General features: G+C 66.3%; 55 protein-coding genes and 1 riboswitch (1 of these 56 cut by a window edge). Of the genes, 18 read left to right on the forward strand and 37 right to left on the reverse strand.

The genetic code is table 11. The features are described from left to right. On the forward strand, positions 1-1,268 hold the end of the coding sequence (locus tag KUH32_RS00255) for a valine--tRNA ligase (protein ID WP_217776075.1). Its footprint begins 1,798 nt before the window's first position; the window shows 1,268 of its 3,066 coding nt (coding positions 1,799-3,066); its start codon lies beyond the left edge, outside the window; the stop codon is at positions 1,266-1,268. 90 nt (positions 1,269-1,358) lie between these two features. Here the strand turns inward: KUH32_RS00255 and KUH32_RS00260 are convergent, their stop codons facing one another. The 5 genes from KUH32_RS00260 to metZ form a co-directional block, all read right to left on the reverse strand. Beyond that, positions 1,359-2,942 carry a 5-guanidino-2-oxopentanoate decarboxylase gene (locus KUH32_RS00260; RefSeq protein ID WP_217776076.1) on the reverse strand — a complete coding sequence of 528 codons (1,584 nt, stop codon included), beginning with the start codon at positions 2,940-2,942 and terminating at the stop codon, positions 1,359-1,361. Then, positions 2,942-4,393: a TrkH family potassium uptake protein gene (locus KUH32_RS00265; protein WP_217776077.1), complete on the reverse strand. Its 1,452-nt coding sequence runs from the start codon at positions 4,391-4,393 to the stop codon at positions 2,942-2,944. The genes KUH32_RS00260 and KUH32_RS00265 overlap by 1 nt, the downstream gene beginning before the upstream one ends. A 46-nt stretch (positions 4,394-4,439) precedes the next feature. After that, positions 4,440-4,673 (reverse strand): hypothetical protein, encoded by a 234-nt coding sequence (locus KUH32_RS00270; protein ID WP_254898947.1) that lies wholly within the window; start codon positions 4,671-4,673, stop codon positions 4,440-4,442. Between the two features lie 164 nt (positions 4,674-4,837). Then, positions 4,838-5,938 carry a GTP cyclohydrolase FolE2 gene (folE2, locus tag KUH32_RS00275; RefSeq protein ID WP_217776078.1) on the reverse strand — a complete coding sequence of 367 codons (1,101 nt, stop codon included), beginning with the start codon at positions 5,936-5,938 and terminating at the stop codon, positions 4,838-4,840. A gap of 123 nt (positions 5,939-6,061) precedes the next feature. Next, positions 6,062-7,240 (reverse strand): O-succinylhomoserine sulfhydrylase, encoded by a 1,179-nt coding sequence (metZ, locus tag KUH32_RS00280; protein ID WP_217778194.1) that lies wholly within the window; start codon positions 7,238-7,240, stop codon positions 6,062-6,064. A gap of 57 nt (positions 7,241-7,297) precedes the next feature. Beyond that, positions 7,298-7,375, reverse strand: a riboswitch (SAM riboswitch). Between the two features lie 229 nt (positions 7,376-7,604). Between metZ and KUH32_RS00285 the strand changes: the two genes are divergently transcribed. Then, positions 7,605-8,414, forward strand: a complete 810-nt coding sequence (locus KUH32_RS00285; protein ID WP_254898948.1) for a DUF726 domain-containing protein — start codon at positions 7,605-7,607, stop codon at positions 8,412-8,414. Positions 8,415-8,506: 92 nt separating this feature from the next. Beyond that, positions 8,507-10,387, forward strand: coding sequence for a monovalent cation:proton antiporter-2 (CPA2) family protein (locus KUH32_RS00290; RefSeq protein WP_217776080.1), 1,881 nt, complete (start codon positions 8,507-8,509; stop codon positions 10,385-10,387). A 64-nt stretch (positions 10,388-10,451) separates the two neighbouring features. Here KUH32_RS00290 and KUH32_RS00295 read toward each other — a convergent pair whose 3' ends face one another. The 5 genes from KUH32_RS00295 to KUH32_RS00315 all read right to left on the reverse strand — a co-directional run bounded on the left by KUH32_RS00295 (position 10,452) and on the right by KUH32_RS00315 (position 15,451). Beyond that, on the reverse strand, positions 10,452-10,961 hold the full coding sequence (locus KUH32_RS00295) for a CarD family transcriptional regulator (RefSeq protein ID WP_217776081.1): 510 nt from the start codon (positions 10,959-10,961) through the stop codon (positions 10,452-10,454). A 274-nt stretch (positions 10,962-11,235) separates the two neighbouring features. Next, positions 11,236-11,574 carry a ferredoxin FdxA gene (fdxA, locus tag KUH32_RS00300; RefSeq protein WP_217776082.1) on the reverse strand — a complete coding sequence of 113 codons (339 nt, stop codon included), beginning with the start codon at positions 11,572-11,574 and terminating at the stop codon, positions 11,236-11,238. A 55-nt stretch (positions 11,575-11,629) separates the two neighbouring features. Beyond that, positions 11,630-12,010: an RNA-binding S4 domain-containing protein gene (locus KUH32_RS00305; protein ID WP_217776083.1), complete on the reverse strand. Its 381-nt coding sequence runs from the start codon at positions 12,008-12,010 to the stop codon at positions 11,630-11,632. Continuing rightward, a complete protein-coding gene (locus KUH32_RS00310; protein WP_217776084.1) occupies positions 12,011-14,938 on the reverse strand; it encodes a helicase-related protein in 2,928 nt (975 codons plus the stop codon). It lies immediately after the preceding gene. Between the two features lie 12 nt (positions 14,939-14,950). Continuing rightward, on the reverse strand, positions 14,951-15,451 hold the full coding sequence (locus tag KUH32_RS00315; protein ID WP_217778196.1) for a tetratricopeptide repeat protein: 501 nt from the start codon (positions 15,449-15,451) through the stop codon (positions 14,951-14,953). A gap of 125 nt (positions 15,452-15,576) precedes the next feature. On the opposite strand from KUH32_RS00315, the gene KUH32_RS00320 reads away from it, so the two are divergent. Next, entirely contained in the window at positions 15,577-15,867 is a 291-nt protein-coding gene (locus tag KUH32_RS00320) for an SCP2 sterol-binding domain-containing protein (RefSeq protein ID WP_217776085.1), read from the forward strand. Beyond that, complete coding sequence (locus tag KUH32_RS00325) at positions 15,867-16,835, forward strand: alpha/beta fold hydrolase (protein WP_217776086.1); 969 nt, start codon at positions 15,867-15,869, stop codon at positions 16,833-16,835. The genes KUH32_RS00320 and KUH32_RS00325 overlap by 1 nt, the downstream gene beginning before the upstream one ends. Here KUH32_RS00325 and KUH32_RS00330 read toward each other — a convergent pair. Next, positions 16,824-17,603, reverse strand: coding sequence for an HpcH/HpaI aldolase family protein (locus KUH32_RS00330; RefSeq protein WP_217776087.1), 780 nt, complete (start codon positions 17,601-17,603; stop codon positions 16,824-16,826). The genes KUH32_RS00325 and KUH32_RS00330 overlap by 12 nt on opposite strands. A gap of 126 nt (positions 17,604-17,729) precedes the next feature. On the opposite strand from KUH32_RS00330, the gene KUH32_RS00335 reads away from it, so the two are divergent. Genes KUH32_RS00335 through KUH32_RS00350 form a run of 4 tightly spaced genes read left to right on the forward strand, consistent with a single transcriptional unit; the run spans position 17,730 to position 23,032 of the window. Then, a complete protein-coding gene (locus KUH32_RS00335; protein WP_217776088.1) occupies positions 17,730-18,734 on the forward strand; it encodes a ligase-associated DNA damage response exonuclease in 1,005 nt (334 codons plus the stop codon). Beyond that, positions 18,731-20,323 carry an ATP-dependent DNA ligase gene (locus KUH32_RS00340; RefSeq protein WP_217776089.1) on the forward strand — a complete coding sequence of 531 codons (1,593 nt, stop codon included), beginning with the start codon at positions 18,731-18,733 and terminating at the stop codon, positions 20,321-20,323. Before KUH32_RS00335 ends, KUH32_RS00340 begins: the two co-directional genes overlap by 4 nt. Then, the gene (locus KUH32_RS00345) at positions 20,316-21,170 is read left to right on the forward strand and encodes an amidohydrolase family protein (protein ID WP_217776090.1); all 855 of its coding nucleotides are present in this window, start codon (positions 20,316-20,318) and stop codon (positions 21,168-21,170) included. Before KUH32_RS00340 ends, KUH32_RS00345 begins: the two co-directional genes overlap by 8 nt. Positions 21,171-21,202: 32 nt before the next feature. Continuing rightward, a complete protein-coding gene (locus KUH32_RS00350; protein ID WP_431358170.1) occupies positions 21,203-23,032 on the forward strand; it encodes a M3 family oligoendopeptidase in 1,830 nt (609 codons plus the stop codon). 83 nt (positions 23,033-23,115) lie between these two features. Here the strand turns inward: KUH32_RS00350 and KUH32_RS00355 are convergent, their stop codons facing one another. The 3 genes from KUH32_RS00355 to KUH32_RS00365 form a co-directional block, all read right to left on the reverse strand. After that, positions 23,116-23,358: a CDGSH iron-sulfur domain-containing protein gene (locus KUH32_RS00355; protein WP_217776091.1), complete on the reverse strand. Its 243-nt coding sequence runs from the start codon at positions 23,356-23,358 to the stop codon at positions 23,116-23,118. 77 nt (positions 23,359-23,435) lie between these two features. Continuing rightward, positions 23,436-23,705 (reverse strand): DksA/TraR family C4-type zinc finger protein, encoded by a 270-nt coding sequence (locus KUH32_RS00360; protein WP_217776092.1) that lies wholly within the window; start codon positions 23,703-23,705, stop codon positions 23,436-23,438. Between the two features lie 4 nt (positions 23,706-23,709). Further along, the gene (locus tag KUH32_RS00365; RefSeq protein ID WP_217776093.1) at positions 23,710-24,012 is read right to left on the reverse strand and encodes a DUF4389 domain-containing protein; all 303 of its coding nucleotides are present in this window, start codon (positions 24,010-24,012) and stop codon (positions 23,710-23,712) included. 115 nt (positions 24,013-24,127) lie between these two features. On the opposite strand from KUH32_RS00365, the gene KUH32_RS00370 reads away from it, so the two are divergent. Continuing rightward, positions 24,128-24,640, forward strand: a complete 513-nt coding sequence (locus KUH32_RS00370) for a glutathione peroxidase (RefSeq protein ID WP_217776094.1) — start codon at positions 24,128-24,130, stop codon at positions 24,638-24,640. On the opposite strand, the gene KUH32_RS00375 is transcribed toward KUH32_RS00370, so the two are convergent. The 9 genes from KUH32_RS00375 to KUH32_RS00415 form a co-directional block, all read right to left on the reverse strand. Beyond that, positions 24,637-24,879, reverse strand: a complete 243-nt coding sequence (locus tag KUH32_RS00375) for an HP1242/YdcH family protein (RefSeq protein ID WP_217776095.1) — start codon at positions 24,877-24,879, stop codon at positions 24,637-24,639. The two genes, KUH32_RS00370 and KUH32_RS00375, sit on opposite strands and share 4 nt — an antisense overlap. Before the next feature lie 92 nt (positions 24,880-24,971). After that, a complete protein-coding gene (locus tag KUH32_RS00380) occupies positions 24,972-25,622 on the reverse strand; it encodes a thermonuclease family protein (protein ID WP_217776096.1) in 651 nt (216 codons plus the stop codon). A gap of 54 nt (positions 25,623-25,676) precedes the next feature. Continuing rightward, entirely contained in the window at positions 25,677-27,329 is a 1,653-nt protein-coding gene (gene betA / locus KUH32_RS00385; RefSeq protein ID WP_217776097.1) for a choline dehydrogenase, read from the reverse strand. After that, on the reverse strand, positions 27,326-28,783 hold the full coding sequence (gene betB, locus KUH32_RS00390) for a betaine-aldehyde dehydrogenase (protein ID WP_217776098.1): 1,458 nt from the start codon (positions 28,781-28,783) through the stop codon (positions 27,326-27,328). The genes betA and betB overlap by 4 nt, the downstream gene beginning before the upstream one ends. Further along, a complete protein-coding gene (locus KUH32_RS00395) occupies positions 28,780-29,421 on the reverse strand; it encodes a glutathione S-transferase family protein (RefSeq protein WP_217776099.1) in 642 nt (213 codons plus the stop codon). The genes betB and KUH32_RS00395 overlap by 4 nt, the downstream gene beginning before the upstream one ends. Positions 29,422-29,425: 4 nt before the next feature. Beyond that, the gene (gene betC / locus KUH32_RS00400) at positions 29,426-30,931 is read right to left on the reverse strand and encodes a choline-sulfatase (RefSeq protein ID WP_217776100.1); all 1,506 of its coding nucleotides are present in this window, start codon (positions 30,929-30,931) and stop codon (positions 29,426-29,428) included. Between the two features lie 108 nt (positions 30,932-31,039). After that, positions 31,040-31,237 carry a hypothetical protein gene (locus KUH32_RS00405; RefSeq protein WP_217776101.1) on the reverse strand — a complete coding sequence of 66 codons (198 nt, stop codon included), beginning with the start codon at positions 31,235-31,237 and terminating at the stop codon, positions 31,040-31,042. Between the two features lie 111 nt (positions 31,238-31,348). Continuing rightward, positions 31,349-32,248, reverse strand: a complete 900-nt coding sequence (locus KUH32_RS00410; protein ID WP_254898949.1) for a DMT family transporter — start codon at positions 32,246-32,248, stop codon at positions 31,349-31,351. Positions 32,249-32,360: 112 nt separating this feature from the next. Then, positions 32,361-32,954, reverse strand: coding sequence for a LysE/ArgO family amino acid transporter (locus tag KUH32_RS00415; RefSeq protein WP_217776102.1), 594 nt, complete (start codon positions 32,952-32,954; stop codon positions 32,361-32,363). A 1,079-nt stretch (positions 32,955-34,033) separates the two neighbouring features. On the opposite strand from KUH32_RS00415, the gene KUH32_RS00420 reads away from it, so the two are divergent. Beyond that, positions 34,034-35,245: an MFS transporter gene (locus tag KUH32_RS00420; RefSeq protein WP_217776103.1), complete on the forward strand. Its 1,212-nt coding sequence runs from the start codon at positions 34,034-34,036 to the stop codon at positions 35,243-35,245. A 55-nt stretch (positions 35,246-35,300) separates the two neighbouring features. On the opposite strand, the gene KUH32_RS00425 is transcribed toward KUH32_RS00420, so the two are convergent. Further along, the gene (locus KUH32_RS00425) at positions 35,301-35,717 is read right to left on the reverse strand and encodes a hypothetical protein (protein ID WP_217776104.1); all 417 of its coding nucleotides are present in this window, start codon (positions 35,715-35,717) and stop codon (positions 35,301-35,303) included. A gap of 938 nt (positions 35,718-36,655) precedes the next feature. Further along, a complete protein-coding gene (locus KUH32_RS00430) occupies positions 36,656-37,408 on the reverse strand; it encodes a YebC/PmpR family DNA-binding transcriptional regulator (protein ID WP_217776105.1) in 753 nt (250 codons plus the stop codon). Positions 37,409-37,537: 129 nt separating this feature from the next. Here KUH32_RS00430 and KUH32_RS00435 point away from each other — a divergent pair, with 129 nt between their 5' ends. Then, on the forward strand, positions 37,538-38,263 hold the full coding sequence (locus tag KUH32_RS00435) for a glutamine amidotransferase (RefSeq protein ID WP_217776106.1): 726 nt from the start codon (positions 37,538-37,540) through the stop codon (positions 38,261-38,263). Between the two features lie 343 nt (positions 38,264-38,606). Here KUH32_RS00435 and KUH32_RS00440 read toward each other — a convergent pair whose 3' ends face one another. The 5 genes from KUH32_RS00440 to KUH32_RS00460 form a co-directional block, all read right to left on the reverse strand. Continuing rightward, entirely contained in the window at positions 38,607-40,385 is a 1,779-nt protein-coding gene (locus KUH32_RS00440; RefSeq protein ID WP_217776107.1) for an SLC13 family permease, read from the reverse strand. A 17-nt stretch (positions 40,386-40,402) separates the two neighbouring features. Next, positions 40,403-41,326, reverse strand: a complete 924-nt coding sequence (locus KUH32_RS00445; protein WP_217776108.1) for a DMT family transporter — start codon at positions 41,324-41,326, stop codon at positions 40,403-40,405. After that, positions 41,323-42,135: a TIGR00282 family metallophosphoesterase gene (locus tag KUH32_RS00450; RefSeq protein ID WP_217776109.1), complete on the reverse strand. Its 813-nt coding sequence runs from the start codon at positions 42,133-42,135 to the stop codon at positions 41,323-41,325. The genes KUH32_RS00445 and KUH32_RS00450 overlap by 4 nt, the downstream gene beginning before the upstream one ends. 115 nt (positions 42,136-42,250) lie before the next feature. Next, entirely contained in the window at positions 42,251-42,985 is a 735-nt protein-coding gene (locus KUH32_RS00455) for an FG-GAP repeat domain-containing protein (RefSeq protein ID WP_217776110.1), read from the reverse strand. A 2-nt stretch (positions 42,986-42,987) separates the two neighbouring features. Continuing rightward, on the reverse strand, positions 42,988-43,311 hold the full coding sequence (locus tag KUH32_RS00460; protein ID WP_217776111.1) for a 2Fe-2S iron-sulfur cluster-binding protein: 324 nt from the start codon (positions 43,309-43,311) through the stop codon (positions 42,988-42,990). Positions 43,312-43,434: 123 nt separating this feature from the next. Here KUH32_RS00460 and KUH32_RS00465 point away from each other — a divergent pair, with 123 nt between their 5' ends. Both KUH32_RS00465 and KUH32_RS00470 read left to right on the forward strand, forming a co-directional pair. Beyond that, positions 43,435-43,806, forward strand: coding sequence for an OB-fold nucleic acid binding domain-containing protein (locus tag KUH32_RS00465; protein WP_217776112.1), 372 nt, complete (start codon positions 43,435-43,437; stop codon positions 43,804-43,806). Positions 43,807-43,852: 46 nt separating this feature from the next. Beyond that, positions 43,853-44,404 carry a peptidoglycan-binding domain-containing protein gene (locus KUH32_RS00470; RefSeq protein WP_217776113.1) on the forward strand — a complete coding sequence of 184 codons (552 nt, stop codon included), beginning with the start codon at positions 43,853-43,855 and terminating at the stop codon, positions 44,402-44,404. Here the strand turns inward: KUH32_RS00470 and KUH32_RS00475 are convergent. The 7 genes from KUH32_RS00475 to rpiA all read right to left on the reverse strand — a co-directional run bounded on the left by KUH32_RS00475 (position 44,401) and on the right by rpiA (position 51,502). Continuing rightward, positions 44,401-44,907, reverse strand: a complete 507-nt coding sequence (locus tag KUH32_RS00475; protein WP_217776114.1) for a GNAT family N-acetyltransferase — start codon at positions 44,905-44,907, stop codon at positions 44,401-44,403. The two genes, KUH32_RS00470 and KUH32_RS00475, sit on opposite strands and share 4 nt — an antisense overlap. 124 nt (positions 44,908-45,031) lie before the next feature. Beyond that, the gene (locus KUH32_RS00480) at positions 45,032-46,426 is read right to left on the reverse strand and encodes a Do family serine endopeptidase (RefSeq protein WP_254899030.1); all 1,395 of its coding nucleotides are present in this window, start codon (positions 46,424-46,426) and stop codon (positions 45,032-45,034) included. Positions 46,427-46,712: 286 nt separating this feature from the next. Further along, positions 46,713-46,904, reverse strand: coding sequence for a DUF2065 domain-containing protein (locus KUH32_RS00485; protein ID WP_217776116.1), 192 nt, complete (start codon positions 46,902-46,904; stop codon positions 46,713-46,715). Continuing rightward, positions 46,901-47,791, reverse strand: coding sequence for a protease modulator HflC (gene hflC / locus KUH32_RS00490; RefSeq protein WP_217776117.1), 891 nt, complete (start codon positions 47,789-47,791; stop codon positions 46,901-46,903). The genes KUH32_RS00485 and hflC overlap by 4 nt, the downstream gene beginning before the upstream one ends. A 1-nt stretch (position 47,792) precedes the next feature. Continuing rightward, complete coding sequence (gene hflK, locus KUH32_RS00495; RefSeq protein WP_217776118.1) at positions 47,793-48,944, reverse strand: FtsH protease activity modulator HflK; 1,152 nt, start codon at positions 48,942-48,944, stop codon at positions 47,793-47,795. Positions 48,945-49,036: 92 nt separating this feature from the next. Continuing rightward, positions 49,037-50,482, reverse strand: coding sequence for an FAD-dependent oxidoreductase (locus KUH32_RS00500; protein ID WP_217776119.1), 1,446 nt, complete (start codon positions 50,480-50,482; stop codon positions 49,037-49,039). A gap of 231 nt (positions 50,483-50,713) precedes the next feature. Further along, positions 50,714-51,502, reverse strand: coding sequence for a ribose-5-phosphate isomerase RpiA (gene rpiA / locus KUH32_RS00505; protein WP_217776120.1), 789 nt, complete (start codon positions 51,500-51,502; stop codon positions 50,714-50,716). A 236-nt stretch (positions 51,503-51,738) separates the two neighbouring features. Between rpiA and KUH32_RS00510 the strand changes: the two genes are divergently transcribed. From KUH32_RS00510 to KUH32_RS00525, 4 genes are all read left to right on the forward strand, one after another. Further along, the gene (locus KUH32_RS00510) at positions 51,739-52,140 is read left to right on the forward strand and encodes an acetate and sugar kinases/Hsc70/actin family protein (RefSeq protein ID WP_217776121.1); all 402 of its coding nucleotides are present in this window, start codon (positions 51,739-51,741) and stop codon (positions 52,138-52,140) included. Between the two features lie 139 nt (positions 52,141-52,279). After that, entirely contained in the window at positions 52,280-52,963 is a 684-nt protein-coding gene (locus tag KUH32_RS00515) for a glutathione S-transferase family protein (RefSeq protein WP_217776122.1), read from the forward strand. Between the two features lie 145 nt (positions 52,964-53,108). Beyond that, entirely contained in the window at positions 53,109-53,894 is a 786-nt protein-coding gene (locus KUH32_RS00520) for a DUF2189 domain-containing protein (protein WP_217776123.1), read from the forward strand. A 106-nt stretch (positions 53,895-54,000) separates the two neighbouring features. Beyond that, positions 54,001-55,374: an L-serine ammonia-lyase gene (locus KUH32_RS00525; protein ID WP_217776124.1), complete on the forward strand. Its 1,374-nt coding sequence runs from the start codon at positions 54,001-54,003 to the stop codon at positions 55,372-55,374. Positions 55,375-55,439: the final 65 nt, after the last annotated feature.

Consider the following 55,439-nt stretch of genomic DNA (forward strand, 5'->3'; position numbering starts at 1 on the left):
TCGGCACGCTGGGATGGCCAGAGGACACGGACGAATTGCGGCGCTTCTTTCCGACCAGCGTCCTGATCACCGGTTTCGACATCCTGTTCTTCTGGGTGGCCCGGATGATCATGATGCAGTTGGCCGTGGTCGATCAGATCCCCTTCCACACCGTCTACCTGCACCAACTCGTCCGCGACGAGAAGGGCAAGAAGATGTCCAAGACCACCGGCAACGTCATCGATCCTCTTGATATTGTTGACGAGTACGGCGCGGACGCGCTGCGCTTCACCAATGCCTCCATGGCGTCCATCGGCGGGGTTCTCAAGCTGTCCAGGGACCGCATCGCCGGCTATCGCAATTTCGGCACCAAGCTGTGGAACGCGGTGCGGTTTGCCGAACTGAACGGAGCCGTGGGGATCGACATGGCGCCACGCGGGATGCCCGCGCCGAATGCGACGCTGAACCGATGGATCGTCGGCGAAACGGCCAAGGTTCGCGAAACGGTCGACGATGCGCTGACCGAGTACCGTTTCAACGATGCGGCGAACGCGCTTTACGCCTTTGTCTGGGGCAAGGTGTGCGACTGGTATGTCGAGTTCTCCAAGCCGCTGTTCGAGTCCGACGACGCCGCCGTTGCGGCCGAGACGCGCGACACCATGGCCTGGGTCATCGACCAGTGCCTGACCCTGCTGCATCCGTTCATGCCCTTCATCACCGAGGAACTGTGGGGACTGACGGCCAAGCGGGACAAGATGTGCGTGCATGCCGACTGGCCCGAGGGGCTGGATACCTCGGTGGTCGATCCGGCGGCCGAGGCCGAGATGTCCTGGGTGATCGCGCTGATCGAAGGCGTGCGGTCCGCCCGTGCGCAAATGCGCGTGCCGGCGGGGCTTTACGTGCCGATGCTGGTCACGGAGCTGGACGAGGCCGGACGTGGCGCATGGGCGCGCAACGAGACGCTGATCAAGCGGCTGGCGCGGATCGAGTCGCTGGACGAGGTCGCCAGCTTTCCCAAGGGCTGCATCACAGTGCCGGTAGGCGGGGCGAGCTTTGGCCTGCCACTGGCCGACATCATCGACGTGGCCGAGGAAAAGGCGCGGCTGGAGAAGGCGTTGGGCAAGCTGAGCAAGGAGCTGGGCGGATTGCGCGGCCGGCTGGGCAACCCCAACTTCGTCGCCAGCGCACCCGAAGAGGTGGTCGAGGAAGTCCGCGAGAACCTCGCTGCGCGCGAAGCCGACGAGGCGCGGCTGAAGGAAGCCCTGGCGCGGTTGGCCGAGATCGCCTGAGCGGCTCGCAAGGCCGCGCAAGCGACTGGCAGGGCCATCGAACCGACGGTCATGCTTCGGGATTTCTCGCGCAATGCTGTTGGCTGCGCCCTACCTGATCCCGGGCGTGACGCGGATCACCGTCGGCACCGACGCCTCGAACGCCTCGCGCAGCGCCGCCTGCATCTCGACCAGCGTCCCGGGTTGGGCCGCCCGTGCTCCATAAGCCCTTGCCAAGGCGCAGAAATCCGGGTTGCGCGCAACCACCGCGTTGGGGGCGATCTGGCTGCGGATCATCGATTCCTCGATTTCCGCCAATTTGCCATTGTCCCAGATCAGGATCGGCAGGGGCAGGCCCAGTTCCACCGCCGTGCCCAGTTCCTGCACCGTGTATTGGAACCCGTAATCCCCCAGGATGGCCAGCGTGGGCGTGCCGGGCCGCGCCACCGCGCCACCGATGGCAGCCGGCAAGGCGTAACCCAATGTGCCAAAACCGTAGGGGTGGTGCCAGTGACCCGGCCGGGACATGTCCCAGATTTCCTTGGCGGCATAGGCGAATTGGGTCATGTCGGAATAGACCATCGCGTCTTGCGGCAAGGCCGTGCGCAAGGCGTCGATGACCGGCGGAAGGCCTGGGCGCTCGGCCTCGATTTCGGCCCGCCAGCGGTTCCGGGCGGCAGCGACCTGCCCGGCATCCCATTTCGGCGGCAGGTCCCATGATCGGGCGGGAATAGCGATGGCCATGGCGCGCAACAGCGTGCCCGCGTCGCCCAGCACGGCCAAGTCTCCGGCGCGGGCCTGCGCAAGCATCTGAGGGTCGATATCGATGCGGATCATCGGGCAGGTATGGCCGGGCGCGTCGCGCCACAGATCGACTTCGGCCAGTTCGGTGCCGATCGCGACCACAAGATCGGCTTCGGCCAGCACCCGCGCGCTGTCGGGACGGGCAAGGTAGGACCCGAAGAACAACGGCGTTCCCGGCGGCACCAGTCCGCGGCCGGCATAGGTGACGAAAGACGCAGCGCCGGTCTGGCGCAGCAGATCGGGGATCGCCGCCGCGCCGCCCCGCGCGCCCCCGCCGAACAGGAAGAGCGGTTTGCGCGCGAACAAAACCGCGTCAACGACCCGGCGCAGATCATCGGCCGATGCCTGCGGCAAGGCGGGCCGGGGCGGCGTTGGCGGGGCGGGATCGGCTTGCCCGCCAAGAACGGGAATCGGAACCTGGATGTGGCAGGGTCGCGCCCGGCCCGCCTCGAACCCCGACAATGCCCGATCGATCAAGGCATAGGCCTGCCCGGGGCTGCGCGCCTCTTCGGACCACGCGCAGACGGTTTCCGCCGCCGCGCGCTGGTCGCGCATCTGGTGCAGTTGACCGCGCATCGCGCGCGTGTCGTCCAGGCAGGACGTGACCGCCAGAACCGGCACACTGTCGGAATAGGCCTGGCCGAGCGCGGTCAGGGCGTTGGTGAGACCGGGGCCAGTGATAAGAAAACATACCCCCGGCTTTCCCGTGGCACGGGCATACCCATCGGCCATGAAGGCGGCGCCCTGTTCATGGCGCGCCAGAACGTGGGTGATGCCAGCCTCTTCGATGCCGCGATACAGCTCGACATTGTGCACGCCGGGAATGCCAAAGATCACCTCGACCCCGCGCATCCTGAGCATGTGAGAGATTTCCGAGCCCAGTGTCGCCATCACGCCCTCCAGAACCGGACGGTGAAGATCGCATAGACCGCCAACAGCTCCAGCCGGCCGACCAACATGGCAAAGCTCAGCATCCATTTCGCGGTATCCCCCAGTCCGGCGAAATTCCCGGCCGGACCGATCTGGTCACCCAAGCCGGGACCGATATTGGCCAGGGCGGCAGCCGCCCCCGACACCGAGGTCACGAAATCAAGGCCGGTCATGCCGAGCGCAACCGACAGAACCCCGAGACTGACGACGAAGAAAACGAAAAAGGACATGACCGAAGACAGCACGTCGTCGCTGACCGGGCGTCCGTCATAGCGCGGGGTAAAGACGCCATGCGGGGCTTGGATCTTGCGCAGCTGCACCTTGATCGAGGCGAACAGCAGTTGATAGCGGAATATCTTTATTGAACAGGCCGTCGACCCGGCGCACCCTCCGATCAGGCCGATGAAGAAGAACAGCGCAACGGCAAACGGACCCCACGTGTTGTAGTCGGACGAGGCATAGCCGGTGCCGGTCAGGATCGAAACGACGTTGAACAGCGCCTTGCGAAAGGCCGGTTCGCCGCTGTCGCCGCCGGAAACCAGCCGCCAGGCGGTGACCACCGCGACAATGACCAGGGCGGTCGCGAAAAAACCGCGGACCTGGCTGTCGAGCAGCAACGGGCGCGCGGTGCGTTGGGTGGTCAATTGCACGTAGCGCACGAATGGCAACGCCGCGAGCAGCATGAAGATCGAGGCAACGTATTCCGCACCCGCGCCATACGCGGCAAAGGACGCGTCGGAATTGGCGAACCCCCCCGTGGCCACGGTGGTCATGGCATGCACCGTCGCATCGAAAGCGTTCATCCCGGCCAGGATGTAGGCCCCGGCACAGACAAGCGTCAGCGAAACGTAGATCGTCGAGATCGACGAGGATATCTGCGTGGCGCGCGGCAGGATTTTCCCCATCGTGTCAAAGCCTTCGGATCGGAAGATCTGCATCCCGCCCACGCGCAGTTCCGGCAGGAACACCATCGCCACCACAATGATCCCGATCCCGCCCAGCCATTGCAGGATGCCGCGCCAGAACAGCAACCCTTTCGGCAGTTCCTCCAGCCCGCTGAAAACCGTCGATCCGGTCGTGGTCAGGCCGGACATCGCCTCGAAGAACGCATCGACGAACCGGGCCTCGGTGGCGCCCAGGACAAAGGGGATGGCACCGAAAACCGGAAGAGCGACCCAGACCCCGGTTGTCAGAAGAAAAGTCTGCTGGATCGACAGCCGGTCGGGCACGGAATTGGCGCATGCCAACGCCATCAATCCGCCGCTGAGGATGGTGACGATCGCGCTTTCCGCGAAAACCGACCATTGCCCGCGCCCCTCGGCGATGTCCACCAGCATCGGCAACAGCATGGTGGCACCCAGACAGGCGACAAGCAGGCCAATGACATAGGCAACGGGGCGGACGTCGAACATGGGCGAAGCGTTGGCGTTGCCCCGCCCCGGTGTCAAGCCACGGGCGTCAGGCAGGTGGGCTCAGCAGATCGCCGAAGACATGCGGAATGATGTCTTCTCGGCGCAGGCCCATGCGGGCGAGCTCGCCGTCGCTTTGCGCTTCAAGCGCCACGACCTCGCTCAGACGGGCACGCCGCAGTGCGTAACTGTTGAAGCCTTGTCCGGCTGCCGCGAAGAACAAGTCGAGCTTTTGCCCCAGACCGTCGGGCATGATGCGGATCTGAACATTCGTTTGCGTCATCTTGGAAACCTTTTGCCTGCGAGGTTTCCTCCCTTCGCGCAGCATGCCCCGCCCAAGGTTAAGAAATGAACGGCACCCATGGGCAAGGAACAGCGAATTTCAGCCACACGCACGAAAAAGCGCCCGGTATGACGCGGGCGCCGGTTTCCTGAACGTTTCGGGTATCAACCGATATGGAACAACGTCGTGAAAAGCTTGGGGTCCAGGCTGTCCTGCGCAAAGGTCGGGCCTTCGGTCAAAACCGAAACCGCATCATGGCTGTGCAGGCTTTCCTGGTGGCTTGCTATGACCCGATAGTCGCCGACCCGCGGATCCGCCTGCAGCTGCTCGGCGAAAAGCCGGGCGGCATCCTCGACAAAAATCGGGTTGGCGGCATTCAACTCGGCAAACGCCTGTTCATCCTCGCGCTTGACCATCACCTGGGTCTCGGTCGGCACCGCGCGGCGGCACATGTCGACCAGATCCTCGAACCACAGGCATTCGCTGCCCGTCAACTCGACCGACAGGCGCGCGACGGAACGCTGCGAATGCGGCGTCGCCAGCTGGCCGCGCGCGCGCCGCGCGTGTTCGCTCAACTCCAGTGAACAGGGGCAGGTCGAGCTGTAGACGTAATCGACATGCATGATCTTGCGCCGCACGCCGGCTGCTTCGACCAGTTCCAGCGCGATATCGTAATACTGGTAACCCGTGAGACCCGAGCGCAGGCTTTCCACCTTCATCGGAAAACTGAGCCGCATCATGATCCGCGCATCAAAACTTTCCAGATCGCTCTTGTAATCGTCCAGGGCCGCCTCGATCACCTCGAAGCTGAAGGTCTTGTCGGCGTGGGCATAGAACGATCGCATGATGCGAGACATATTGATGCCCTTCTTGTCGGCATCGAGGCTCACCGTACCGGTGACGCTGGTTTCAAGCGTCAGATCGCCGTTGTCGCGGGTGTGGTACTGGATCGGCAGGCGGAAGTTCGAGATACCGACATGCTGGATCGCGCGGTTTTCGCCGCGGATCAGCGAACTGGGGCCATTCTGCAGATCGGGCAAAGACGCCTTGTAGGCGGGCGTGACACGGAAATCGGTCGGGTATTGTCTTGCCAGATCGGGATAGGCTTCGGGCGCGGCACCAGGAACGAGACGGGCGACGACCGGATCAAGCGCGTCGATCTCGGCATCATGCGCCTTGCCGGCCCAACGCCGCAGCACAGCGAGGGCCTGTTCGGCTTCTTCGCGGCTCGGCTTGCGGTCTAGATCGGGCGTGAAAATGTTCATCTGGGCCTCCCTGGCCGTCTGTACACTGAACGTAGGCGCACCCGCCTACAAATTCCATGTCAGTGTTACGGAGAAAGATGCCGATCGGTTCACTCTTTTCTGTCGATTTGACGCCGGTTTGCGTCAAACCGCGTCGAGCGCCGCCAGGATATCCGCAACCAGATCGTCGGGATCCTCGATACCGACCGACAGTCGAACAAGTCCATCGCCGAACCCCATGGCTGCGCGCTGCTCTGGCGTAAGCCGCTGATGGGTTGTGGTCGCAGGATGCGTCGCAATGGACTTGGCATCGCCCAGATTGTTCGAGATCACAAACACTTGCAGTGCGTTTAAAAAACGGAACGCCGCGGCTTTTCCACCGCCGAGGACGATCGACAGCATCGTGCCGCCCGCGCCCATCTGGCGTTGCGCCAGCGCATAGTCCGGATGGCTGGCAAGTCCGGGATAGATCACCCGCTGGATCTTGGCATGACCATCGACCGCTTCGGCGATGGCCTTTGCGCCCGCGGTCTGCGCACGCACCCGCAGGTCGATGGTTTCCAGACCCTTCAGCATGACCCAGGCGGTGAACGGGCTCATCGAGCCGCCGGTATGCTTCATGTAGGGCTCGATCTTTCCCCGGATGATGTCGCGCGGCCCCAGGATGACCCCGCCCAGTGTCCGACCCTGTCCGTCGATATGTTTTGTCGCCGAATATACAACAATATCAGCTCCTTGCTCGATGGCCTTCGAGTAAATCGGAGTGGAAAAGACGTTGTCGACCACCACCCATGCACCGACGGCATGTGCAATCGCGGATATTGCTTCGATATCAACAAGTTCCAGCGTCGGATTTGACATGGACTCGAAGAATACGAGCGTGGTTTCCGGCCGGACCGCAGCGCGCCACGCATCCAGATCACCGCCATCGACGAAGGTCACCTCGACCCCGAATCGCGGCAGGATCTCTTGCAACACATAGAGGCACGACCCGAACAACGCACGCGCCGAAACCACGTGGTCGCCGGCCTTCAACAAGGCCGACAGCGCGCCGGAAACCGCAGCCATGCCCGACGCCGTTGCAAAGGCATCCTCGGCCCCTTCGAGCAGCGCCATGCGTTCTTCGAACATGGCCACGGTCGGGTTGCCATAGCGTCCGTAGATGTACTCGTCCGGTCCGGTCTTGATGAAGCGCGCCTCGGCAGCTTCGGCGGTGTCGTAGACGAACCCTTGCGTAAGAAAGATCGCTTCGCTGACCTCGCCCCACTGGCTGCGCTTGGTGCCGCCATGCACGAGGTTGGTGCGTTTGCCCCGTTTGGTCATGTTCCGTCCTCCGGGCCCCAGGCCCAACAAAAAAGCCCCGATCGCGGTCAAGCGAAAGGAGCCCTTCGTCCGACCTCTTTAGCGGCATGTTTTACGTGGCCCGCAATCCGGTAACAAATCGCCACAGGCATTTCGATAGAGCCCCCCGCGCAACAGGTCAAGACCGTTACGCAACCGTAATACCCCCTTCACCTTTGCGTCGTAGTCTTCGCTTACCCGCACTGCACAACATGTTGTGGAGCGTTCCATGCCCCTGTTGCCAGTTTCCGTTATGCCGACCGGCTTGACCCTGCAAGGTCAGACAGTCGATCCGATGCCGGAAATGCGCCGGCTCCTCGATCGGACGCCGGGCGCGGTATGTGTCATGGTGCATGGCTTTAAGTATCTTCCGGGGCACCCGAGACACTGCCCGCATGCAGGCATCCTTTCCGCCTCTCCTGCGCGCAACACTGCCCGCGTTGTCAGCTGGCCCCGGCACCTGCACGCCGGTGTCCGTCGCGATACGTCCATCGGAGTTGCCTTCGGTTGGCCGGCCCGCGCTTCGATCTGGAACGCCTATGACCGGGCCTTGCAGGCCGGCGACGCGTTGGCGGCGTTTCTTGCCGCAATCCGCCGGCATGCACCCGCGCGTCCCATTCGGCTTGTCGCCCATTCGCTTGGCGCACGGGTGGCGCTGCGGGCCATCGCGCAGTCGCGCCCGAATACTGTCGAAACCGCCATCCTTCTTGCCGCCGCCGAATATGCCGGCCTGGCCGAAGCGGCGCTGGACGACAGCGGCACCCGCGTTCTCAATGTGTGCAGCCGGGAAAACGATGTTTTCGATTTCCTGATGGAACTGCTGATCCGCGCACCAAGATCGGGCGACCGGATGATCGGCCACCGTCCACTTGGCGCTGCCGGTTGCACGACCTTGCAGATTGACGATCCGGCGAGCCTGGCTGCGATTGCCCGTATCGGCTTTCCGGTTGCACCGCCTTCACGACGCGTCTGCCACTGGTCGGCCTATCTGCGGCCCGGGCTTTTCCCGCTCTATCGCGCCGTGCTCGACGGGACGTTGTCGCTGAGCCGGCTGAAGGCAGTGCTTCCCTCGGACGCAGGCCCGCGTTGGTCGTTGTTGCGCCCGAACCGACCGGTCTCGCCCCGGGGTCTGCCCGCATTCCCGGCATCGCGGTGAAACCCGGCGGTCAGTGCCTCTTGCATCGCGCCGACCTGTTGCCAATCCTGCCCTGCTGACCCACAGTTGCGGTGTTTCAAAAAGGAATCCGCATGGAATCGTTTCTGCTTCAGGCGTCCGTGTTTCTGGCTGCCGCGGTGATCGCGGTTCCGGTCGCGGCACGTCTTGGACTAGGGTCGGTTCTGGGGTACCTCGCCGCCGGTTTGATCATCGGGCCGGGACTGGGCCTTGTGGCCGACACGACCGACCTTCAGCATTTCGCCGAATTCGGCGTGGTCATGATGCTGTTTCTGATCGGGCTGGAACTGGAACCGCGGGCGCTCTGGGACATGCGCCACCGGCTGATCGGTTTGGGCGGCTTGCAGATCGTGCTGACGGCCGCTGCCGTCATGGCCGGCGCCATTGTGCTGGGCCTGGCGTGGCAAACCGCGCTTGCAGTGGGTATGATCCTCGCCCTGTCTTCGACAGCGATCGTGTTGCAGACACTGAACGAAAAGAACCTGATGCAAACCCAGGGCGGACGATCCGCCTTTTCGGTTCTGCTGACCCAGGACATCGCGGTGATCCCGATGCTGATCGCGCTGCCGCTTCTGGCGGTGGCCGCGCCGGTCACGCTGGGCCCCGACGGATCGATCCAGCGCGCGGCTGCCGATCATGCCGCCGACGCGCACCACACGATGAGCCTGGTCGCGGGCCTGCCGGGTTGGGGCGTGGCCCTGGTGACCCTGGCTGTCATTGCCGGAATCATCCTGGCGGGGATTTATGGCGCGCGTCCGCTGTTCCGCTTCATCCATTCCGCCCATCTGCCCGAGATGTTCACCGCCGTGGCGCTGCTGATCGTGGTCGGCATCAGTTTCCTGATGCTTCTGGTCGGGCTGTCGCCCGCGCTCGGATCCTTCCTGGCCGGCGTGGTATTGGCGAACTCGGAGTTTCGACACGAGCTGGAATCCGACATCGAGCCGTTCAAGGGGCTGCTTCTGGGGCTGTTTTTCATCACCGTGGGCGCCGGGATCGACGTGCCGGGCCTGCTGGCCGAACCGGTCACCATCCTGGGCCTCGCGCTAGGCGTGATCGTTCTCAAGGGCGCGATCCTCTACGGTCTCGGGCTCCTTTTCGGCTTGCGAAGGCGTAATCTGTGGCTGTTCACGCTGAGCCTGGCGCAAGCCGGCGAATTCGGCTTCGTGCTGATTTCCTTCGCCGCACAGCAAAACGTGGTCACGACATCGCTGGGCAGCCGGCTGTTGCTGGTCGTGGCTTTGTCGATGCTGATCACGCCGCTGCTTTTTCTTCTGTACGACTGGCTGTCGGGGCGGATGGAAGAGACAAGCGAAACGCACGATCCGGACGAAATCGACGAGGAAGGCCCTGTCATCATCGCGGGCATCGGGCGGTTCGGCCAGATCGTCAACCGGCTGGTGCAAAGCACGGGCCACAAGACCGTGGTGATCGACCACGACATGAAGACGATCCAGCTGATGCGGAAATTCGGCTACAAGGGCTTTTTCGGAGATCCGACACGGCCCGAATTGCTGCACGCCGCCGGTATCGAAAAGGCCAAGGTTCTGGTCGCCGCGCTGGACGATCCGAAATCGGTGGTCAAACTGGTCGCCTATGCGCGACGCGTGCGTCCCGATATCCACATCGTCGCCCGCGCGCGCGACCGTACCCATGTCTATGCGCTGTACCAGGCAGGAGCCAACGACATCGTGCGCGAGATGTTCGACAGCAGTTTGCGGGCCGGGCGCTACGTGCTCGAGAATATCGGCATGTCGGAATACGAGGCCGCCGTGGCCGAAGAAACCTTTTTCCACCACGACCGGCAAACGGTGCGGGAACTGGCGCAGCTATGGGATCCATCCATATCCGCAACAGAAAACGCCGCTTATATCAAACGTGCGCGGGAACTGGAGAAGGACCTCGAAACAGCGCTCTACTCGGCTTTGGAACAGCGCGGAAAGCAGGACGCAGCCTGACACCCCAACAAAAAGGCCGCGCGGGGTATCCGCACGGCCTTGTGTTCGTCTGTCGTGGTATCGATCAGGCCGCGCGGCGGCCCAGAACTTCGTCGACCTGACGCGCTGCGGCCACTTCGTCGCCACCAGAAACGGCCGCCACTTCGCGGGTCAACCGCTCCAGCGCCGCTTCGTACAGCTGACGTTCGGAGTAGCTCTGCTCGCGCTGGTCGTCCGAGCGGTGCAGGTCGCGCACCACTTCGGCAATGGCGATCAGGTCGCCGGAATTGATCTTCTGCTCGTATTCCTGGGCACGGCGCGACCACATGGCGCGCTTGACCTTGGCCTTGCCCTTGAGCGTCTTCATCGCCTGGCTCACGACGTCGGGCGAACTGAGCGAGCGCATGCCGATCTCGGTCGCCTTGTGGGTCGGAACGCGCAGGGTCATCTTGTCTTTTTCGAAGGAGATCACGAACAGTTCCAGGCTGATGCCGGCGATTTCCTGCTCCTCGATCGATACGATCTGCCCAACGCCATGGGCGGGGTAGACCACGTAGTCGTTGGGGCGGAATTCGGATTTCTTCGACTTGCTCATACGCTATCGTCCTCGCGTTTCACCAGGTTGCAGGCCGCACAAAACGCGAGCGGGGATCAAAGATTCCCGTTCACGTGTCATCGTCAGCTTGATTGTCGACCGGAGCAGTGGTTCACCCCGGAGCCCGAAACGTGGTCTGTTCATACGTTGAGACAGTTTAACATATTCAAAGGTCCGAAAACAGCGATGACGTAAAAACGTCATATTTCGTATTTTTTCAATATGTTAGAGGCGTCAGCTCACGTGATATCGATGAATATCGGCGCGAATCGGCTCAGCCCCCTTCGCCGGGGTTTTCCGAAAAGTACTTGTCCAGCTTGCCGGCTTCACCGTCGCGCTCCTCGGCCTCGGGCAGCGGGTCTTTCTTGGTGATGATGACCGGCCATGCCTCGGAGTATTTCCGGTTGAACTCCACCCACTTCTCCATGTCCGGCTCGGTATCGGGCCGGATCGCGTCGGCCGGGCATTCGGGTTCGCAAACGCCACAATCGATGCATTCATCCGGGTGGATGACCAACATGTTCTCGCCTTCATAGAAACAATCGACCGGGCACACCTCGACGCAATCGGTGTATTTGCAGGCGATGCAATTGTCGGTGACAACGTAGGTCATGAGCATGGGTCCGCTGGTTCGCGTCTTGATGGGCTAGCTAGACCACCCGGCGCGATCATTCAAGCGCCTGACCACGCATTTGATCCAGCCTGCGACGATCACGCTTGCTGGGCCGCCCACCGGCTTCGGCCTCGGGCGCCCCCGGATCCGATTGTCGCGGCTTCGGCGGATCGAGATCGTCGTACAAAGCCCGGGCCTCTGGCGCAGGGCCGCGCCGTTCGCCCAGAACCAGCACGCGGATGATCCGGACCTGGCGGTCCTTCGGAAAGGTCAGCACATCGCCCGGCGCCACCGCATAGGCCGGCTTGGCGATCACCTGGCCATTGACCCGGCAATGGCCGGACGACACCAGCTTGGCCGCGAGACTGCGCGTCTTGAAGAACCGCGCGTGCCACAGCCACTTGTCGATGCGCAGCTTGCTTGCCGCCTCGGCCACTCAGGTCTTGTCCTTGAGCCCCATGAGCGCGGCGGCAAAGGGGTTGTCGGGGTCGATGGGCTTTTCCCTGCGCGGCGGGCGCGCTTCGAAATTGCGCGGTCCACGGTCGCCTTTGGCTCCGCGGTCGCCCTTCGGCCCACCCTTGCCCTTCGGCTTGCCCTTGCCGCGAGGCTTGTCCGAGCGGTGGTCGTCCCGGCGCGGGCGTTGGTCCTTGCGCCCCTGCCCGCCGCGATTACCACCCCAGGTGAAGGTGAAATAGAGTTCGCGTTCGGGCGCTTGCGCGGGATCGAGCGGACCGGTCACCGGATCGGTATCCGCCGCAGCAATCGGTTCGGCCACATCGGCTCCAGCCGGTGCGTCCGGTTCTGCCACCTGTTCGACATCGCCGGTTTCCGCCGCGTCCTGCGCCTGCGTTGCCTCCGGTTCGGCAGGCTGTGCGGAGTCGGCGGTCTGGTCGGCCGGCGTATCCGGTGTATCCGGGGCGATGCCTTCGCCGTTGGTGCCGGTTTGCGATTGCTCCGGCTGGGTGTCCGGCTGCTCGGCGACCGGTTTGACCTTGTCGCGCTCGCCCCGCTCGGCCTTGTAACCCAACCCCTGCATGAGATCGGCGAATTGTTCCAGCGTCATGCCGGTGATCGACAGCATGTCGGCCTTGGCCTCGAACCCGCCGCGGCTGTCTTCGGCGCGCAGCATGTCCGCCAGCCGTTCAAGCATGTCGATGCGGATCGCCCGCGCTCCGGCCTTGCGATAGCCGGCAAGTGTGTAGTGTTCGGCCGGGACGCCATCGACATTGGGCACGGTCACCAGCCCCGGCGGCGGCGCCTCGGGGAAGATGTCGAGCCCCTGCGCGAGACTCCACAACACCAGCCGCAGCCGCGTCGGCGCAGGCTTGAGCAGCGCCGGCATGAATATCGTGTATTGCCCGAAGCGGATACCGTGCTTGCGCAACGCGCCGCGGGTGTCCTGATCCAGCGCCTTGACCTCGTCGGCCACCTTGGAACGCGGGATCACGCCCATATCCTCGACCATGCGATAGGCAAAGCCACGTGCCTGGCCGGTCAGTGTCTCGTCGTCGCGCATCTTGACCAGCGGCTCGAACAGCGCGGCGATCTTGCGGTCGATGAAATGCTGCAGGCGGCGTTCGACTTTCTGGGCCACGTCCGGCCCGGCCTCCTCGTCGACAAAGGCGACGACGCGGGGTTTCAGCGGATCATCGCCCTTGGCCAGTTTTCCGACCGCCTGTTCGCCCCACATCAACCCGCCCTGTTCGGTAAAGTCGATCTCGGTGTCGGGCGAGTTGTAGAACTTGTCAGCCCGCAGATGGAAATGCGGCGTCAGCGCCTGCAGGGACGCCGCGCGCAGTGTCTTGGCCTCCTGGCCTTGCGCGTCCTTGTCCTGCCGGAACCGGAACCCCTCCAGACGACCGACGAATTCGCCTTCGACGGTCACTTCACCCTTGTCGTTCACTTCGGCCAAGAGGGCCTCCTTCTGCTTCAACCGGCGCATCAGCACGGATGTGCGCCGGTCGACGAATCTTTGCGTCAGACGGTCGTGCAACGCATCCGACAGGCGGTCTTCTACAGCGCGGGTCGCGCCGCGCCAATGGTCTTCGTCGCCAACCCAGCCTTTCCGCTGCGCGACATAGGTCCATGTGCGGATATATGCCAAGCGTTTCGACAGCGTGTCGATATCGCCATCGGTGCGGTCGATGCGGTTCACCTGCCGGGCCAGGAAATCGTCGGGTACCGATCCGCGCTGGTGCAGATGGCCAAAGATCACCTGCAACAAACCGGCATGTTCGGCATGGCTGATACCGCGAAAGTCGGGAATGCGGCAGACATCCCAAAGCAGCCTGACCGAAGCGGCATCGGACGCACGCGCCTGAACCTCGGCCACATCGGACAAGGCCTTGAGCGCCTGAAGGTCGTCGGCTTCGCGCGCCTTGACCAGGGTCGGGTCGTCCGGCGCGATCTCCAGGCTGTCGACCAGCGCGGGCACCGACCCAAAGCGCAGATCGCTGTTGCGCCAGTTGATCTTGCGCAGCGGGGCAAAGCTGTGGTTGCAGATCGCCTCGACCCATTCATCGGGGATCGGGCCGGCATCGCCGGTGACGCCGAAGGTGCCGTCGCGCATCCCCCGCCCCGCGCGCCCGGCAATCTGCGCCAGTTCGTTGGGTTGCAGAGGCCGCATCCGCCGGCCGTCGAATTTGGTCAGACCGGAAAACGCGACATGGTGAATGTCGAGATTGAGCCCCATCCCAATGGCATCGGTGGCAACCAGATAGTCGACCTCGCCGTTCTGGTAGAGCGCCACCTGGGCGTTGCGGGTCCGCGGGCTGAGAGCCCCCATCACGACAGCGGCACCACCCTTTTGCCGGCGGATAAGCTCAGCGATCGCATAGACATTCTCAACAGAAAACCCGACAACAGCGCTACGTGTAGGCAGTCTGCTTATCTTTTTCGAACCAATATAGCTCAACTGGCTCATCCGCTCGCGGCGCAGGAACTCGACACCCGGGACCAGCGTGGCGATGGGCCCGCGCATTGTGTCGGACCCCAGGAACAGGGTCTCGTTCAGGCCGCGCATCCGCAAAAGACGGTCGGTAAAGACATGGCCGCGCTCGGGATCGGCGCAAAGCTGGATCTCGTCGATGGCGGCAAAGTCGCATCCCATGCCCTCGGGCATCGCTTCGACCGTGCAGACCCAGTATTGCGTCCGCGGCGGCACGATCCGCTCTTCGCCGGTGACGAGAGCCACCACCGACGGCCCGCGCAGTCCGACAATCGTGTCGTAGACCTCGCGTGCCAACAGGCGCAACGGCAGGCCTATGATGCCCGTGCGGTGGGCCAGCATCCGTTCGATGGCGTAAGAAGTCTTGCCGGTGTTGGTCGGGCCTAGAACGGCCGCGACCCGAGCCTTGAGGGCCATGCGCCTGTCCTGTTAGAGCGAGGTGCCCTTCACCCTGCCTTCGAGCCGCGTCAACGCGTTCAGCACGTCTTCGTCATGCGGCCGCAGTTCCAATACACGGGCATAAGCGTCATAGGCAAGCGCATCGGCGCCCACCTGTTCGTGCACCGCCCCCACTCCGCGCAAGGCACCGAAGTGGTCCGGGTTCAGCGCCAGGGTACGCTCCAGCGCATCCATCGTCGGTCCCAGCATCTCGGCCTGGTAGTAAGCCAAGGCGAGGGCGTGCCAACCTTCGGCGAAATCCGGCGCATGGTCGGTCAGGGCAGTCAGATGTTCGATCGCCTCGCCGGTCTGGTTGACCTCGAGCGCATCGCGGCCGCGCTTGAGAAGCAGGTCCATCGCAGCCGAACCGGATTTCGACCATTCCCGCATGACCGACCGTTCCAGCCGCGCCGCGGCGGAGTCGTCTTCGGCCTGGGACAGCTGTTCGAGCAGGGTTGCCGCGTCCTGCGCCCCTGCTGGTAAGGAAATCATGACTGCCGCGACAAATGCCGTAACGGTAGATTTGATATTCATGTGTCCCGTGCTCATACGTTGTAATCAGTTTAGCGCCAGTGCGCCGGAAAACCAGCGCACGATTTGGAGAGGAAGGACAAGGCATGAGCGACACCCTGACAGCGGCCGTGGCGGCCCTGAATGAAAAGATGGGCGGTGAAGGCTTCGACGGCACCGCGAAATTCGTCATGGGAGACGAAGGCAGCATGATCGTCGACAGCAACGGCGCCCGCGAAGGCGACGGCGATGCCGACGTGACCCTGACCGCCGATGTCGAGACGTTCCAGGAAATCTTCGAAGGCGGCTTGAACCCGACTGCCGCGTTCATGTCCGGCAAGCTCAAGATCGACGGCGACATGGGCGCGGCGATGCGCCTGGCCTCGGTGCTGGCCTGATGGAACTCGCACCCGCCCCCTTCCATGCCGATCTGGCCGAAGGTCCCGCGGGTGCGCGCGCCTGGTGGGCGCGGGCTTCGGACGGTCTGCGCCTGCGGCTGGCGCACTATCCGGGGCCAGGGGATGCCCGGGGAACGGTTCTGCTGTTTCCCGGCCGCACGGAATACGTCGAAAAATACGGCCGTGTCGCGGTCGACCTTGCCAAGGCGGGCTACCACACGTTGACGATCGACTGGCGCGGCCAGGGGCTGGCCGACCGGATGCTGGACGATCCGCGCACCGGTCATGTTCATGTCTTCGAGGATTACCAAAAGGACGTCGCGGCCATGGTAGCCGCCGCTGTCGCGCTCGACCTGCCCGGCCCGCATTTCCTGCTGGGCCATTCGATGGGCGGCTGTATCGGCCTACGGTCCGTCATGGACGGGCTGGCCGTTCAGGCCTGCGCATTCACCGGACCGATGTGGGGGATCCGGATGACCCCGCCCGTGCGGCCAGCCGCCTGGGCGCTCAGCTGGGGCGGCAAGCGGATGGGCGTGGGACACCTGCTCGCTCCGGGCACGGGCATCGAAAGCTACGTGACCACCGCACCGTTCGAGGACAACACCCTCACGACCGATCCGGACACATGGGATTACATGCGCCGCCAGACCCTCGCGATCCCGGAGCTGCAACTGGGCGGCCCGTCGCTGACCTGGCTGCACGAGGCGCTGGCCGAATGCCGGGCGCTGCATCGGCGCCCCTCACCCGGCCTGCCTTGCTTTGCCGCCGTGGGCAGCAACGAACGCATCGTCGACGTGCCCCGCATCCTGTCTCGGATGGAGCGCTGGCCGAACGGCCGGCTCCAGGTCGTGGAAGGCGGCGAACACGAACTGCTGATGGAACGCCCGGAATTGCGCCAGCCGGTGATCGACGGCATCGCCGCGCTGTTCGAAAGCGTGCCGACCCAGCCGCAGTCGTTATCCGCCTGATCCCTTGATCGCCTTGACGGCCGCAACGTCGGCGGCCGCGGCCTTGCGCATCCAGCCATGTTCCGAGGCGATGAAGAACATCGTCATACCGTAATCCCGCGCCCAGGCCTGGGCGTCCTCACCGGTCGGCACAAAGCTCATGTAGGCACAGCCCGCATCGCGCGCCGCCCGCCCGACCCGGGTCAAGGCCGCCTTGAGTTCATCGCTGTTCTGGTGGTCGTATCCATAGCCGACCGACAGGTCGGCAGGCCCAAGGAAAAGCCCGTCGATTCCATCGGTCGCGGCGATGGCTTCGACAGCCTCCACGCCCGCCGGTTCCTCGATCTGGGCGATCACCACGATTTCGTCGCGTGACCTTTGAAGCAATTCCGGCATCGGGCGCGTGGCGTAGCCGGCCCAACGGGTCGACCCCGCATAACCCCGCCCGCCCAGGCCGAACCGCGCCGCGCGCGCCACCTCGGCGGCCTTTTCGACACTGTCGACATGCGGAACCACGACCCCCGCCGCGCCGTAATCCAGCGCCTGCAGGATTTCCCGCGGCGATCCGTCCGCTACCCGCACCAGCATCGGCAGGTCAAGCGCGCGGCCCATCGCGATGCAGACATCCAGCCCGGCACGGCCAAAAGGCGCGTGTTCGGCATCAAGGCACAGGAAATCGAGCCCGGCCTGCTCCAGCACCTCGACCAATTGGTGCGCCGGGGTCTTGAGAAACGTTCCGGCCAGCGGCGCGCCGCTCAGCATCGTTTGTCGGAAATTCTTCGTGCGCATCGTGCGGACCTCCCGCCCCGCACCCTGACCGCGCGCGGAACCGACGGCAAGCCCCCGTTCTTCTCTTTGTCAAATACGCAGATGCCGTCACTGGCCGCCCGCGTCCCGTCCACTATAGTGGGCACCATGGCCGTTCTGACCTTCACCGATCGCGGGATCTATTGCCCGGCCGGGGATTTCCACATCGACCCCTGGCGCCCGGTCGACCGCGCGCTGATCACCCATGGCCATGCCGACCACGCCCGCCCCGGGCACCGCGCCTATCTGGCGACCCAAGCCGCCGCTCCGGTGATCCGGCACCGGCTGGGCGACATCAATCTCGATACGATCCGCTTTGGAGAGATGCGGCGGATCGGTGCGGCGAACGTGTCGTTCCACCCTGCCGGCCACATCCCCGGCTCGGCGCAGATCCGGGTCGAAGCCGGCGGCGAGGTCTGGGTGGTGTCGGGTGACTACAAGACCGATGCCGACGGGCTGAGCGAGCCGTTCGAGCCGGTTCGCTGCCACAGTTTCATCACCGAATGCACCTTTGGCCTGCCGGTGTTTTCCTGGCGCCCGGCCGGCGAGATCGCCGCCGAGATGAATGCCTGGTGGTCCGCAAACGCTGCGGCGGGCAAGGCCAGCATTCTGGGGGCCTATTCACTGGGCAAGGCGCAACGACTCCTGTCCTTGGTCGATGCCTCGATCGGGCCGATCCTGACCCACGGCGCCGTCGAGGCGACGAATGCCATCCTGCGGCGCCAGGGATATGCCTTGCCCGATACCGTCGCCGTGACGCCCGAGACGAAAGCCAAGGATCACCCCGGTGCCCTGATCGTCGCACCGCCCGCGGCGCTTGGATCGGCATGGGCACGGCGCTTTGGTGACGCGTCGACCGGATTCGCCTCGGGGTGGATGCAGTTGCGCGGGGTGCGGCGGCGTCGCGCCACGGATCGTGGCTTTGTCATCTCCGATCACGCTGACTGGAACGGCCTGCTGGGGGCGATCCGTGATACGGGTGCGGAAAATATATATGTCACGCATGGTTACACGGATATCTTTGCACGTCACCTCAACGAATCCGGTTGGTCTGCCCAGGTCGTTCCTACCGAATTCGGCGGTGAAGACGATGAAACGGAGAGCGCCGCATGAAGGCCTTTGCCGCGCTCTTCACCGTTATCGATCAGACCACGAAAATCAGCGTGAAAACAAAGGCCTTGGCGGATTACTTCAGAACGGCTCCGGACGAAGACAAGCTCTGGACGATCGCGCTGTTCTCGGGCCGGCGCCCGAAACGGGCGGTCACGACGACGCAATTGCGGGAATGGGCGGCCGACCGCGCAGGCATCCCGCTCTGGCTGCTCGAGGAATGCTATCCAATCGTCGGCGACCTGGCCGAGACGCTGGCGCTTATCCTGCCCCCGGCAAGTGCACCGCTGGACTGCGATCTGACGTTCTGGATCAATAGCTTGCGCGCCCTTCGTGATGTGGATATCGACGAGCGCCGCGCCCGTATCCTTCAGGCCTGGGACCAGCTCGACACCGCCGAACGGTTCCTGTTCAACAAGCTCATCACCGGCGGCTTTCGCATCGGCGTCAGCCGCAAGTTGATGACCCGCGCACTGGCCCAGGCGACCGGACAGGACGAAGCCGCGCTGGCCCACAAGCTGATGGGCGGGTGGTCACCCGATACGACAACCTACCACGCGCTGATCGAGGCGAAGGACCCGCAGGCCGATCAGAGCCGGCCCTATCCGTTCTACCTGGCCTACCAGCTCGAGGACACAGCCGAGACGCTGGGCGATCCCGGTGACTGGCAGGCCGAATGGAAATGGGACGGCATCCGCGGTCAACTGATCCTGCGTGGCGGCGCCCATCATGTCTGGTCACGCGGCGAAGAATTGATGACCGACCGCTTTCCGGAACTGGCCCGGGCGGTGGATTTCCTGCCCGACGGCACGGTGCTGGATGGCGAATTGGTGGCTTGGGACGGCGCGCAGCCGCTGCCGTTCAACACGTTGCAGGCGCGGATCGGACGAAAGACCGTGCCGAAAAAGCTGTTGCAGGACGCGCCCGTGATCCTGCTGGCCTACGACCTGCTCGAAGCCGATGGTCGCGATATGCGGGCTGCGCCGCTTTCGGAACGGCGCGACCGGCTCGAGGCATTGACCACCGATCTGCCACCTGCGGCGGGCGTCCGCGCCTCGCCGCGGATCGCGTTCGACGACTGGACCCATCTGGCAGAGATCCGGGCCACCGCGCGCGATGCGCGTGCCGAAGGGCTGATGCTGAAACGCCGGGCCGCGCCCTACCTCGCGGGCCGCAAGAAGGGCGATTGGTGGAAATGGAAGCTCGACCCGCTGACCATAGACGCGGTGATGATCTATGCCCAATCGGGCCACGGCCGCCGCGCCAACCTGTTCACCGATTTCACCTTTGCCGTGTGGTCGGGCAATGATCTCGTGCCCTTCACCAAGGCCTATTCCGGCCTGACAGACGACGAGTTCCGCCAGATCACGGCCTGGGTGCGCAAGAACACGCTGCAACGCTTCGGTCCGGTGCGGCAGGTCCGGCCCGAGCATGTGTTCGAGATCGCCTTCGAAGGCATCCAGAAAAGCCCGCGGCACAAATCCGGGGTTGCGCTGCGCTTTCCCCGCATGTCCCGTTGGCGCCACGACAAACCGGTTCAGGAAGCCAACAGCCTGGACGATCTGAAAGAGATGCTCGCGACATATGGATAGACCGCTTGCCCCGCCCCCGCCCGAGACAGTCGTTGCGCCGGCGCCGTTGCCGCCGGGCGCGATTAACGCCCATGTGCACCTGGTGGGCGACGATTTCCAGTTGCAGGACAAGGCCGTGGAACGCCCCGCGCCGGGCACTCTGGACGCCTGGCTGACGCGGTTCCGGGCGCATCAGGCGCAGATCGGTTGTTCCCGCGCGGTGATCGTACACTCGATCCTCTACGGCGGCGACAACACCGTCACGCTTGAGGCGGCGCGCCGCTACGGCCCCGGCACGCCCGCCGTCGTGCTGATCCGCGACAATGCGACCGAGGCGCAGATCGCCGCACTTGCCGATGCGGGCGCCAAGGCGGTGCGGCTGAACTACGTGCATGGCGGCCTGCTGAGCTGGGAGGGGATGGTGCGGCTGGCCCCGATGCTGGCCGCGCATGGTCTGCATGTCGAGATGTTGGCCCATTCGCATCTGCACCTGACCGAGTTGGCCCCGCAAGTGCCTGACCTGCCGGTCGATATCGTGTTCGACCATTGCGCCTGGCCGGATCGGTCGCTTGGCGTGACCGACGGTCAACGCGCGCTGGAACGGCTGCTGGCCGACGGCCATGCCTGGTGCAAGCTGAGCGCGGCCTACCGCTACGACCCCGAACCGCAGGCGCTGTTTTCCCGCCTGATCGCCGCCAACCCCGAACGGCTGCTCTGGGGCAGCGACTGGCCGCATCTGATGCTGGGTGACGCGGTGATGCCCGATACCGGCGCAGAGCTGCGCAAGCTGCAATCGGTGCTGGACGACGCCACCGCGCAGCGCATCTTTGTCGACAATCCGACACGGCTCTACCGCCTGCCCTCTTGAACCCACCCCCGACGAGGCCTTAGCTCACCTTCATGATGACGCCTTTCACACCCCCCGCCCGCCTGTTCGACGCCAATGCCAGCGCCAAGGGAAAGGATCTCGGCAAACTGCCCGAATGGAACCTGTCCGACCTTTACCCTGCGCCCGATGCCCCGGCCCTGACCGCCGATCTGGACTGGCTCGAGGCCGAGTGCCGCGCTTTCGCCGCGGATTACGAGGGCAAGATGGCGGATCTGGATGCCGCCGGATTTCTGACCGCGATCCTCCGCCACGAGAAGATCGAGACCAAGGCCGGGCGGGTGATGTCCTTTGCGGGCCTGCGCTATTACCAGCACACCACCGATGCCGCGCGCGCCAAGTTCCTGTCGGACACACAGGAAAAGATCACCAATTTCACAACGCCGCTGGTTTTCTTCACGCTGGAACTGAACCGGCTGGACGACGCGCTGCTGGATGGCTGGATGGCCGAGAACGCCGAGCTTGCGCGCTACCGGCCCGCCCTGCGGCGCATCCGGGCGATGAAGCCCTACCAGCTGTCGGACGAGCTGGAGAAGTTCCTGCACGATCTGGGCGTGGTCGGTGACGCATGGGAACGCCTGTTCGACGAAACCATCGCAGGGCTGAATTTCACCGTCGATGGCGAAGAGCTGAACATCGAGGGCACGCTGAACCTGCTGACCGAGCAGGACCGCGCCAAACGCCAGGCCGCCGCCGAAGAGCTGGGCCGCGTTTTCCAGAGCAACATCAAGACCTTCGCGCGCGTTCACAACACCCAGGCCAAGGAAAAGGAAATCCTGGACCGCTGGCGCAAGATGCCCACGGCGCAGACCGGCAGGCACCTGTCCAACGATGTCGAACCCGAGGTCGTCGAGGCGTTGCGCAACGCCGTCGTCGCGGCCTATCCCAAGCTCAGTCACCGCTATTACGAGTTGAAACGCAAATGGCTTGGGCTGGACCGGATGCAGGTCTGGGACCGCAACGCGCCCTTGCCGATGGAGGCGACGCGCACCATCGGCTGGGACGAGGCACAAAAGACGGTGATGGAGGCTTATGGCGCCTTTGATCCCCGCATGACGGAAATCGCGCAGCCGTTCTTCGAACGCGGCTGGATCGATGCGGCGGTCAAACCCGGCAAGGCACCGGGTGCCTTTGCACACCCCACCGTGACCGAGGTCCATCCCTACATCATGCTGAATTACCTCGGGAAACCGCGCGACGTGATGACTTTGGCGCACGAGCTGGGGCATGGCGTCCATCAGGTTCTGGCGGCAGGGCAAGGCGAGATGCTGGCCTCGACCCCGTTGACCCTGGCCGAAACCGCCAGCGTGTTCGGCGAGATGCTGACCTTCCGCGCCATGCTCGACCGCGCCAAGGACGAAGCCGAACGAAAGGTGCTGCTGGCCGGCAAGGTCGAGGACATGATCAATACCGTCGTACGCCAGATCGCCTTCTACGATTTCGAATGCAAGCTGCATGAGGCGCGCCGCGGCGGCGAACTGACGCCCGAGGATATCGGCGCGCTGTGGATGAGCGTTCAGGGTGAAAGCCTGGGGCCGGCCTTTGATTTCATGCCGGGATACGAGACCTTCTGGGCCTATATCCCGCACTTCGTCCATTCGCCCTTTTACGTCTACGCCTATGCGTTCGGCGATGGGCTGGTGAACGCGCTTTACGCGGCCTACCAGGAGGCGCCGGAAGGGTTCCAGGACCGGTATTTCGACATGCTCAAGGCGGGCGGGTCGAAGCACCACAAGGAATTGCTGGCGCCGTTCGGGCTGGACGCCAGCGACCCGGCCTTCTGGGACAAGGGGTTGGGCATGATCGCAGGGTTCATCGAGGAATTGGAGGCGATGGAAACCTGACCCGGCGGCGCGGCGGCGTCACCTGCGGTCATGCGTATTTGTAAAAGAGAAGAAGCGCAGCCGCACGGATGGCCGCGCAGCGATCACAAGGCGTTGTGAGAGCCGTCGCATAGCGGTTGTTTCTGGCTGGCCTTGCAACCGCAGAAGAACGCCTTTCCGTCCTTTTCGGCGGTCCATTTCTGCGGCTGGAACGGCGTGTCCTTGTGCGAGCCGTCGCAGAAGGGCTGGTTCTGCGACCTGCCGCAGGCGCACCAGAAATAGGTCTTGCCCGCCGTTACATCGACGGGAAAAGGCCCTTTCTGGGCGATGATCGGCGCATCTGACATGGTGGTCCTTCCTTTGTTTGCAGCTGTTTTCAGCGTTGCGAGACAGCTAGAACGTGTCGGGCTCGTGGCCAGCGGGCTTACTTCAACTGGCTGTCCTTCGAGCCGCGCCGGTTGATGCCGCCGCGCGCCCGGACAGCACCGTCGCGTTCCGCAGCGCAGTCGATACAAAGCTTGACACCGGGCAGCGCATCGCGCCGGGCCCGGGGGATTTCCTCTTCGCATTCGGCGCAGTGGGTCAGGCTTTCGCCGTGCGGCGCGCGGCGGGCCTTCAACCGTTCGAGTTCCTCGGCGATGGAGGCCTCGATCTGGTCGTTCACCGCTCCGTCGCGTGTCCAGCCGCCGGCCATGGCATCAGTCCAGTTCGGTCCAGGGCCACGGCTTGACCTCCGACGCGGCGGTCTGGTACCGCGCGGCCTTGGCCATCCAGATGCCCAGATCGGTGCCGAAATCCGACAGCCTTTCATTGGGTTGGCGGTTGTTGACCAGCATGATGACGAACTGCACCACCGTGCACGCGGTCAGAACCGTCTGCGCGAGGCTGAGCATCAGCCAGATCAGCAGCATGTTCAACAGCCGCAGCCCCATGTTGTCGGCTTCGGCGGCTGGCTGTTCGCCATGGATGCGCCCCTGCACCTTGTCTTCGTCGCTTGTCATGGCAGCCCCCTGTTTCGATTGTCCGAAGGTAACGCAAACGGACGCTGGACGCCAAGCACCAGACTTGACGCCGGCAACGGAACGCTAATTTGCACCCCATCGATCGGAGGATGCGATGAAACGTCTTGCAGCAGCTATCCTGGCACTATTCTCGACCCTTTCGGCAGCCGCGGCCTTTGAGTTCGACAATATCGACGGTGGCACGCTGGACATGTCGGACTGGGCGGGTCGTCCCGTGCTGGTGGTCAACACCGCGTCCCAGTGCGCGTTCACGCGGCAATATTCCGAATTGCAGGCGCTGTACGACCGCTATCGCGACCGGGGGCTGGTGGTGCTGGCGGTGCCATCCGACGACTTTCGCCAGGAACTGGACAGCGCCGAAGTGGTCAAGGAGTTCTGCGAGGTCAATTTCGGTCTGACCCTGCCCATGACCGACATCACGCCCGTCAGCGGCCCGCAGGCGCATCCCTTTTACCGCTTCGTGCAGGAAACCGCCGGATTCGCGCCCCGCTGGAACTTCAACAAGGTGCTGATCGGTCCCGACGGCGCGGTTGTGGCCACGTGGGGATCGGCGGCCAAGCCGCTGTCGCGTAGCGTGACCGACCGGATCGAACCCTTGCTGAACTAGGTTCCGGCGTTCAGCATCGCCCAGATCTCGTCCTTGAGGGCCGCGCGGCGTTTTCGCAGTTCGGTCTCGGCAAGGTTGTCCATGGGGTCGAGATTGGTTTCCGCGCGATGGACCTGGCTGTTGACCTCGGCATAGCTTTCGGCGAGGCGGGCGAAATGCGCGTCGGTCTGTTTCAACTGGCTGATCCTGGCGACGAATTGCGGGAACTCTTGGGCGAGGTCATGCGGGGTATGGGACATCTGGCTTCTCCTCCGGGCTGTTGTGCGCAGAACAGAAGATCAGAGGCCGGCGCCGCTCTCCTTGACCCGGATCAAACTTGCGGAATATGTGCCTATCGTTTGGCCGGCCGCCAGCCCGCGTTTCGCGCATCCGCTTCCGAGCAGAACCAGCGTTCACCCTTGCTTTCATCGATCCGCGTCTCGTCGTACCAGCGCTGGCCGGGGACGTGGAATACCCGTCGCCCCGAGGCCGAGATATTGCCCTTGATCGCACAGTCCGGTTGCGGGGTTCCGGCCCCCTGCCGCGCGGCCGACCGGAAGGCGGCGGGCGATTGCACGCCGGTGCCGTGCAAGCCCCGCCCGGCGATCGCCGCGCCCTTTTCGTCCAGGTCGTAATCCCAGGAATAGCGCCGATAGGCGAAAGCCAGACCATCCTGCACAAGCCGTCTGGCGATATCTTCGCCGTCAAGGTTGCAGCGCGCCACGACACGGCCATATCGGTCGCGATCGAGCGCCTCGCAGGACACATTCTTGCCGTCGAGCCGGGCTTTCACGTTGCTGACGACCCAGGCCCCGCAGGGCCAGACCGGAGCGTTCTGGCCACCGCAGCGCTGACCAGCCTCCGGCGCGTCGATCCCGAAAAGCCTGATGCGGATACCGCCCACGTCCAGCGTGTCGCCGTCGATGACGCGGACCGGGCCCGCGATCTCTGCTTGCGCAACCCCGGCGCACAGAAGAACGAGAAGTGAACAAATCCTTAACATTCCCTTAATCTGGGCGCGCAAGCCCCCGCGATCAACGGGAAAGACAGGAAATCGTTAACGTTGCAGCGTCCGCCAATCCGGATGGATCCAGGGCTCGGCGTTTTCGGGCGGCAGGCCGCGACCCAGCACATGGTCGGCGATCTTTTCGCCGGTCATGATCGACGGCGCGTTGAGGTTGCCGTTGGTGATGCGGGGAAAGACGGAGCTGTCTGCGACGCGCAACCCGTCGACCCCGATCACCCGACCCTGCGGATCGACCACCGCGTCGGGATCGTCGCGCCGGCCCATCTTGCAGGTACCGCAGGGATGATAGGCGCTTTCGACATGCTCGCGGATGAAATCATCCAGCGCGTCGTCGTCTTGCGCCGCCTCGCCCGGCTGGATCTCGTGGCCGCGGAAAGGCGCAAAGGCATCCTGCGCGAATATCTCGCGCGTCAGCCGGATCGCCGTGCGGAAATCCCGCCAATCCTGCGGATCGGCCATGTAATTGAACAGGATCTTCGGTGCGTCCTCGGCCCGTTCCGACCGCAGCGTGACCGACCCCCGCGACGGCGAGCGCATCGGCCCGACATGGGCTTGGAAACCATGCCCTTCGGCCGCGACCTTGCCGTCGTAGCGCACCGCCAGCGGCAGGAAATGGAACTGGATGTCGGGATAGTCGATGCCCGCGCGGGACCGGATGAAGCCGCAGCTTTCGAATTGGTTCGACGCGCCTGGACCACGGCGCCGCAGCAGCCATTGCGCCCCGACCCAGGCCTTGCCCAGCAGCGACCAATACTTGAACAGGCTGACCGGCTGGGTTGCGGCCTGCTGGATATACAGTTCCAGGTGGTCCTGCAGGTTCTGCCCGACGCCGCGCCGGTCGGCGATGACGGCGATGCCGTGTTCGGCGAGGTGCGCCGCCGGTCCGATCCCCGAAAGCATCAGCAGTTGCGGCGAGTTGATCGCACCGGCGCTCAGGATCACCTCGCGCGTGGCACGCAGGACGCGCCCGCCCAGATCGACACCTGTGGCGCGGCCGTCCTCGACAACCACCCGCCGCGCCAGGCCGCGCACCAACTGTGCGCCCAGCTTCTGCGCCGGGCGCAGATAGGCCTTGGCCGTGGACCAGCGTTCGCCATTCCAGATCGTCCGGTCGAAGGCACCGAAGCCTTCTTGCTGGTGGCCATTGTAGTCGCCGGTGACGGGATAGCCCGCCTGGCGTCCGGCCTCGACAAAGGCCTGCACCAGCGGGTTGTCGCGGGTGCCGCGGGTCACGTGCAATGGCCCGCCCTGCCCGCGCCAGTCCGGGTCGCCGCCGTGGCCGCCGGCATGCCAATCCTCAAGCCGTTTGAAATAGGGCAGCACGTCGGCATAGGCCCAGCCATCCGCGCCCTGATCGCGCCAGAAATCGTAGTCGCGGGCATGGCCGCGGACATAGATCATGCCGTTGATGCTGGACGACCCGCCGATCACCTTGCCGCGCGGGCAGGCCAGTTGCCGCCCGCCCAGATGCGGTTCCGGCTCGGTCCGGTAGCCCCAATCGTAGCGCGCCATGTTCATCGGGTAGGACAGCGCGCCGGGCATGTTGATGAACGGCCCCCGGTCGGACCCGCCATATTCCACCACGATGACCGAATGCCCGGCTTCGGCCAGCCGGTAGGCCACCGCACAGCCCGCGCTGCCGGCGCCCACGACAATGTAATCGGCCTTCGGTCCGTCGCTCAAAACGGCGCCTCGACCCGACCCATGCGGACATAAACGGATTTCAGTTGCGAATAGTGGTGGATCGCCGCCTTGGAGTTCTCACGCCCCACGCCCGACATCTTCACCCCGCCGAACGGCGCCTCGACCGGCGCGTCGTTGTAGGAATTGATGAAGCACGACCCGGCCCGCAACTGCCCGATCACCCGGTGCCCACGCGCCAGATCACGGGTGAAAACTCCGGCCGAGAGACCGAAGGGCGTGTTGTTGGCCCGCGCGATGGCCTCGGCCTCGTCGTCGAAATCCAGCACCGCCATGACGGGGCCGAAGATTTCCTCGCGCGCGATCACCATGTCGTCGGTGACGTCGGCGAAGACCGTGGGCTGGATGTAGAAACCGTCACCGTCGATGACCGAGCCGCCGCAGACCAGCCGCGCGCCTTCGGCCTTGCCCTTTTCGATGTAGCCCAGGACGATCTCGCGCTGCCGCGCGCTGACCATCGGGCCGAAATTCACGCTCTCGTCCAGCGGGTCGCCGATTTTCGCCTGCGCCAGCCGCTCGGCCAGACGCGCCAGGAACGCCTCCTTGATGCCCCTCTGCACAAAGACCCGCGTGCCGTTGGAACAGACCTGCCCCGAGGAATAGAAATTGCCCAGGATCGCGCCGCCCACCGCATCGTCCGGATCGGCGTCGTCGAAGATCAGCAGCGGCGACTTGCCGCCCAGTTCCATCGTGACGTGCTTCATGCCATCGGCGGCGGCGGCATAGACCTTGCGGCCCGTGGGCACCGAACCGGTCAGCGACACCTTGGCCACGTCCGGGTGGCCGACCAGCGCTGCACCGACCGCGCCCGCGCCCTGCACCACGTTGTAAAGCCCCGCTGGCGCGCCCGCCTCGACCAGGATTTCCGCCACCTTCAGCGCGCAGAGCGGGGTTTCTTCGGACGGCTTGAAGATCATCGCGTTGCCGCAGGCCAGCGCCGGCGCGCCCTTCCAGCAGGAAATCTGGGTCGGGTAGTTCCATGCCCCGATACCGACGCACAGGCCCAGCGGTTCGCGGATCGTATAGACCCAGTCCTGTCCCAGCTGCACGTGTTCGCCGGTCAACGACCCCGCCAGGCCGCCGAAATACTCCAACGCGTCCGCGGCGCTGGTGGCATCGACATACAGCGTTTCGGACAGCGGTTTGCCGGTGTCACGGGTTTCCAGGACCGACAGGTCGCGGTTGCGATCACGCATGATCCGGGCGGCGCGGGTCAGCACCCGGCCACGTTCGCGCCCCGACAGGGCCGCCCATTCCGCCTGGGCCCGCAGCCCGCTTTCCACCGCCTTGGCGATCACCGCAGGGGTCGCGGCATGGATGCGGGCGATGACGGCGCCGGTGGCGGGGTAGACCACGTCGATCGGGTCGCCGGCTGCATCTTCCAGATAGGCCCCGTCGACGAAATGGCTGGCGTTCGGCTGGGTGTCGTAGGTCATATCGTGTCCCGCAATTCGTCGTAGTTCAACATGACATGGGCCGCGTAGGCGGGCCGTTCCGTCAGGCGGCCGTAATAGGCCCGCAAAGCCGGAAAGTCACGCCGGTCGATGGCGATATCGAAGTAGCGATACAGCACGTGACCAAGATGGATGTCACCGGGCGTCATGGTGTCGCCCGCCAGCCAGGGACTGCGCGCCAGCCGGGCCTCGGCGATGGCCAGCGCGGTTTCGAACCGGTCCACCGCGGCGCGGATGGCGGCCGGGTCGTGCCGCGCTGCGGGGGTGCGCACGACGCGCCAGAAGATCGGGCCGGTGAAGCGGTTCGCGATCTCCTGCTTGGCCCATTCCGACCACTGGTCCACCCTGGCGCGGCGCGCCGGATCGACGGGCCAGAAACCGTCGTCGCCATAGGCACGGGCCAGGTGACGCAGGATAGCGGCGCTTTCGAACAGAGTCAGATCGCCGTCGCGCATCACCGGGATCAGACCATTGGGGTTCATTTCCAGAAAGGACGGGGTGTCCAGCCCGCCATAGCCGCCGCCGGCGTCGATGCGTTCGATCACCAGGCCCAGTTCGGCGGCCCCCCACATCACCGCCTGCACGTTGGACGACGACGCGCGGCCCCAGATCGTCACCATCGGGTCATTCCCCCCGCGGGAAACGCTGGCTGTCTTCAAGCACGTTGAGATCCATGTGATTTCGCATATAGCGTTCGGACGCGCGTTGCAGTGGCTGGTGGTCCCACGGGTAATAGCCGCCCTGGCGCAGAGCCTGGTAGACCACGTGCCGCCGCGCCTGGCTTTCGCGGACAGCGGCGTCGAATTCCTCGAGATCCCAGCGTTCGGCGGCGGTTCGGCGGAAATACTCCAGCACCGGCCGGCAATCACCATCCTTCGCCCGGTTGGCCAGTTCCTGCGGATCGGCGTCCAGATCGAAAAGCTGTTCGGGGTCGAGCGCGCAATTGGTGTATTTCCACCGCCCCTGGCGCAAGGCGATCAGCGGCGAATAGGACGCCTCGGCCGCATATTCCATCGCCACCGGGGTCTTGCGCCGTCCGCCCTGCATCAGCGGCACCAGGTTTTCGCCTTCGGTCCAGGGCGCCACCTCGGACATGTCGACACCGGCCAGCGCGCACAGCGTCGGGCACAGGTCGATGGTCGAAACCGGGTCGGCCACCATGCGCCCGCCCTGCCCCGGCACGGCGATCATCATCGGCACCCGGGCCGCGCCTTCGTAGAAGTTCATCTTGAACCACAAACCGCGTTCGCCCAGCATGTCGCCGTGATCGCTGACAAAGACGATGATGGCCTCCTGCCGCGTCTCTTCCAACACCGTCAGCAGCTCTCCGATCTTGTCGTCGAGATAGGAAATATTGGCGAAATAGGCGCGACGCGACCGGGCGATGTCGTCCTCGGTGATGGTGAAGTTGCGCCAGTCGTTGGCATCGAAGATGCGGCGCGCGTGCGGATCGTGGGCGTCGTATTCCATCGCGGGCACCTCGGGCTGGAGGTGATCGCAATCCGCATAGAGATCCCAGTATTTCCGCCGTGCGACATAGGGGTCATGCGGATGGGTGAAGCTGACGGTCAGGCACCAGGGCCGGTCGTCCTTGCCCCGGGCGAGGTCGTACAGCTTCATCCTGGCGAAATGCGCGACCTCGTCATCGTATTCCAGCTGGTTGGTGATCTCGGCCACGCCGGCGCCAGTGACCGAGCCCATGTTGTGATACCACCAATCGATGCGTTCGCCGGGCCTGCGGTAATCCGGCGTCCAGCCGAAATCGGCGGGGTAGATGTCGGTGGTCAGCCGTTCCTCGAAGCCGTGCAACTGGTCGGGGCCGACGAAATGCATCTTGCCGGACAGGCAGGTCTGATACCCCGCGCGGCGCAGGTGGTGGGCATAGGTGGGGATGTCGGAGGCGAATTCCGCGGCGTTGTCGTAGACGCGCGTCGCGCTGGGCAACTGGCCCGACATGAAGCTGGCGCGACCGGGCGCGCATAGCGGGCTGGCGGTATAGCTGTTGGCGAACCGCACCGAGCGGTCGGCAAGGGCGCGCAGGTGCGGCGCGTGCAGCCAGGGGGCGGGGCCGTCGGGAAACAACGTCCCGTTCAGCTGATCCACCATGACGATCAGGATGTTTTGCGGCATCGGCCCCCCTCCGGCGTTGCGTGCCGGGATCGGACCTGAGCGCAGGGCGTCTGTCAATCGCCTGCGTGCCGTTTCACCTGCGCCGAACCGCTGCGCGCGACAGGCGGATCAGATGGAAAGCGTGCCCAGGAGTTCGTTGCGCGGCAGGCGGCTGACCTCGATCCCGGCATCGGTGCGGCGCAGGTTGTAGCCGTAGCCACGCATCCGGAAACGCCATTCGGTTTCCGACAGCACCTTCTCGCGCTCGGCCAGCAGAAAGGCCCGGACCTCGGTCAGGTCGTCGGTCAGTTTGTCATCAGCGAACATCGCAGGGCTCCTCGTAATGCGGTTTCACTGGACAGGAGCCTTGTTAAGAAATCGGTCCGCAATGCGTCCGAACCGGGGATTTTTCGAGATCGCAGGACAATCGCTGGCCGGTCAGGACTTTGTCTCGGGAACGGCCGGGGTCACGCGGCGTTTCAGCACGGCCTCGCGCCAGGTGATGAAGACCACCGCGCCGATGATCAGGCTGCCGCCGGCGATGACCCAGGGGTCGGCGGGTTCACCGAAGAACAGCGCTCCGAGCGCCACCGACCAGACCAGTTGCAGGAAGGTCACCGGCTGGGTGACCGCCACCGGCGCGGCGGCGAAGGCCAGCGTCATCGTGTAATGCCCGGCCGTGGCGAAGAAGGCGACCGCCGCGAGGATCAGGAGGTCGGACCAGCTTGGCCAGACCCAGACCGCGATGGCGAAGGGCGCCAGCCCGATGGTGACGGTGATCGACAAAAGCGCCACCACGACGGTGGCGGATTGTTCGCCGGAAAACATCTTGGCCATCAGGTAGGAGCCGGCGAAGAACAGCGCCGTGGCCAGCATGGCGATATGGCCGGGATCAAGCTCGCGAAAGCCCGGGCGGAGGATCAGAAGCGCCCCGAAAAGCGCCGCGCAGATCGCCAGGATGCGCCGGATCGCCAGCTTTTCGCCCAGGATAAACACAGCCAGAACAGTGACATAGACCGGGTTCAGATAGTTCATCGCCGTGACTTCGGCGATCGGGATGCGGGTCATCGCGTAGAACCACAGCATCACGCCGCCGGTATGGAAGGCGCCGCGCAGGGCATGCAGTTTCCACAGCCGCGGGGTCATCTGCGCGGCGCGCAGGGCGGACCAGGCGGGGATCAGGAAGACCAGGCCGATGACGTAGCGCAGAAAGGCCGATTCCGCCGCCGGGATGCGCCCGCCCAGCGTCTTGACCAGGGCGGTGACGGCGACGAAACACAGGCCGGTGAGGATCATCCAGAAGATGCCGAGACCGGGGCGGGAGGGGCTTTGGGTCATGCGTTCTTGGTAGCGGTTCTGCGCGCCGCGGCAAGGGGTGTGCGGCCGCCGCGGAGCGTGGGGCCAGACCCTCCCCCCCCCCCCCGGAAGACCTCTGGCCGGAGGACGCGGATCAGCCGAGCAGGAGCTTGGCGGCGATGGCCCACATGGTCAGGCCGATGAGGATGTCGAGGACCTGCCAGGCGCGCGGACGGGCAAAGAAGGGCGCCAGCGCGCGGGCCCCATAACCCAATGAGAAAAAGAAGAAAAACGAGGCCGTCATGGCACCGAGCGCGAAGGCCAGCCGGTCGTCGTACTGGGCCGACACCGCGCCCAGCAAGACCACGGTATCGAGATAGACATGAGGGTTGAGCCAGGTCAGGGCGAGGCAGGTGAGCACGGCGGTCCTGAGGCTGGTGGTGCCCTGCCCGGCTTCGAGCGACTGGCCGCCGCGCCAGGCCGACAGGAAGGTGCGCGCGCCATACCAGACCAGGAAGGCCGCGCCGGCCAGCCGCATGAAAAACTCCAGTCCCGGCAAGGCCTTGGCCAGTGCGCCGAAGCCCGCGACTCCAGCCGCGATCAGCGCCGCGTCCGAGACCGCGCAGACCAGCACCACGGGCAGCACGTGCTGGCGCCGCAACCCCTGGCGCAGCACGAAGGCGTTCTGCGCGCCGATGGCGAGGATCAGGCTGAAACCCAAAGCGAACCCGGCGAAAGCGGCGGTCATGTCGGCGTCCTGTCTGCGTCGGCGCTTGGTGCCCGAGACGGTCGGAATTGGCAAGCGGGCGAAAAAAGCCGCGCGGGTCACGGGGTTTTGAAAGGGGGTCGGTTCGGCCGGTTCGCGGCGGTGTCCCGGGCAGCGATCCGTCCTGTTTCCTGCCGGTTCGGGACGGATCGGTGGGGCGGTTTTCGGGCGGATCGGCGGTGCGGGCCGAGCAATCCGTCCGATTCGACGCGATTTCGGGACGGATCGGTCGGGCGGGATCGGCGGATGTGAAAGACCGGTCGCGCCTGCGCGCGGTGCCTCAACGATCGCGGGTTCGGCCCGGGCGGCGGATGCGGCCGGAGGACGAGGTCGGCCGCCGCCGGGATGCTGAGCCGGCCCCCGGCCGCGTTGTGCGGCCGGGCTAGCGCCGCGCCAGCATCGGCAGGACCGGGGCCCATCGGGTTTCCCGAGGCGGTCCCGATGGCCGGAAACCAGGCTTTCCGCAGACGGCGATCGCGCGGGCATTGTCCGGATGCGGGTCGGTGGCGATCAGCGGGGCGCCGGCATCGAACAGCGCCCGCATCCTGATGCGCAGGAACGCCGATCCATGTCCGACGCCGACGAGGTCGCGCCCGCGAAATCTTGGTCGATGCCCCGCGTGCCCCGGGGCAAGCCGGCGAAGTGGTGATCGCCCCATCCATGCACCGTGTCGTCCTGCATGAAGGCGAAGGGCCGCCCGGCGCGTGACACGATCCAGCGCGCGACCCGCGGATCGGCCAGGGTTAGTTCGTCGCAGGGCTGGTCAGACTGTCACCACGCGCGCACATGCGGGCGCACCAGCCAGGTCCCGAGCAATGCGAGATCGTCCAGGGTCGCCTTGCCAAACGCGTCGTCATCGGGCGCGATCATTCGGGCAGTCCAGCAGAATGTCCGACGATCGTGCCGGGCCGGCGATCATGCCGGGCGGGACATCGTGACGTGCGACGCGCGGGACCGCGGCGCGGGCGGATCCGATTGGCGGAAAACGACATCGCGTCGCAACCGGACGCGCAGGGATCGGCCAAGGGCGTTGAGTGTCGGGAAACCCGCGAGAGAAGACGATGCACGAGCGCCGGATACCCGAATGGCTGCGCCACGCCCCGGCGCCGAGCCTGCGCGGCTTTGCCGTGCTTGCCGGGTTCGAGGCGATCGCCCGGGGGATGCTGATCTCGGTCTTTCCGGTGGTGATCTACGCCGCCCTGGGGGATGTGCGGGTCGTGTCGGGGGTGTATTTCGCCATCGGCGCGGTGTCGCTGCTGGTCGGGCTGCTGGTGCCCTTCGTGATCCGGTTCGTGCCGCGCTGGTGGGTCTACGTGACGGGCGCGCTGATGTTCGTGACGGGCGCCCTGGCGGCGACGCAGGACAGCCCCGGCGCGGTGGTGGCGGGGCTTGCGCTGACGACATGCGCGGTGGTCACCACCTTTGTCTGCTTCAACGCCTACGTGCTGGATCACGTGGCCAAGGTCGAGCTTGGACGGTTCGAGACGTCGCGGCTGTTCTACAGCGCGCTTGGCTGGACCATCGGCCCGGCGACCGGGACGGCGCTGTATGCCTGGTGGCCGCCGGCGCCGTTCGTGATCTCGGCGCTGGCGTCCTGCACCATGCTGGCGGTGTTCCTGGTGATGCGCCTGGGCAATGGCCGGCTGATCGCGAAACGCCGCAGACCCGCCGCCAACCCCTTTGCCTATTTCCGGCGCTTCGCCGCGCAACCGCGCCTGGTGGCCGGCTGGGTCTTTGCCGTGGTGCGGTCCTGCGGGTGGTGGATCTACATGGTGTACCTGCCGATCTTCGCGGTGCAGAACGGCTTTGGCAACCAGCTGGGCGGGATCGTGCTGTCGATCTCGAATGCCGGGCTGTTCCTGGTCCCGGTGATGCTGCGCTTCATGCAGCGCCATTCGGTGCGCGCCGCGGTGCGCACCGGGTTCCTGATGTCGGGGCTGCTGTTCGTGCTGGCGGGGATGCAGGGCGGCGCGCCCGGGCTGGCGATCGCGCTGCTGCTGGCGGGGTCGTTCTTTCTGATCCTGCTCGACCTGTCGGCGGGGTTGCCGTTCCTGCTGGCGGTCAAGCCGTCGGAGCGCACCGAGATGTCGGCGATCTATTCCAGCTACCGGGATTTCTCCGGCATCGCGACGCCGGGTGCGGCCTGGCTGGTGCTGCTGGCCGCACCGCTTTCGGCGGTGTTCGTGGCGGGCGGCGCCGGGTTGCTGGTGATGTGGGTGGTGGCGCGGCGGCTGCACCCGCGGCTGGGCCGGGCGCGGCTGGCGGTGTCGTAGCGGACGGGTTCCGGCGGCGGCTCGAGGGCATGGCGCGTCCGGGTCGCGGCGGTCGTCACCGCCCGAACAGGATGTCGCCCCGGATGGAGCGCCCGATCAGCGTTTCGACGCCTGCCATGCTCAACAACGCGCCCCGAGGCATGATGCGCGGGATGCGCCCCGTACGTAGCGCGAATTCGTCGCCCCGAATGATCGCGGTGATATCGCTGGAGAAGAGCGGGCCCGGCCGGCATTCCCACCGACCGCCATATTGCCGAACGACCGGGTTGTAGGAGCTTTTCGGGTATCGAAAACAGATCACCGCGCCGCCATTCGGGGCGGAGCCCGCTTGGACCTTCCATTCGCTGGGCACCGCGATGGTGTTGCCCGGATACCAGAGATGGGCGGTGCCGTCCGGATGAAAGTATTCGATCTGCGTGCCGTGGCCACGGCCGTCGAATTTGACGGTCGTTCCCGCCAGTTGCCGCCGCATGTTAGCGGGGTCTTGCGACAGGACGGTGCGCGCGGCGACAGGCATGGGGCGCGCCACTGTCTCGGGTCCGCAGGACGCGGTCACCCAGCAGGCACAGAGCAGCAGGACGAGCAAGAGCCTGGATGGTCTGGTCACGCTTGTCTCCATGGGGTCGGCCCTGCGCAAGGCGGTCACGGCTGACGATAGATCAGGCGGACTGACGCGCCCGCGACGATCCATATCATGCCCGAGGCCCGATTCCACGTCTAGCCCGCCGATGCGCGAACACGGGAATAAGGAATTGCCGAAACCTGCCCGGCCTGTACGGCATGCGGCGACAGGCTCTGCCCGAGGGAGGCAATCGTCACCAGGCCCTATCGTTTGATCCAGGGCTGGACGCGTTGCCGGGCTGGTCGGGCGTCATGCCTTCGAGACCGACGGTGCATCCGGCACGGGACGCGACAATCCTGAGATCGGACGTCTGGGAATTGATTCGTTCGGATGTGATTGTCCGCCCATCCCCGGCGGTCGCCCTGAGCTTCAAGCTTTGATAACCGAGGGATTCGATGCCGCGCATGACGGCCTCGGCGTCGGGACACCGCGTGCAGATGTCGACGGCCCGACGCGCCGCGGCAAAGCGGTGCGCGTGGGCGGGCGTTTGACTGATGGTTGCGGTATGGACCGGCGGCATGCCGGCGCTTCCCGCAATCGTACGCGTCTCGGGGTCGGCCCATTGTGAGCGCCGTCCTGTCCGGACCGTCCGGCGCGCGAAATGACGCCGGTGTCGCCTTCGTCACAGCGCGGGCGAGGCTGCCCGATGCGGGACCCGAAGCGGAGCGGTCGTCGTGGTCGACGAAGGGCTGATGCCCGTAACAAGCGCGGCGCGCGGTCTGCCCGGATGTCTGCACCACCGCGGGTCGGCTCTGCAATGCGGCGGGAGCCCGGCCCGGAAGGCGGCGTTATTCGGCAGCGTCGAGTTGGGCCATCACCGCGTCGGAGGCTTCGAAATTGGTGGTGACGCGCTGCACGTCGTCGTCATCCTCGAGCGCGTCGACCAGTTTCATCAGCGCCTGCATGCCGTCGAAATCAAGCTCGGTCGTGGTGGTGGGGGACCAGATGAGCTTGGTCGATTCCGACTCACCCAGGGTCGCTTCCAGCGCCGATGCGACGTCGTTGAGGTCGGTGTCGGCGCAGGTGATGATATGGCCGTCCTCGGAGCTGTCGACATCCTCGGCGCCGGCCTCGATCGCGGCCATCATGACGGTGTCGGCGTCACCCGCCGAGGCGGGATAGGTGATTTCGCCCTTGCGTTCGAACATGAAGCCGACCGAGCCGGTTTCGCCCAGGTTGCCGCCGTTCTTGGTGAAGGTCGACCGCACGTTCGACGCGGTGCGGTTGCGGTTGTCGGTCATCGCCTCGACGATCACCGCGACGCCGTTCGGGCCGTAGCCCTCGTAGCGGATTTCCTCGTAATCCTCGCCCTCGCCGCCGGTGGCCTTCTTGATGGCGCGTTCGATGTTGTCCTTGGGCATCGACTGGCCGCGGGCCTCTTTCACCGCCAGGCGCAGGCGCGGGTTCTTGTCGGGATCGGGATCGCCCATCTTGGCGGCGATGGTGATTTCCTTGGAAAGCTTGGAGAACAGCTTGGCGCGCAGCTTGTCCTGACGGCCCTTGCGGTGCTGGATGTTCGCCCATTTGGAATGGCCGGCCATGGGGTGCCTCGTTCTGGTGTTCGGGGTGGCGGATTTGCGCGCCTCTCTAGCCCAAGGCGGCGGGGCTTGCCAAGGCCTTGCGCGCAAGGCCCGCTTGGCAAGCGCGGGCAAAGCGGCTAAGGCGCGGGGATGGCACGCTTTCTGCTTTTGCAGCTGCGCCCCGAAACCGAGGCCAGCGACGACGAATACCGCGCCTTCCTGGACAAGGGCGGGTTGCGCGGCGACCAGGTGCACCGCGTGCGGCTGGATCGCGAGGACCTGCCCGCGGGGCTGGACGTGGCGGATTACGCCGGGGTGATCGTCGGCGGCGGCCCTGGTTGCGTGTCGGACGCGCCGGCCGACAAGAGCCCGGTCGAGGCCCGGATCGAGGCGGCCTGCCTGTCGCTGATGCCGCGGATCACGCGGGACGACGTGCCGTTCCTGGGCTGCTGCTATGGCATCGGCATCCTGGCCCATCACCTGGGCGCCGAGGTGTCCAAGGCGCGCTATGGCGAGCCGGTGGGCGCGGTGGACTGTCGGGTGACGGCGCCCGATCCGCTGCTGGACGGCCTGCCCGAGCGCTTCGCGGCCTTCGTCGGCCACAAGGAGGCGGTGCAGGCGCTGCCCGAGGGCGCGGTGCAGCTGCTGGCCTCGGACCCCTGCCCGTTCCAGATGATCCGGCACGGCCGGAATGTCTATGCCACCCAGTTCCACCCCGAGGCCGACGCGGCGGTGTTCGAGACCCGCATCCGGGTCTATGGCGGGCGCGGCTATTTCGCGCCCGAAGAGGCCGACGGGTTGATCGCCATGTGCCGCGCCGCCGACGTGGTCTGGCCCGCGCGCATCCTGCGGAATTTCGTCGCGCGGTACGGGTGAGCGGGGCGGCTGGGTTTGCGTGCGGTCAACCGTCCCCGGCGGCCGTTCGCATTTATTGCGGCGAAGGTCCGGTTTGAGCCCTTGGCGGATATCCCCCTTGCGCGAATAGCGCCGAAGGCGCCGCGCATCGCCGGGCCGCCCCCCGGCACGGCGATTTGTCACCACCAGCGCAAGGCTCGGGTATTGTCCGCACTTGGCTGACATAAAGCGCCCAATGCCGACGGTTGATCGCCGCACCGCGGCCCGGCAATGCGCGGCTTGTCGCTCTTCTGCCGAAAGACCGCTCCGTCCGCCGTGGTGTCATCCGCGCGCATTGCTGCGAAGGTCTGCTTTCCGCCCCGCCCTACAACGGCCAGAAGATCGGGATCAGCACCGAGGCGACGACGCCCATCAGCAGGTTCATCCCCAGCCCCACGCGCACGAAATCGGTGAAGCGGTAGCCGCCGGGGCCGTAGACCAGGGTGTTGGTCTGGTAGCCTATCGGCGTGGCGAAGGCGCAGGAGGCGGCGATCATCACCGCCACGACCAGCGGCCGCGGATCGACGCCCACGGCCGCCGCCAGGCCGATGGCGATCGGGGTCACGACCACGGCGACGGCGTTGTTGGACACCGCCTCGGTCAGGGCCGAGGTCAGGAAGAACACCGCCGCCACCAGCAACACCGGCGGCAGGTCCATCATCGCCGGGGCGATGGCCTTGACCACAAGCGCCACGGCGCCCGAGCTTTCCAGCGCCGCGCCGATGGCCAGCATGGCGAAGATCAGCGCCAGCAACTGGCCCTCGACGAAGGAGAAGGCCTCGTCCGAGTCGATGCAGCGGGTCAGGAACACCACCGCCACCGCGATCACCGCCAGCGCCAGGATCGGCGCGACGCCGAGCGCCGACAGGATGACGATACCCGCCAGTGCGGCCAGCGCGATGGGCGCGTGGCTGCGGCGATAGGCGCGGGCGGCGGGTTTGGAGACATCCACCAGCCCCATGTCGTCGGCCAGCCGCTTGATGTCGTCGGGCGCGCCTTCGAGCAGCAGCGTGTCGCCGACGCGCACCACCAGTTGATCCAGCTGGCGGCCGATATTCTGGTTCCGCCGGTGCACCGCCAGCGGGTAGACGCCGTAGCGGCGGCGCAGGCGCAGCGCGCCCAGCGACCGGCCGACCATCTTGCAGCCCGGCGTGATCAGCACCTCGACCGTCGTCGTCTCGGTGGCGGAGACCTGGTCGACGCGCTTGAGTTCCTTGTTGTTCTGCAGGCTGAGCAATTCGGTCATCTGGGTGCGCAGCACCACCCGGTCGCCGACCTGCAGCGTCACGCCATCCAGGTTGCGGCGCAGCGATTCGTCGCCGCGGATCACGTCGACCAGCCGCACGCCTTCGCGCTTGAACAGCTGCACGCCCAGCACCTCGCGGCCGATCAGGTTGCTGTCGGGGGGGATCACCGCCTCGGTGAAGAATTTCATCTTGGACCGGTCCGACAGCATCCCCGCCATCGAGGTGCGGTCGGGCAGCAGGAAGGGGCCGACGACCAGCAGGTAGGCCATGCCGCAGACCACAAGGATCAGCGCCACCGGGGTGACCTCGAAGATGGTGAAGGGTTCCAGCCCGGCGCCGCGCGCCACGCCGTCGACCAGCAGGTTGGTCGAGGTGCCGATCAGCGTCGTGGTGCCGCCCAGGATCGCGGCATAGCTGAGCGGGATCAGCAGCTTGGAGGGTGCGAGGCCGAGAACCTTGGCGAGCTGCACGAAGATCGGCAGCATCACCACCACGACGGGCGTGTTGTTCATGAAGGCCGAGGCGACGATCACCACCGCCATGATCATCGCCATCGCCCGGCGCGGGCGCTTTTGCACCTCGCTTTGCGCAAAGCTGGTGAAGGCATCCAGCGCCCCGGTGCGCACCAGCGCCCCCATCACCAGGAACATCGCGGCGATGGTCCAGGGCGCGGGGTTGGACAGCACCGAGACCGCCGCGTCATAGGGCAGCGCGCCCAGCGCCAGCAGCACCGCGACGCCGCCCATGGCCACCACCTCGGTCGGGTAGGTTTCGCGCAGGAACAGCACGAACATGCCCGCCACGGTGGCGAGCGTGACATAAGCCTGCGCCGTCTGGCTCAGCTCGAAAATGCCCATGGAATATGTCCCTGCTCTCAACCCAACCCAGTGTGACCGAGCGGCGCGGCGGGCACAAGCGGCGCGCGCGGGCGCGGCTGGACCAGCGCTAGGCCCGCCAGCATCAGCGCCAGGGCCGCCCAGATCCAGCCGCCATAGCCTTCGCCCAGGAACAGCATCGCCCAGGCGACGCCGAACAGCGTGACGAGGTAACTGACCTGCACGGCAAAGACCGCGCCCGCCGCGCCCACCATCCAGACATAGCCGGTATAGGCGCCCGCATGCAGCAGCGCCGAGGTCACCAGCGCGGCATCCGGCGCGCCCCAGGGCGCGCGCGGGTCGATGAACTGGCCGGTCAGCAGCGCCAGCGGCAGGGTCAGCACCGCCCCCACCAGCGAGGCGCCCGCCAGCACCTGCACCGGCCCCAGCCCGCACGTGCCCCAGCGGGCGACGACATTGCCCTCGAGCGCGTAGAAGGCCGAGGCGATCAGCGCCACCGGGATCCAGGCCGCCTTGGCCGGGTCGGGCAGGCTGGTTTCCGGCAGGACCAGCGCCAGGACGCCCGCCAGGCCAAGCCCCAGCCCGGCGATGCGGCGCCAGCGGAACCGCTCGAGCCCCAGGGCCAGCGCCACCGGAAAGGCCAGCATCGGGATCGAGCTCAGCAGGATCGACAGCACGCCCGCCGGCAGGTGGATGGCGGCGGTGTAGGAGGCGATGCCGGGCAGGACCGAGCCCAGCAGCGCGATCACCAGGTAGAGCCGCAACCGGGCGGGATCGAACGGCAGACGCCGCCCGCGCGCCAGCGTCAACCCGCCGAGCACCGCAAAGCCGATGACCAGTTGCCAGAACAGCAGGCCGAAATGGCGATACCCCTCGGAGACCGCGATCTTGGCCAGCGGCTGGGTCGCACCCCAGGCCGCGCCGGCCAGCACCAGCACCGCGAAGGGCAGCGCGCGGCTCACGGTCCGGCCTGTTGCAGCCGCCCGCCCTGGCGCACCATGGTGATCGCGGTCGCCCGGCCGGTGCGGTCGTCGGTTTCGACCAGCACGCCGCTCAGCGTCGCCGCGCCCAGGGCAGGCTGGAACCGTGCCTTGGCCATGCCGGTGACGAAGCGGCGCAGCGGCTCGGTCTTCTCCATGCCGATGACGGAATCGTAATCGCCGCACATGCCGGCATCGCTGATATAGCCGGTGCCGCCGGGCAGCACCTGTGCATCCGCCGTGGGCACATGGGTGTGGGTGCCGGCCACCAGGCTGGCGCGGCCATCGCAGTAATGCCCCACCCCCATCTTCTCGGATGTCGCCTCGCAATGGATGTCGACGATGATGGCCTGCGCCTGCCCGCCCAGCGGATGGGCCCGCAGGGTCGCGTCCAGCGCCGAGAAGGGATCGTCGAAGGGCCGCTTCATGAAGATCTGGCCCAGCACCTGCGTCACCAGAACCTTGCGCCCGCGCCGGTCGGAAAACAGCCCCGCACCGCGCCCCGGCGCGCCCTTGGCGAAATTCAGCGGCCGCAGGATGCGCGGCTCGGTCTCGATGAAGCCCAGCATGTCCTTCTGGTCGAAGGCGTGATCGCCCAGCGTGACCACATCGGCGCCGGCCTCGAGCAGCGCCTTGGCATGGGCACCGGTGATACCGGCACCCGAGGAGGCGTTCTCGCCATTGACCACGACGAAATCCAGCCGCCAGTCGGCGCGCAACCCCGGCAACCGTTCCGTCACCGCCGCGCGCCCCGCGCGCCCCATCACATCGCCCAGAAAGAGGATCCGCATGGCCGACAGCTATCGCGCATCGGGGCGAAAGCAAAGCCCCGACCTGCCCCTTCTCCGGTTCGGAAATATCCCGGGGGAGTCGCCGCTTGCGGCGGCGGGGGCAGAGCCCCCTTCTTCAGCGGCAGGCCAAGGCCCGCGCGACGGCGGCGGCGCTGTAATCGCCCAAGGCCCGCGCCGACAGCGCGCCGTCGAAACGCACCGCCATCACCCGCCGCCAATCGCCCGAGGCCAGCACCATTTCCGGGCCGTCGCCGCACTCGCGGATGCCGCCCTCGATGTAATCCCAGCCGATGCGGTGGTTGGAAAAGCCCTCCAGCGCCGCGACCTCGGTCAGCGCGCCGCCCTCGAACCGCCAGACCCGCAGCACCCGGGCCAGGTGCGGGCGATCGACATAGGCGATCTCGACCGCGCCGTCGCCGTCCAGATCCGCCGCGCCCACCGGCGCCAGCCAGCGGTTGGGCTGGCCGATATGGGGCGTCGCGCCGATGCGGCCGGTCTCGTCCCAGATCGCCAGGCGTCCGCCGCCGGTCTGCGAGGCTTCGACCGTGACGACCTCGGCATCGCCGTCGCCGTCCAGATCCGCCAGCCGCGGCGCGATATCCTCGAAGACCAGGTCCTCGGGCAGCACCGCGCGCAGCCGGGTGCCGTCATCCAGCACCAGCTCCAGCGCGCCGTATTCGATGGCGTCGCCCAGAACGCCATGCGCATAGCGGGTGGTCGGATCGGTGTATTCGGCGCGCAGGATATCTGCCGCCGCGCCTTGCCCGGCCAGCCACAGGCAGGCCGCCAGCCCCGCGCCGCGGGCCAAAGACCGCCACGGGCGGGCGGGCTGTCGCGGCGCCTTCGCCAAGGCTAGATCTGTTTCTCGGGCATCTGCACCACCAGCCCGTCCAGCGCGTCGGTCACCTTGATCTGGCAGGTCAGGCGCGAGCGTTCGGGATCGGGCTCGTAGGCGAAGTCGAGCATGTCCTCTTCCATGTCCTCCTTGCCGGGCAGTTTCGCCACCCAGTCGGGATGGACATAGACATGGCAGGTCGAACAGGCGCAGGCACCGCCGCAATCGGCCTCGATGCCGGGAATGCCGTTGTCTCGGGCGCCTTCCATCACGGTCAGCCCGTTGGCCACGTCGACGACATGCTCCGTGCCGTTATGCTCGATATAGGTGATCTTCGCCATGCCACCGCTCTCCCTTGTTCCGTCCGCGGCTTATCTAGTGGCCCCGGCCCGCGCCTTCCAGCGGATTTTGCGCGCCTGTCCGCGGGCTTGGACAAAAGCGCGTGATGTTCTATCTTCGTTCACATGACACATCCCGATTACGACTGGCCCCGGCCACCGTCCGCCATGACCGCCGCGCAGCTTGACCTGCCGCCCACCGGCGCGCGGGTCACGGTGGCGGGGCTGGTGATCCTGCGCCAGCGGCCCGGCACCGCCAAGGGGGTGATCTTTCTCACGCTCGAGGACGAGACCGGCGTGGTCAACATCATCGTCTGGCGCAAGCTGTACGAACGGTTCCGCCGGGCGGTGATCGCCGGGCGGATGCTGCGGGTCACCGGGCGGCTGCAGCGCGAGGCCGGCGTCACCCATGTGCTGGCCGAAGAGATCGAGGATGTCTCGCGCCTGCTCGACCTGCTGCTGGCCGAGCAGCTTCCCTCGGGCGCCGAAACCGGCTAGAACCCCGGGCCAAGAGGCGGAGAACGCTGGAACAGGGCCCGGGCAGATGATCCACAAGGCGCGCGATTGGGCGATCCGTGCTGCGGCGCTTGCGCTGGCGGCGGGCTGCGCCATGCCGCAGGGGGCCGAGGGGCCGGTCGCCACGCGCGCCGCCGCGCCCGAGGTCGGCGCGCGGGTCGAGACCCTGGCCGATGGCAGTTGCCGGGCCCGCGAGGTGACGCCGGCGGTCTATGAACAGGTGATGGGCGAGGTGCAGGTGGTGCAGGCCGAGATCGGCGCGGACGGCACGGTGATCCGTCCGCCGGTCTATCGCCGCGCGCCGGTGCCGCGCATCGTGCGCCCGCGTGCCGAGATCAGCTTCGAGGCGCCCTGCCCGGCCGACATGACCCAGGAATTCATCGCCTCGGTGCAGCGCGCGCTGGCCGCGCGCGGCTATTTCGGCGGCAACGTCACCGGCCTGCTGGACGGCCCGACCACGGCGGCGATCCGGCGCTACCAGTCCGAACGCGGGTTGCAAAGCGGCCAGCTGTCGCTGGCGACCGCCCGCGACCTGGGTCTTGTGGCGGTGGCGCGGCCCGGGGGCCGGGCGCGCGGCTAAAGCGCCATCTCGAAGAACAGCATCCGCGCGGCGATCTCGGCGGGCATGTCGGTATAGGGGCCGCGGCGGCGAAAGCCCAGATCGTCGTAGAGCCGGGCCGCGGCCTGCAGCGGCTGTCCGGTATCCATCACGATGCGCTGAAAGCCCTGCGCCCGGCACTGGTCGATCAGTGCCAGCATCAGCGCGCGGCCCGCGCCGAGGCTGCGCGCCGCGGGGGCGACATAGACGCGCTTGATCTCGGCGGTGCCGGGCAGAACGGTATGGAACATCCCGCAACCGATCGCCTTTCCCTGGTGGCGGGCCAGCTTGATGCCGCCCGCGGGCGGGGCGTGCTCGGTCGCGATCCGGTCCATCAGCGCGGTGTATTTCTCTTGCGGATAGGCGGCGAGCACCGCGCGCTTGTCATCGGGGCCCAGCGTCAGCAGGAAGGCGCGGTAGTCCCAGCACAACCGCCGCACGGCGTCGAAATCCTGCGGGCTGGCGGGGTCGGCGATGGCGATCATCGGCGGATCTCCGGCGGCTGGGCGGTCAGGCTATTCGCCATCGCCTTGCGATGGAACCGGGAAAGGAAAAAGGGCGCCCCGGCGGAGCGCCCTTGTGATCTTGGCCAGGTGCGGCGTGCAGCGGTCAGCTGTCTTCCAGCGCCAGCGCCACGAAGCGCGGGTCGCCGGCGCGGCGCACCAACAGGAGGATCGACTTGCGGCCGCCCTCGCGGGCTTCGTCGATCCGGGCCTCGAGATCGCTTAGGCTTTCGACCGGGCTCTGGCCCGCCTCGGTGATCAGATCACCGGTACGCAGGCCCTTTTCGTAGGCCTCGGAGGTCTCGTCCACCGCCATCACCGCAAGGCCGCTGGCGTTTTCGTCCAGCTCGAGCTGCGCGCGGATCTCGTCGGTGAGCGGGCTGAGGGTGAGGCCCATCAGGTCCATGCTGTCGGGCTCTTCCGGCTCGACCGGCTGGGCGGCGGGCACGGCGCCTTCGGCTTCTTCGCGGCGGCCCAGCGTGACGAGCAGGGTTTCCTGCTTGCCGTCGCGCAGCACCACGACGCGCACGCTCTTGCCGACTTCGGTGTTGCCGACGATGCGCACCAGCTGGCGGGTATCGGTCACCTCGCGGCCGTCGAAGCTGAGGATGATGTCACCGGCCTGCATGCCGGCCTCTTTCGCCGGGCCTTCGGGCACATCGGAGACCATCGCGCCATCGCTGGAGGCCAGGCCGAGCGCCTCGACCATGTCGTCGTCGACATCCTGGATGCGCACGCCCAGCCAGCCGCGGCGGGTTTCGCCGAATTCCTTGAGCTGCGTCACGACGCGGGTCACGACATTGGACGCCATCGAGAAGCCGATGCCGATCGAGCCGCCATTGGGCGACAGGATCGCGGTGTTCACGCCGATCACCTCGCCGTCCATGTTGAACAGCGGGCCGCCCGAGTTGCCGCGGTTGATGGCGGCGTCGGTCTGGATGTAGTCGTCATAGGTGCCGCTGAGCGCGCGGTTGCGGGCCGACACGATGCCGGCGGAAACCGAGAAGCCCTGGCCCAGCGGGTTGCCCATGGCCATGACCCAATCGCCCACGCGGGCCGTGTCGCTGTCACCGAAGGGCACGAAGGCCAGCGGTGCGTCGGTGTCGACCTTGAGCAGCGCGATGTCGGTGTTGGGGTCGGTGCCGATCACCGTGGCCGGCAGTTCGTCACCCGAGAAGAATTCGACCAGGATCTCGTCCGCACCGTCGATCACGTGGTTGTTGGTGACCACGAAACCGTCTTCGGAGATCACGAAGCCGGAGCCCAGCGCCGAAGAGCGGCGCGGCCGGTCGCCCTGGCCGCCGCGATCCTGGAATTCGCGGAAGAAATCCTCGAACGGCGAGCCTTCGGGCACGATGCCCTGCGGTCCGGTGCGGCCGGCGACGGTGGTCGAGGTGGTGATGTTGACCACCGCGGGGCTGATGCGCTCGGCCAGGTCGGCGAAGCTTTCGGGCACGCCGCGGGCCTGCGCCATGAGCGACTGCGACAGGATGAGAATCATCGAGAGGCTGGCCAGCCAGAACAGCCGCAGCGGCCGGGCAGCCTGCCGGGGGATTGCAAGGGATTGGGATATCACGCGAAGCTCCTTCGTCTGCGCGGGCCGGCCTTGTCGCGGCCGCCTGCCTTCTGTCATTGTGGCAAAGATAGGTGCGAAACGGCAACACCAAAGGGTTTCGCCGAATTTTCAAGCAATCGTGAGTTGGCGCGCCCCCGCGGCCGGTGCCGGACAAAACTCTTGCGAGAGTTTTGCAAGAGTTTTCCGGAAAACTCTTGGCCGGCGCGCAGCATCACCGTTGCGCGATCCAGAGCAGGATCAGCCCGGTGGCCACGGTCGCCAGCCCCAGCGTCCGCCGGGTTTCGACCGGCATGGCGCGCAGCGCCTCGAGCAGGCGTTCGACAAGCGAAGGGGCCAGCGCATAGACCAGCCCCTCGATCACCAGGACCAGCGCGATCCCGGTGAGGATATCGGTGCCGGTCAATTCGCCGGCGCCTGCCCGGCCCGTTCGTTCGAGAAATAGTCGAAGAACTGGCTGTCCGGCGTCATCACCATGGTGGAATTGCCGCCCTGCAACGCCCGCTCATACGCTTGCAGCGAGCGGTAGAAGGCGAAGAATTCCGGGTCGGCGCCAAAGGCTTCGGCAAAGATCCGGTTGCGTTCGGCGTCGGCCTCGCCTCGGATCACGTTGGCGTCGCGATCGGCCTCGGAGAGGGTTTCCACCACGGTCCGGTCGGCCAGGGCGCGGACCCGCTGCGCGGCCTCGTTACCGCGGGCGATCTCGTCGGCGGCCTCGCGTTCGCGTTCGGCGCGCATCCGGGCGAAGGTCGCCTCGAGGTTCTGCGCCGGCAGGTTGGTCTGCTTGAGCCGCACGTCGACCACGTCGAGCCCCAGCGAGCGCGCCTCGGCGCGGGCCTGGTCGCGGATGCGGATCATCAGCCGGCCGCGATCCTCGGACAGGATGGTGTCCGACGTGACCTGGTCGGCACCCAGCACTTCGCGGATCTTGGAGTTGAGGATCGAGCTGAGCCGGTCCTCGGCGAAACGGATGCCGCCGACGCCGACGGCCTGGCGGAACTGCACCACGTCCGCGATGCGATAGCGCGCAAAGGCGTCGACCACGAGGCGGCGGTCATCCGACGGCGTGACCTCGATGGTTTCGGTGTCCAGCGACAGGATCCGGTCGTCGTAGCGCACGACTTCCTGGATGATCGGGATCTTGAACGCCAGGCCCGGATCTTCCTTGACGGCCTTGATCTGGCCGAATTGCAGGACCAGCGCCTTTTCGCGTTCGTCGACGACGAAGATCGCCGACAAGGCCGCCACCACGGCGATGACCAGAACGGGGATGAGATAGGTTGTCTTTTTCATCTCAGTTGCCTCCCTGCGCGCGCGGCCGGCCGAGTTCGTTCAGCGGCAGGTACGGCACCACGCCGCTGCCCTGGCCAGAGCCGGTGATGCTTTCGTCGAGGATCATCTTGTCGACCCCGCCCAGCACCTTTTCCATGGTTTCCAGATAGAGCCGGCGGCGGGTCACGTCCTCGGCCTTGGAGTATTCCTCGAGAACGGCGGAGAAGCGGCTGGCTTCACCGACGGCGTCGTTGACGACCTGGGCGCGGTAGCCCTCGGCCTGCTGGATCGTCTGGGCCGCTTCACCGCGGGCCTCGGCGACGACGCGGTTGGCATAGGCGTCGGCCTGGCGTTCCAGCCGGTCGCGTTCCTGTTCGGCCGCCTGGACCTCGCGGAAGCTGTCGATGACTTCGCGCGGCGGGTCGGCGGTTTCGAGGTTGACCCGGACGATGGTGATGCCGCTGTCGTATTCGTCGAGCGTGGCCTGGATGCCCTCGCGCGCGGCGTCGGCGACGATGCCACGGTCCCGGTTGAGGATGGGTGCGAGGTTGCTGGCCGCGATGATCTCGCGCATGACCGATTCCGACACCGCCTGCACGGTCAGCTGCGGATCGCGGATGTTGAACAGCAGTTTCGCCGGGTCGTTGATGTTCCAGACCACCTGGAATTCGATATCGACGATGTTGGCATCGGTGGTCAGCATCAGCCCGTCATTGCCGGCCCGGCCGCCGCCGATATTCTCGGTCCGTTCCGAGGTGACGTTGACGACCTCGGCGGTGACCAGCGGCCAGGGCGCGAAGTTGAGGCCGGGATTGCCGGTCGAGGCGTATTCGCCCAGGAACAGTTCGACCGACTGTTCTTCGGGCCGCACGGTGTAGAAGCTGGCGAAGGCCCACATGCCCAGCGCCACGATCAGGCCAAGGCCCACCGTGCCGCGGGTGAAGATCGGCCCGCCGCCCCCGCCGCCGCCGCCGCGGCCTGCGCCGTTGCCAGAACCGCCGCGCCCGCCCATCAGCACGCGCAGCCGTTCCTGGCCCTTCTTCATCAGCTCGTCGATCTCGGGGATCTGCGGCTCGTCCGGACGGCGCCCACCGCCCTGTCCCCGGCGCCGATCGTCGTCGCCACCCCGGTTGCCGCCACCGCCGCCCCAAGGGCCGCCGCTGTTTCCTGCCATGAGGTCTGGTCCTTCCTCGGTCTTTTTCGTCAGTGCGTAATTCGTCAGTGTGTCGTTCGTCAGTGCCTAACCTGTGCGCGAATGCGCGGAATTCAAGCCGTTCTCACCGGGTTGCGCATGGTCACGATTTCTTCGGACATCGTGGGGTGCACCGCCACGGTTCGGTCGAAGTCTTCCTTGGTCGCACCCATCTTGACCGCGATCCCCGCGAGCTGGATCATTTCGCCCGCCCCGGGCGCCACGATATGGCAGCCCAGCACGGTGCGGTTGGCCTTGGACACGATCAGTTTCATCAGCACCCGGTCGGGTCGTCCGGCAAAGGCCGTCTTCATCGGGCGGAACGAAGTGCAGTAGACCTCGATCTCTTCGCGGTCGCGCGCGGCCTCTTCGGTCAGGCCCACGGTGCCCAGTTCGGGCTGGGTGAAGACAGCGGACGGGATCAGCGCGTGATCGACCGGGGTCGGGTTGCCCCTGAACACCGTTTCGACAAAGGCCATGCCCTCGCGGATCGCGACCGGGGTCAGGTTGACCCGGTCGGTGACGTCGCCGATGGCGTAGATCGACGGCACCTTGGTCTGGCTGTATTCGTCGACCACGATCTGGCCGCCGCGGCCCAGCTCGATCCCCAGCGCCCCGAGCCCCATTTCGGCGGTGTTGGGCCGCCGGCCGGTGGCGAACAGGACCTGGTCGTAGACCCGGGTCTGGCCGTTGGTGGCCTTGACCCAGACCGGACCCTCGCCGCTGTCGGGGGCGGGCTTCGCGCCGATCTGGCGGGCCTCGACAGGGGCCGACATCTGGGCATCGGTGGCTTCGTCGCCGGTGGCGCGGCGCATCTCGACGATATTGGTGCCGGTGTGCAGGTCGATGCCGCGTTCGCGCATGGATTCGGCGATCAGCCCGCGCGCCTCTTCGTCGAAGCCGCGCAGGATCTGCGCGCCGCGGTAATACTGGGTCACCTCGACGCCGAGACCCGACAGGATGCAGGCGAACTCGCAGGCGATATAGCCGCCGCCGACGATCAGGATGGATTTCGGCAGTTCAGGCAGGTGAAAGAGGTCGTCCGAGACGATGCCGCATTCGGCGCCGTCCATGTCGGGACGCACAGGGTGACCGCCGGTGGCGATCAGGATGTGCTTGGCGGTCCGGGTCTCGCCGGTGGACAGCTTTACCGTGTGCGGATCGACCAGCGTGGCGCGGGCATCATAGGTTTCGACACCGGAATTCTTGAGCAACGAGCGGTAGATGCCTTCGAGCCGGTCCAGTTCGGTGTTCAGATGGCCGCAGAAGGTTTTCCAGTCGAACGCGCCGTCGGCGATATCCCAGCCATAGGCGCGGGCCTCGGACGGCATGTGGGCGAATTCCGAGGCGAAGACCATGAGCTTTTTCGGCACGCAGCCACGGATCACGCAGGTGCCGCCATAGCGGTCCATCTCGGCCAGGCCGACCTTGGCCCCGGCCTCGCCCGCCGCGACCCGCGCCGCGCGCACCCCGCCCGAGCCGCCGCCGATGACGAAGAGGTCGTAGTCGAATGTGGTCATGGATCGGGTCCCGCTGCTTTGGCCAGAGGTATTTCACAAGGGTCGCGGCTTGGCCAGAGGCGCGGGTGGCCCCTGGCTCCGGTGCGCCGCGCCCGTGGCCGCCGCGGCTTGCGTATTTTCGAAAGAGAAGAAGCAGCAGAAGGCGCGCAGAGCCGCGGCGGGGGCGCAGGCCGCGTCCTGTCTTCTTCTCTTTTGCAAATACGCATGACCCGGTCGCCGCGGGCGCGCCCGTCAATCCCCCAGATCGGCGAAGAGGTTGTCCGTCTCGACGAATTCAAGCCGGTCGGTGCTGACGGTGCCGGCGTTGATGTCGCGCACCTCGACCCGGCCGTCGCCGAAGCCGATGACCACCTGGTCGCAGATGTCGATGAACAGCCCGTTCTCGACCACGCCGGGAATCTGGTTGATGACCAGCGCGAGCTGGCGGGGATTGCCGATGCGGCCCAGATGCAGGTCGAGGATATGGTTGCCCTCGTCGGTGACGAAGGGCACCTGGCCGTTCATCCGCAGCGTCGCCTTGCGGCCCATGACGTCCATCGAGACCAGCGTTTCCTCGACCAGCGCCTGGGTGGTCTGCCAGCCGAAGGGGATGACCTCGATCGGCAGTGGAAAGGCGCCGAGATTTTCGACCTCTTTCGCGGCGTCGGCGATGACGATCATCTGGTCCGAAGCGGTGGCGACGATCTTTTCCTGCAACAGCGCGCCGCCGCCGCCCTTGATCAGGTTGAGATCGCTGTCGAATTCGTCGGCGCCGTCGATGGTGAGATCCAGCCACTTGGCCTCGTCGAGCGAGATCACCTCGATGCCGACCTCGCGGGCCAGTTCGGCGGTGCGGGTCGAGGTCGGCACGCCGCGGAACTGCAGCCCGTCCTCGCGCACCATCTCGCCCAGGCAGCGCACCAGCCAGGCGGCAGTCGAGCCGGTGCCGAGGCCCACCCGCATGCCGTTTTCCACGAAATCCGCGGCGCGCTTGGCGGCGACGAACTTGGCCTTGTCGATGGGCGACAATTCTCCGGTCATGGCATTCCCCTTGTCTGGCGGGCCGCGATCTGTCGGGCGCCTTATTGGCACAGATCGCGGCGCCGGGTAAGGGCGAATTGGCGCGGATTGTCGATGTCGCGGCCGATACCGCAAAACGCGTGTTACGGTATTCCATACTTAACCACAGGTTGATCTTGCGACATACTGTGGCCACCGCTGCGTGATTTTCGGCGGATCGCTTTTTCAGACAAACCATTTTCAGGAAAGGAAAACTCATGGCTACCGTGAGCAATGTCCGGCTGCGGATCGAACAACTCGACGACCGCCGCAGCCGTGTCCATGTCACCTACCGGATCTGTTATTCGCATTGCGAGGCGATGGCGGGCTCGACCTTTGTCGAACGCGTCACCCTGCGCGGCGACGACCCGATCTGGGACGATCATCTGATCACCCTGCGCAATGGCTGCGTGCGGGCGCAGAACGGCTGCATCGAACGCGAGATCACCCGCGTGGTGGCGAACTCGACGCTGGACGAGGACCCCGACACGATCATCTTCGGCTGGGTGATCGGCAACAAGGACGAGGTTTACGCGCGGGTGCGCCTGACCCCGTTCCAGCCGACCGGCAGCCAGGGCGACAGCAACATCGTCTCGGCGCATTTCGGCCCGGCGGGCTGATCCGGCACCTGGATGGACGGCGGGCCGGGTGCCCGCCGTTTTCCGGTGGCCGGGCCGCGCCACCGGTTTTTCCGTTTTCCGGCGGATGGATGCCGCAACCGGGCGATGCGGCGGGCGCCGCGCGGCCTAACTTGCCGGCATGACCACCTATCGACTGCACTATGCCCCCGACAATGCCTCGTTCATCATCCGCTGGGTGCTGGAGGAACAGGGGCCGGGTTACGAGACCCGGCTGGTGGACCGGCGCGCCGGGGCGCAGCGCAGCGCGGCGCATCTGGCGCTGAACCCCGCCGGACGGATCCCGGTGCTGGAGACGCCGCAGGGGCCGATCTCGGAAACCGCGGCGATCCTGCTGTGGCTGGACGAGGCGCATGGCGGGCTGCTGCCGCCCCGCGGCACGGCGGCACGGGCGCGGATGCTGAACACGCTGCTGTTCGTCGCCAACACGCTGCATCCCGAGGCGATCCAGACCTTTTACCTGCACCGCTACGGACCGGCGGATGCCCAGGACGGAATGCGGGCCGCCTTGCAGGCGCGGCTGCGCGGTCATCTGGCGATGCTGGATGCGTTGACGGCGGCGCATCCGCCGGACGGGTTCGACGCGGTGCAGCCCTATCTGGCGGCGATCCTGCGCTGGCTGGCGCTGTATCCGCCCGGCAAGACCGCATGGTTCGCGCTGGCGGATTATCCCGCCCTGCACGGCATGGCCGCGGCGCTGGAGACCCGGCCCGCGCTGATCCGCGCGGCGGCAGCCGAGGGGCTGGGCGCGCATCCCTTCACCGCGCCCGAACCGCCGGACCCGCCCGAGGGATCGGCGGTCTGAGGCGGCGCACGGCGCGGGCGCGATGCTTTCGCTTGTCCGGTTGGCGGTGCTGATGCAGACTTTGGCCTGGGGAGGGATGTCGTTTTCGCCGCCGCGCCAGCGTGCGGGCGGCCCAATGCCGTGACATGCAGGGGAGGCGTGCGCCATGACATCCAGCACCGCAAAGACCGGAACGCCGGAGGTCAACCCGGTGACCGCGGCGGACATTTCCGCATCGCTGAAAGCCGGGTTTTCCGACTTTCTGGCCCGCCCGGTCATGAGCGGCGCCTTTGGACTGTTCTATGTGGTGTTCGGCATCTTTTTCCTGTGGTGCCTGGTCTGGCTGGGCAAGGTCTGGATGATCCTGCCCGCCGCCGTGGGCTTTCCGCTGGTGGCGCCCTTTGCCGCCGCGGGGCTTTACGAGATGTCGCGCCGGTTGCAGGCGGGCGAGCGGTTCGGCTGGTCGGAAATCCTGACCGTCATGGCCGATCAACGCAAGCGCGAGATGGGCTGGATGGCCTTCGTCACGCTGTTCGTCTTCTGGGTGTGGATGTACCAGATCCGGCTTTGGCTGGCGCTGATCCTGCGGGACGCGCCGTTTTCGGATCTAGACGGGTTTCTGAACACCGTCTTCTTCACGCCGCAGGGCTGGCTCTTCCTGGCGGTGGGCACCTGCGCCGGGGCGATCCTGTCGGCTGCGCTGTTTTCGCTGACGGTCATCGCCATGCCGATGCTGATGGACCGCGACACCGATTTCGTCACCGCCATGCTGACATCCATCCGCGTCGTCGTGGAAAACCCGGTGGTCATGCTGGGCTGGGCGGCGATCATCTCGGGCGTCATGCTGGTGTCGATGGCCCCGGCCTTTCTGGGCCTGATCCTTGCCCTGCCGATCCTCGGGCACACCACCTGGCATCTTTACCGGCGGGCCGTGCAACCGCTGGAGGGGTGATCCGGCCACCCCGCGATCGGTGGGCTTGTGTCAAAAAGGGTCGTTTTCGGGCGCGCCGGGCCGCACGGTCGCGTTAGGTAGCGCGACAAAGCAAAGGATGGCGCGCATGTTCCTGTCGGTCTTCGAGATGTTCAAGGTGGGAATCGGCCCGTCCTCGTCGCATACGATGGGGCCGATGGTGGCGGCGGCGCGGTTTCTGGACATGCTGCGCGCGGCGCCGTTCACGGCGCATGGGCTGCGCGCCTCGCTGCACGGATCGCTGGCCTTTACCGGCGTGGGCCATGCCACCGACCGGGCGACGGTGCTGGGGCTGGCGGGGTTCACCCCCGACGGCTATGACCACGAACAGGCCGAGGCCGCGCTGGCGGCGATCCGCGAAGACAAGGTCGTAACCCCGCCGGGCCTGCCGGCGCTGGCCTTTGATCCGCAGGCCGACCTGGCCTTCGATTTCGGACCGGCCCTGCCCGGCCATGCCAACGGGATGATCCTGATGGCCACCGACGCGCAGGGCGACGTGATCGCGCAAGAAACGTTCTATTCCATCGGCGGCGGCTTTGTTCTGACCGCGGCGGAACTGGCGGCGGGCAAGGATACCGATGACGGCCCGCCGGTGCCCTACCCGTTCAAATCCGCCGCCGAAATGCTGGAGATGGCATCGGCGTCTGGCCTGAGCATCGCGGCGATGAAGCGGGCCAACGAACTGTCGCGGCGGTCGGTCGACGATCTCGACCGGGGGCTGGCGCGGCTGTGGGAGGTGATGAACGCCTGCATCGAGCGCGGGCTGGCCAATGACGGCATCCTACCCGGCGGGCTGAAGGTGCGCCGCCGCGCCAAGGCGATCCACGACCAGCTGCTGGCCGAGCGCGGCCGCAACCTGACCGCGCCGCACACGATCAACGACTGGATGAGCGTCTACGCCATGGCGGTGAACGAGGAAAACGCCGCCGGCGGACAGGTTGTCACCGCGCCCACCAACGGCGCGGCGGGCGTGGTGCCCGCGACGATCCGCTATTGGCTGGACCATGTGCCGGGCGCCAGCGCGCGCGGCGTGCCGGATTTCCTGCTGACCGCCGCCGCGATCGGCGGCCTGGTCAAGTTCAACGCCTCGATCAGCGGTGCCGAAGCCGGCTGCCAGGCCGAGGTGGGCAGTGCCAGCGCCATGGCGGCGGCGGGGTTGTGCGCGGTGATGGGCGGCAGCCCCGAGCAGATCGAGAACGCCGCCGAGATCGCGCTGGAGCACCACCTGGGCATGACCTGCGATCCGGTGAAGGGGCTGGTCCAGGTGCCCTGCATCGAACGCAACGGTCTGGGCGCGATCAAGGCGGTGTCGGCGGCCAGCCTGGCGCTGCGCGGCGACGGCCAGCATTTCGTGCCGCTGGATGCGGCGATCGAGACGATGCGTCAGACCGGCCTGGACATGAGCGAGAAATACAAGGAAACCTCGCTGGGCGGGCTGGCCGTCAACGTGCCCAACTGCTGACGCCCCGGGCTTTGCCCCCGCTACGCCGAAAGCCGGGCGGCGGACGGGTTTCCGGGCGCGTCGCG

Source organism: Thalassococcus arenae (genome assembly GCF_019104745.1).
In the GTDB taxonomy this organism is placed as follows: Bacteria; Pseudomonadota; Alphaproteobacteria; order Rhodobacterales; family Rhodobacteraceae; genus Thalassococcus_B; species Thalassococcus_B arenae.

Bases quoted from the DNA above. Each gene is read 5' to 3' on its own strand.
- KUH32_RS00295 (WP_217776081.1), bottom strand. From the start codon at position 10,961: ATGAGCAAGTCGAAGAAATCCGAATTCCGCCCCAACGACTACGTGGTC.
- KUH32_RS00260 (WP_217776076.1), bottom strand. From the start codon at position 2,942: ATGGCGACACTGGGCTCGGAAATCTCTCACATGCTCAGGATGCGCGGG.
- KUH32_RS00440 (WP_217776107.1), bottom strand. From the start codon at position 40,385: ATGGGCATTTTCGAGCTGAGCCAGACGGCGCAGGCTTATGTCACGCTC.
- KUH32_RS00435 (WP_217776106.1), top strand. From the start codon at position 37,538: ATGGCACGCTTTCTGCTTTTGCAGCTGCGCCCCGAAACCGAGGCCAGC.
- KUH32_RS00520 (WP_217776123.1), top strand. From the start codon at position 53,109: ATGACATCCAGCACCGCAAAGACCGGAACGCCGGAGGTCAACCCGGTG.
- KUH32_RS00285 (WP_254898948.1), top strand. From the start codon at position 7,605: ATGGTGCATGGCTTTAAGTATCTTCCGGGGCACCCGAGACACTGCCCG.
- hflC (WP_217776117.1), bottom strand. From the start codon at position 47,791: ATGAAAAAGACAACCTATCTCATCCCCGTTCTGGTCATCGCCGTGGTG.
- fdxA (WP_217776082.1), bottom strand. From the start codon at position 11,574: ATGACCTACGTTGTCACCGACAATTGCATCGCCTGCAAATACACCGAT.
- KUH32_RS00420 (WP_217776103.1), top strand. From the start codon at position 34,034: ATGCACGAGCGCCGGATACCCGAATGGCTGCGCCACGCCCCGGCGCCG.
- hflK (WP_217776118.1), bottom strand. From the start codon at position 48,944: ATGGCAGGAAACAGCGGCGGCCCTTGGGGCGGCGGTGGCGGCAACCGG.
- KUH32_RS00425 (WP_217776104.1), bottom strand. From the start codon at position 35,717: ATGCGGCGGCAACTGGCGGGAACGACCGTCAAATTCGACGGCCGTGGC.
- KUH32_RS00375 (WP_217776095.1), bottom strand. From the start codon at position 24,879: ATGTCCCATACCCCGCATGACCTCGCCCAAGAGTTCCCGCAATTCGTC.
- KUH32_RS00310 (WP_217776084.1), bottom strand. From the start codon at position 14,938: ATGGCCCTCAAGGCTCGGGTCGCGGCCGTTCTAGGCCCGACCAACACC.
- KUH32_RS00265 (WP_217776077.1), bottom strand. From the start codon at position 4,393: ATGTTCGACGTCCGCCCCGTTGCCTATGTCATTGGCCTGCTTGTCGCC.
- KUH32_RS00405 (WP_217776101.1), bottom strand. From the start codon at position 31,237: ATGTTCGCTGATGACAAACTGACCGACGACCTGACCGAGGTCCGGGCC.
- rpiA (WP_217776120.1), bottom strand. From the start codon at position 51,502: ATGACCGGAGAATTGTCGCCCATCGACAAGGCCAAGTTCGTCGCCGCC.
- betC (WP_217776100.1), bottom strand. From the start codon at position 30,931: ATGCCGCAAAACATCCTGATCGTCATGGTGGATCAGCTGAACGGGACG.
- KUH32_RS00410 (WP_254898949.1), bottom strand. From the start codon at position 32,248: ATGACCCAAAGCCCCTCCCGCCCCGGTCTCGGCATCTTCTGGATGATC.
- KUH32_RS00460 (WP_217776111.1), bottom strand. From the start codon at position 43,311: ATGGCGAAGATCACCTATATCGAGCATAACGGCACGGAGCATGTCGTC.
- KUH32_RS00350 (WP_431358170.1), top strand. From the start codon at position 21,203: ATGATGACGCCTTTCACACCCCCCGCCCGCCTGTTCGACGCCAATGCC.
- KUH32_RS00355 (WP_217776091.1), bottom strand. From the start codon at position 23,358: ATGTCAGATGCGCCGATCATCGCCCAGAAAGGGCCTTTTCCCGTCGAT.
- metZ (WP_217778194.1), bottom strand. From the start codon at position 7,240: ATGACCAAACGGGGCAAACGCACCAACCTCGTGCATGGCGGCACCAAG.
- KUH32_RS00500 (WP_217776119.1), bottom strand. From the start codon at position 50,482: ATGACCACATTCGACTACGACCTCTTCGTCATCGGCGGCGGCTCGGGC.
- KUH32_RS00325 (WP_217776086.1), top strand. From the start codon at position 15,867: ATGGAACTCGCACCCGCCCCCTTCCATGCCGATCTGGCCGAAGGTCCC.
- KUH32_RS00370 (WP_217776094.1), top strand. From the start codon at position 24,128: ATGAAACGTCTTGCAGCAGCTATCCTGGCACTATTCTCGACCCTTTCG.
- folE2 (WP_217776078.1), bottom strand. From the start codon at position 5,938: ATGAACATTTTCACGCCCGATCTAGACCGCAAGCCGAGCCGCGAAGAA.
- KUH32_RS00365 (WP_217776093.1), bottom strand. From the start codon at position 24,012: ATGACAAGCGACGAAGACAAGGTGCAGGGGCGCATCCATGGCGAACAG.
- KUH32_RS00450 (WP_217776109.1), bottom strand. From the start codon at position 42,135: ATGCGGATCCTCTTTCTGGGCGATGTGATGGGGCGCGCGGGGCGCGCG.
- KUH32_RS00430 (WP_217776105.1), bottom strand. From the start codon at position 37,408: ATGGCCGGCCATTCCAAATGGGCGAACATCCAGCACCGCAAGGGCCGT.
- KUH32_RS00380 (WP_217776096.1), bottom strand. From the start codon at position 25,622: ATGTTAAGGATTTGTTCACTTCTCGTTCTTCTGTGCGCCGGGGTTGCG.
- KUH32_RS00290 (WP_217776080.1), top strand. From the start codon at position 8,507: ATGGAATCGTTTCTGCTTCAGGCGTCCGTGTTTCTGGCTGCCGCGGTG.
- betB (WP_217776098.1), bottom strand. From the start codon at position 28,783: ATGACCTACGACACCCAGCCGAACGCCAGCCATTTCGTCGACGGGGCC.
- KUH32_RS00470 (WP_217776113.1), top strand. From the start codon at position 43,853: ATGATCCACAAGGCGCGCGATTGGGCGATCCGTGCTGCGGCGCTTGCG.
- KUH32_RS00360 (WP_217776092.1), bottom strand. From the start codon at position 23,705: ATGGCCGGCGGCTGGACACGCGACGGAGCGGTGAACGACCAGATCGAG.
- KUH32_RS00270 (WP_254898947.1), bottom strand. From the start codon at position 4,673: ATGACGCAAACGAATGTTCAGATCCGCATCATGCCCGACGGTCTGGGG.
- KUH32_RS00330 (WP_217776087.1), bottom strand. From the start codon at position 17,603: ATGCGCACGAAGAATTTCCGACAAACGATGCTGAGCGGCGCGCCGCTG.
- KUH32_RS00480 (WP_254899030.1), bottom strand. From the start codon at position 46,426: ATGATTCTCATCCTGTCGCAGTCGCTCATGGCGCAGGCCCGCGGCGTG.
- KUH32_RS00465 (WP_217776112.1), top strand. From the start codon at position 43,435: ATGACACATCCCGATTACGACTGGCCCCGGCCACCGTCCGCCATGACC.
- KUH32_RS00525 (WP_217776124.1), top strand. From the start codon at position 54,001: ATGTTCCTGTCGGTCTTCGAGATGTTCAAGGTGGGAATCGGCCCGTCC.
- KUH32_RS00315 (WP_217778196.1), bottom strand. From the start codon at position 15,451: ATGATTTCCTTACCAGCAGGGGCGCAGGACGCGGCAACCCTGCTCGAA.
- KUH32_RS00415 (WP_217776102.1), bottom strand. From the start codon at position 32,954: ATGACCGCCGCTTTCGCCGGGTTCGCTTTGGGTTTCAGCCTGATCCTC.
- KUH32_RS00335 (WP_217776088.1), top strand. From the start codon at position 17,730: ATGGCCGTTCTGACCTTCACCGATCGCGGGATCTATTGCCCGGCCGGG.
- KUH32_RS00345 (WP_217776090.1), top strand. From the start codon at position 20,316: ATGGATAGACCGCTTGCCCCGCCCCCGCCCGAGACAGTCGTTGCGCCG.
- KUH32_RS00475 (WP_217776114.1), bottom strand. From the start codon at position 44,907: ATGATCGCCATCGCCGACCCCGCCAGCCCGCAGGATTTCGACGCCGTG.
- KUH32_RS00510 (WP_217776121.1), top strand. From the start codon at position 51,739: ATGGCTACCGTGAGCAATGTCCGGCTGCGGATCGAACAACTCGACGAC.
- KUH32_RS00395 (WP_217776099.1), bottom strand. From the start codon at position 29,421: ATGGTGACGATCTGGGGCCGCGCGTCGTCGTCCAACGTGCAGGCGGTG.
- KUH32_RS00320 (WP_217776085.1), top strand. From the start codon at position 15,577: ATGAGCGACACCCTGACAGCGGCCGTGGCGGCCCTGAATGAAAAGATG.
- KUH32_RS00340 (WP_217776089.1), top strand. From the start codon at position 18,731: ATGAAGGCCTTTGCCGCGCTCTTCACCGTTATCGATCAGACCACGAAA.
- KUH32_RS00515 (WP_217776122.1), top strand. From the start codon at position 52,280: ATGACCACCTATCGACTGCACTATGCCCCCGACAATGCCTCGTTCATC.